57 protein-coding genes (1 of these 57 cut by a window edge) are annotated in these 54588 nt (G+C 74.3%); 20 read left to right on the plus strand and 37 right to left on the minus strand.

The genetic code is table 11. The annotated features are described in order from the left end of the window. From ABL57_RS01085 to fmdA, 3 genes are all read left to right on the plus strand, one after another. Positions 1-75 carry the final stretch of an FAD-binding oxidoreductase gene (locus ABL57_RS01085; protein ID WP_047801600.1) on the plus strand. Its footprint begins 1353 nt before the window's first position, so 75 of the gene's 1428 nt are visible here — the last part of the coding sequence; its start codon lies off the left edge, out of view; it ends in the stop codon at positions 73-75. 136 nt (positions 76-211) lie between these two features. Further along, entirely contained in the window at positions 212-496 is a 285-nt protein-coding gene (locus tag ABL57_RS01090) for an FmdB family zinc ribbon protein (protein ID WP_047801601.1), read from the plus strand. 42 nt (positions 497-538) lie between these two features. After that, positions 539-1792: a formamidase gene (gene fmdA, locus ABL57_RS01095; RefSeq protein WP_047801602.1), complete on the plus strand. Its 1254-nt coding sequence runs from the start codon at positions 539-541 to the stop codon at positions 1790-1792. Between the two features lie 94 nt (positions 1793-1886). On the opposite strand, the gene ABL57_RS01100 is transcribed toward fmdA, so the two are convergent. Beyond that, a complete protein-coding gene (locus tag ABL57_RS01100) occupies positions 1887-2420 on the minus strand; it encodes an alpha/beta fold hydrolase (protein ID WP_047801603.1) in 534 nt (177 codons plus the stop codon). 73 nt (positions 2421-2493) lie between these two features. Beyond that, the gene (locus ABL57_RS01105) at positions 2494-3153 is read right to left on the minus strand and encodes a maleylpyruvate isomerase family mycothiol-dependent enzyme (RefSeq protein WP_047801604.1); all 660 of its coding nucleotides are present in this window, start codon (positions 3151-3153) and stop codon (positions 2494-2496) included. Positions 3154-3228: 75 nt separating this feature from the next. On the opposite strand from ABL57_RS01105, the gene ABL57_RS01110 reads away from it, so the two are divergent. The 5 genes from ABL57_RS01110 to ABL57_RS01130 all read left to right on the plus strand — a co-directional run bounded on the left by ABL57_RS01110 (position 3229) and on the right by ABL57_RS01130 (position 7276). Then, on the plus strand, positions 3229-3666 hold the full coding sequence (locus ABL57_RS01110) for a MarR family winged helix-turn-helix transcriptional regulator (RefSeq protein ID WP_047801605.1): 438 nt from the start codon (positions 3229-3231) through the stop codon (positions 3664-3666). Between the two features lie 128 nt (positions 3667-3794). Continuing rightward, a complete protein-coding gene (locus tag ABL57_RS01115) occupies positions 3795-4787 on the plus strand; it encodes a zinc-binding alcohol dehydrogenase (protein ID WP_047801606.1) in 993 nt (330 codons plus the stop codon). 28 nt (positions 4788-4815) lie between these two features. Beyond that, entirely contained in the window at positions 4816-5232 is a 417-nt protein-coding gene (locus tag ABL57_RS01120; RefSeq protein WP_047801607.1) for a 6-carboxytetrahydropterin synthase, read from the plus strand. Further along, positions 5229-6413 carry a glycosyltransferase family 4 protein gene (locus ABL57_RS01125; protein WP_053004676.1) on the plus strand — a complete coding sequence of 395 codons (1185 nt, stop codon included), beginning with the start codon at positions 5229-5231 and terminating at the stop codon, positions 6411-6413. The genes ABL57_RS01120 and ABL57_RS01125 overlap by 4 nt, the downstream gene beginning before the upstream one ends. Next, positions 6410-7276: a class I SAM-dependent methyltransferase gene (locus tag ABL57_RS01130; RefSeq protein ID WP_047801608.1), complete on the plus strand. Its 867-nt coding sequence runs from the start codon at positions 6410-6412 to the stop codon at positions 7274-7276. Before ABL57_RS01125 ends, ABL57_RS01130 begins: the two co-directional genes overlap by 4 nt. Here ABL57_RS01130 and ABL57_RS01135 read toward each other — a convergent pair. Next, a complete protein-coding gene (locus ABL57_RS01135) occupies positions 7269-8036 on the minus strand; it encodes a CDP-alcohol phosphatidyltransferase family protein (RefSeq protein WP_053004677.1) in 768 nt (255 codons plus the stop codon). The two genes, ABL57_RS01130 and ABL57_RS01135, sit on opposite strands and share 8 nt — an antisense overlap. A gap of 91 nt (positions 8037-8127) precedes the next feature. Here ABL57_RS01135 and ABL57_RS01140 point away from each other — a divergent pair, with 91 nt between their 5' ends. Further along, positions 8128-9081, plus strand: coding sequence for a lysylphosphatidylglycerol synthase domain-containing protein (locus ABL57_RS01140; RefSeq protein WP_053004678.1), 954 nt, complete (start codon positions 8128-8130; stop codon positions 9079-9081). A gap of 58 nt (positions 9082-9139) precedes the next feature. Here the strand turns inward: ABL57_RS01140 and xdhC are convergent, their stop codons facing one another. From xdhC to ABL57_RS01155, 3 genes are read right to left on the minus strand one after another with little or no spacing between them, the layout of a single operon-like run. Then, positions 9140-9991: a xanthine dehydrogenase accessory protein XdhC gene (gene xdhC, locus ABL57_RS01145; RefSeq protein ID WP_047801609.1), complete on the minus strand. Its 852-nt coding sequence runs from the start codon at positions 9989-9991 to the stop codon at positions 9140-9142. Between the two features lies 1 nt (position 9992). Continuing rightward, complete coding sequence (gene xdhB, locus ABL57_RS01150; RefSeq protein ID WP_047801610.1) at positions 9993-12374, minus strand: xanthine dehydrogenase molybdopterin binding subunit; 2382 nt, start codon at positions 12372-12374, stop codon at positions 9993-9995. Further along, positions 12371-13894: a xanthine dehydrogenase small subunit gene (locus ABL57_RS01155; protein ID WP_047801611.1), complete on the minus strand. Its 1524-nt coding sequence runs from the start codon at positions 13892-13894 to the stop codon at positions 12371-12373. The genes xdhB and ABL57_RS01155 overlap by 4 nt, the downstream gene beginning before the upstream one ends. Before the next feature lie 862 nt (positions 13895-14756). Between ABL57_RS01155 and ABL57_RS01165 the strand changes: the two genes are divergently transcribed. Continuing rightward, positions 14757-15254: a nucleoside deaminase gene (locus ABL57_RS01165; RefSeq protein WP_047801613.1), complete on the plus strand. Its 498-nt coding sequence runs from the start codon at positions 14757-14759 to the stop codon at positions 15252-15254. Positions 15255-15411: 157 nt separating this feature from the next. Next, complete coding sequence (locus ABL57_RS01170; RefSeq protein ID WP_047801614.1) at positions 15412-17013, plus strand: nucleobase:cation symporter-2 family protein; 1602 nt, start codon at positions 15412-15414, stop codon at positions 17011-17013. 99 nt (positions 17014-17112) lie between these two features. On the opposite strand, the gene ABL57_RS01175 is transcribed toward ABL57_RS01170, so the two are convergent. Continuing rightward, on the minus strand, positions 17113-18510 hold the full coding sequence (locus ABL57_RS01175; RefSeq protein ID WP_152683237.1) for an 8-oxoguanine deaminase: 1398 nt from the start codon (positions 18508-18510) through the stop codon (positions 17113-17115). 445 nt (positions 18511-18955) lie between these two features. Here ABL57_RS01175 and ABL57_RS01180 point away from each other — a divergent pair, with 445 nt between their 5' ends. From ABL57_RS01180 to ABL57_RS01190, 3 genes are read left to right on the plus strand one after another with little or no spacing between them, the layout of a single operon-like run. After that, the gene (locus ABL57_RS01180) at positions 18956-20164 is read left to right on the plus strand and encodes an LLM class flavin-dependent oxidoreductase (protein WP_047801671.1); all 1209 of its coding nucleotides are present in this window, start codon (positions 18956-18958) and stop codon (positions 20162-20164) included. Further along, the gene (locus ABL57_RS01185; protein ID WP_047801615.1) at positions 20161-20853 is read left to right on the plus strand and encodes a CE1759 family FMN reductase; all 693 of its coding nucleotides are present in this window, start codon (positions 20161-20163) and stop codon (positions 20851-20853) included. Before ABL57_RS01180 ends, ABL57_RS01185 begins: the two co-directional genes overlap by 4 nt. 11 nt (positions 20854-20864) lie before the next feature. After that, positions 20865-21332, plus strand: coding sequence for a MarR family winged helix-turn-helix transcriptional regulator (locus ABL57_RS01190; RefSeq protein ID WP_082157148.1), 468 nt, complete (start codon positions 20865-20867; stop codon positions 21330-21332). A 15-nt stretch (positions 21333-21347) separates the two neighbouring features. Here the strand turns inward: ABL57_RS01190 and ABL57_RS01195 are convergent, their stop codons facing one another. From ABL57_RS01195 to ABL57_RS01215, 6 genes are all read right to left on the minus strand, one after another. Further along, positions 21348-21584: a hypothetical protein gene (locus ABL57_RS01195; RefSeq protein WP_047801616.1), complete on the minus strand. Its 237-nt coding sequence runs from the start codon at positions 21582-21584 to the stop codon at positions 21348-21350. Between the two features lie 95 nt (positions 21585-21679). Beyond that, positions 21680-22525: a sigma-70 family RNA polymerase sigma factor gene (locus tag ABL57_RS01200; RefSeq protein WP_238985942.1), complete on the minus strand. Its 846-nt coding sequence runs from the start codon at positions 22523-22525 to the stop codon at positions 21680-21682. 67 nt (positions 22526-22592) lie between these two features. Beyond that, positions 22593-22760 (minus strand): hypothetical protein, encoded by a 168-nt coding sequence (locus tag ABL57_RS22595; protein WP_203225529.1) that lies wholly within the window; start codon positions 22758-22760, stop codon positions 22593-22595. Between the two features lie 50 nt (positions 22761-22810). Further along, complete coding sequence (locus ABL57_RS01205; protein WP_047801617.1) at positions 22811-23017, minus strand: helix-turn-helix transcriptional regulator; 207 nt, start codon at positions 23015-23017, stop codon at positions 22811-22813. After that, a complete protein-coding gene (locus tag ABL57_RS01210; RefSeq protein WP_047801618.1) occupies positions 23017-23496 on the minus strand; it encodes a DUF2975 domain-containing protein in 480 nt (159 codons plus the stop codon). Before ABL57_RS01210 ends, ABL57_RS01205 begins: the two co-directional genes overlap by 1 nt. 69 nt (positions 23497-23565) lie before the next feature. Then, complete coding sequence (locus tag ABL57_RS01215; RefSeq protein ID WP_047801619.1) at positions 23566-24756, minus strand: cytochrome P450; 1191 nt, start codon at positions 24754-24756, stop codon at positions 23566-23568. A gap of 234 nt (positions 24757-24990) precedes the next feature. On the opposite strand from ABL57_RS01215, the gene ABL57_RS01220 reads away from it, so the two are divergent. Further along, complete coding sequence (locus tag ABL57_RS01220; RefSeq protein ID WP_047801620.1) at positions 24991-25185, plus strand: ferredoxin; 195 nt, start codon at positions 24991-24993, stop codon at positions 25183-25185. A gap of 117 nt (positions 25186-25302) precedes the next feature. Here the strand turns inward: ABL57_RS01220 and allB are convergent, their stop codons facing one another. From allB to ABL57_RS01265, 9 genes are all read right to left on the minus strand, one after another. Continuing rightward, on the minus strand, positions 25303-26964 hold the full coding sequence (gene allB / locus ABL57_RS01225; RefSeq protein ID WP_238985943.1) for an allantoinase AllB: 1662 nt from the start codon (positions 26962-26964) through the stop codon (positions 25303-25305). After that, a complete protein-coding gene (locus ABL57_RS01230) occupies positions 26961-28178 on the minus strand; it encodes a glycerate kinase (RefSeq protein WP_047801621.1) in 1218 nt (405 codons plus the stop codon). The genes allB and ABL57_RS01230 overlap by 4 nt, the downstream gene beginning before the upstream one ends. Positions 28179-28221: 43 nt before the next feature. Then, entirely contained in the window at positions 28222-29997 is a 1776-nt protein-coding gene (gcl, locus tag ABL57_RS01235; protein WP_047801622.1) for a glyoxylate carboligase, read from the minus strand. A 58-nt stretch (positions 29998-30055) separates the two neighbouring features. Next, complete coding sequence (locus ABL57_RS01240) at positions 30056-30970, minus strand: 2-hydroxy-3-oxopropionate reductase (protein ID WP_082157149.1); 915 nt, start codon at positions 30968-30970, stop codon at positions 30056-30058. A 43-nt stretch (positions 30971-31013) separates the two neighbouring features. Then, on the minus strand, positions 31014-31820 hold the full coding sequence (locus ABL57_RS01245) for a hydroxypyruvate isomerase family protein (protein WP_047801623.1): 807 nt from the start codon (positions 31818-31820) through the stop codon (positions 31014-31016). A gap of 238 nt (positions 31821-32058) precedes the next feature. After that, on the minus strand, positions 32059-32880 hold the full coding sequence (locus tag ABL57_RS01250) for a bifunctional allantoicase/(S)-ureidoglycine aminohydrolase (RefSeq protein ID WP_047801624.1): 822 nt from the start codon (positions 32878-32880) through the stop codon (positions 32059-32061). Between the two features lies 1 nt (position 32881). Next, the gene (locus ABL57_RS01255; protein ID WP_238985944.1) at positions 32882-34234 is read right to left on the minus strand and encodes an aldolase/citrate lyase family protein; all 1353 of its coding nucleotides are present in this window, start codon (positions 34232-34234) and stop codon (positions 32882-32884) included. Further along, positions 34231-35847 (minus strand): malate synthase A, encoded by a 1617-nt coding sequence (gene aceB, locus ABL57_RS01260; protein ID WP_047801625.1) that lies wholly within the window; start codon positions 35845-35847, stop codon positions 34231-34233. The genes ABL57_RS01255 and aceB overlap by 4 nt, the downstream gene beginning before the upstream one ends. Before the next feature lie 47 nt (positions 35848-35894). Next, positions 35895-37319: an NADP-dependent malic enzyme gene (locus tag ABL57_RS01265; protein WP_047801626.1), complete on the minus strand. Its 1425-nt coding sequence runs from the start codon at positions 37317-37319 to the stop codon at positions 35895-35897. Positions 37320-37506: 187 nt separating this feature from the next. Between ABL57_RS01265 and ABL57_RS01270 the strand changes: the two genes are divergently transcribed. Continuing rightward, on the plus strand, positions 37507-38271 hold the full coding sequence (locus ABL57_RS01270; protein ID WP_047801627.1) for an IclR family transcriptional regulator: 765 nt from the start codon (positions 37507-37509) through the stop codon (positions 38269-38271). A gap of 94 nt (positions 38272-38365) precedes the next feature. Here ABL57_RS01270 and ABL57_RS01275 read toward each other — a convergent pair whose 3' ends face one another. From ABL57_RS01275 to uraD, 4 genes are all read right to left on the minus strand, one after another. Then, positions 38366-39925, minus strand: a complete 1560-nt coding sequence (locus tag ABL57_RS01275) for a nucleobase:cation symporter-2 family protein (protein WP_047801628.1) — start codon at positions 39923-39925, stop codon at positions 38366-38368. Between the two features lie 242 nt (positions 39926-40167). Continuing rightward, entirely contained in the window at positions 40168-41103 is a 936-nt protein-coding gene (gene pucL, locus ABL57_RS01280; RefSeq protein WP_047801629.1) for a factor-independent urate hydroxylase, read from the minus strand. 72 nt (positions 41104-41175) lie between these two features. Beyond that, entirely contained in the window at positions 41176-41502 is a 327-nt protein-coding gene (gene uraH, locus ABL57_RS01285) for a hydroxyisourate hydrolase (RefSeq protein WP_047801630.1), read from the minus strand. Beyond that, complete coding sequence (gene uraD, locus ABL57_RS01290) at positions 41499-41996, minus strand: 2-oxo-4-hydroxy-4-carboxy-5-ureidoimidazoline decarboxylase (RefSeq protein ID WP_047801631.1); 498 nt, start codon at positions 41994-41996, stop codon at positions 41499-41501. The genes uraH and uraD overlap by 4 nt, the downstream gene beginning before the upstream one ends. A 194-nt stretch (positions 41997-42190) precedes the next feature. Between uraD and ABL57_RS01295 the strand changes: the two genes are divergently transcribed. Next, a complete protein-coding gene (locus tag ABL57_RS01295) occupies positions 42191-42979 on the plus strand; it encodes an SDR family oxidoreductase (protein WP_047801632.1) in 789 nt (262 codons plus the stop codon). Between the two features lie 67 nt (positions 42980-43046). Here ABL57_RS01295 and ABL57_RS01300 read toward each other — a convergent pair whose 3' ends face one another. The 4 genes from ABL57_RS01300 to ABL57_RS01315 form a co-directional block, all read right to left on the minus strand. Then, the gene (locus tag ABL57_RS01300) at positions 43047-43514 is read right to left on the minus strand and encodes a peroxiredoxin (protein ID WP_047801633.1); all 468 of its coding nucleotides are present in this window, start codon (positions 43512-43514) and stop codon (positions 43047-43049) included. A 51-nt stretch (positions 43515-43565) separates the two neighbouring features. Next, complete coding sequence (locus ABL57_RS01305; RefSeq protein ID WP_047801634.1) at positions 43566-43748, minus strand: hypothetical protein; 183 nt, start codon at positions 43746-43748, stop codon at positions 43566-43568. A gap of 157 nt (positions 43749-43905) precedes the next feature. Then, positions 43906-44682: a RibD family protein gene (locus tag ABL57_RS01310; protein WP_047801635.1), complete on the minus strand. Its 777-nt coding sequence runs from the start codon at positions 44680-44682 to the stop codon at positions 43906-43908. A gap of 4 nt (positions 44683-44686) precedes the next feature. Continuing rightward, positions 44687-45217, minus strand: coding sequence for a hypothetical protein (locus tag ABL57_RS01315; RefSeq protein ID WP_047801636.1), 531 nt, complete (start codon positions 45215-45217; stop codon positions 44687-44689). A gap of 177 nt (positions 45218-45394) precedes the next feature. On the opposite strand from ABL57_RS01315, the gene ABL57_RS01320 reads away from it, so the two are divergent. Continuing rightward, the gene (locus tag ABL57_RS01320; protein ID WP_047801637.1) at positions 45395-45658 is read left to right on the plus strand and encodes a DUF3072 domain-containing protein; all 264 of its coding nucleotides are present in this window, start codon (positions 45395-45397) and stop codon (positions 45656-45658) included. Between the two features lie 24 nt (positions 45659-45682). Continuing rightward, on the plus strand, positions 45683-46714 hold the full coding sequence (locus ABL57_RS01325) for an NAD-dependent epimerase/dehydratase family protein (protein WP_047801638.1): 1032 nt from the start codon (positions 45683-45685) through the stop codon (positions 46712-46714). 30 nt (positions 46715-46744) lie between these two features. Here ABL57_RS01325 and ABL57_RS01330 read toward each other — a convergent pair whose 3' ends face one another. From ABL57_RS01330 to ABL57_RS01345, 4 genes are all read right to left on the minus strand, one after another. Continuing rightward, positions 46745-48037 carry an MFS transporter gene (locus ABL57_RS01330; protein ID WP_082157154.1) on the minus strand — a complete coding sequence of 431 codons (1293 nt, stop codon included), beginning with the start codon at positions 48035-48037 and terminating at the stop codon, positions 46745-46747. A gap of 192 nt (positions 48038-48229) precedes the next feature. Next, entirely contained in the window at positions 48230-49171 is a 942-nt protein-coding gene (locus tag ABL57_RS22125) for a hypothetical protein (RefSeq protein ID WP_047801639.1), read from the minus strand. Beyond that, positions 49168-49872, minus strand: coding sequence for a response regulator transcription factor (locus ABL57_RS01340; protein WP_047801640.1), 705 nt, complete (start codon positions 49870-49872; stop codon positions 49168-49170). The genes ABL57_RS22125 and ABL57_RS01340 overlap by 4 nt, the downstream gene beginning before the upstream one ends. Then, the gene (locus ABL57_RS01345; RefSeq protein ID WP_053004679.1) at positions 49872-51287 is read right to left on the minus strand and encodes a histidine kinase; all 1416 of its coding nucleotides are present in this window, start codon (positions 51285-51287) and stop codon (positions 49872-49874) included. Before ABL57_RS01345 ends, ABL57_RS01340 begins: the two co-directional genes overlap by 1 nt. On the opposite strand from ABL57_RS01345, the gene ABL57_RS21005 reads away from it, so the two are divergent. Continuing rightward, positions 51273-52571 carry a DUF1990 family protein gene (locus ABL57_RS21005; RefSeq protein ID WP_160310761.1) on the plus strand — a complete coding sequence of 433 codons (1299 nt, stop codon included), beginning with the start codon at positions 51273-51275 and terminating at the stop codon, positions 52569-52571. The genes ABL57_RS01345 and ABL57_RS21005 overlap by 15 nt on opposite strands. Before the next feature lie 90 nt (positions 52572-52661). On the opposite strand, the gene ABL57_RS01355 is transcribed toward ABL57_RS21005, so the two are convergent. The 3 genes from ABL57_RS01355 to ureG form a co-directional block, all read right to left on the minus strand. Next, the gene (locus ABL57_RS01355) at positions 52662-52901 is read right to left on the minus strand and encodes a hypothetical protein (protein WP_047801641.1); all 240 of its coding nucleotides are present in this window, start codon (positions 52899-52901) and stop codon (positions 52662-52664) included. Positions 52902-53023: 122 nt separating this feature from the next. Further along, on the minus strand, positions 53024-53800 hold the full coding sequence (locus ABL57_RS01360; protein WP_238985945.1) for an urease accessory protein UreD: 777 nt from the start codon (positions 53798-53800) through the stop codon (positions 53024-53026). A 131-nt stretch (positions 53801-53931) separates the two neighbouring features. After that, the gene (ureG, locus tag ABL57_RS01365; RefSeq protein WP_047801642.1) at positions 53932-54585 is read right to left on the minus strand and encodes an urease accessory protein UreG; all 654 of its coding nucleotides are present in this window, start codon (positions 54583-54585) and stop codon (positions 53932-53934) included. Positions 54586-54588 lie beyond the last annotated feature (3 nt).

Here is a 54588-nt window from a genome sequence, read left to right on the forward strand (position 1 = left end):
GTCCGGCTCAAGGACCGCTACGACCCGGGCAACCTGTTCCGGCTCAACCTCAACGTCGCACCGAGCCGCCGCTGAGCCGCCGCTGCCCCTCCGGCGGGCCCGGGCGCGGCCGCGTCATCTTCCGCGGCCACTCGGTCCGCGCCCTTCCGCGGGACCGGGGCCGAGCGCTACGGTCGGGGGCATCCGGTCCCGGCGCCGAGAGGTGACGCGCATGCCGCTCTACGAGTACCGCTGCCCCGCGTGCGGGGTGTTCGAGCTCCTGCTGGGGATGGGCACGGCCGGGCGCGAGGCGTCCTGTCCCGAGTGCGGGACCGCGGCGCGCCGGCTGCTGGGCGCGCCCGGGCTCTCCCGGGCCGGGTCCCCCGAGGCGCGGCTCATCGAGCGCACCGAGGCCACCGCGGGCGAACCGGACGTCGTCGCCGCCCTGCCGTCCGGGCCCCGGCGGCCCGCCCGGCACAGCACGAACCCCCTCCACCGCAGACTTCCCCGCCCCTGAGGGGGCACCGCACCGTCCGCCACGCACGCCAGGAGGCACGTCATGCCGGAGCTCATCTTTCCCCTCGACTCCTCGCGGTCCTTCGAGGACCAGCAGCTCGTCGGGCACAACCGCTGGCATCCCGAGATCCCTCCGGTGGCGACCGTGCGGCCCGGGGACACCTTCCGGGTGCACTGCCGGGAGTGGTTCGACGGCGCGATCGTCAACGACGACTCCGCCGAGGACGTCCTCAACGCTCCGCTGCGGACCGTGCACAAGCTCTCCGGCCCGTTCGCGGTGGAGGGGGCCCGGCCCGGCGACCTGCTCGTCGTCGACATCCTCGACGTCGGGCCGATCCCGCAGGAGGACTCCGGGCCGCTGGCCGGACAGGGCTGGGGCTACACCGGGATCTTCGCCAGGACCAACGGGGGCGGCTTCCTCACCGACCGGTTCCCGGACGCCTACAAGGCGATCTGGGACTTCCGCGGTCAGACGGCCACCTCCCGGCACGTCCCGGAGGTGTCCTTCACGGGCATCGTCCACCCCGGCCTGATGGGGACCGCGCCCTCCGCGCAGCTGCTGGCACGGTGGAACGAGCGCGAGGGCGCGCTCATCGCGACCGATCCGGACCGGGTCCCGCCCCTCGCGCTGCCCCCGGAGCCGCAGGACGCGCTGCTGGGCGGGGTCCCGGACTCCGACGTCGACCGGGTGGCAGGAGAGGCCGCCCGCACCGCCCCGCCGAGGGAGAACGGCGGCAACCAGGACATCAAGAACCTCACCAAGGGCACACGCGTGTTCTACCCCGTGTTCGTGGACGGCGCGAACTTCTCGGTGGGGGACCTGCACTTCTCCCAGGGCGACGGTGAGATCACCTTCTGCGGCGCCATCGAGATGGGCGGGTTCATCGACTTCCACGTGGACGTCATCAAGGGCGGGATGGAGACCTACGGGGTCTCGGAGAACGCGATCTTCCTGCCGGGCAACACGGACCCGCAGTACAGCGAGTGGATCTCCTTCTCCGGCACGTCGGTGACCCTCGACGGCGAGCAGCGCTACCTCGACGCGCAGCTGTCCTACCAGCGGGCCTGCCTGCACGCGGTCGACTACCTCACGAAGTTCGGGTACTCCCCGGAGCAGGCGTACCTGCTGCTCGGCGCCGCGCCGATCGAGGGCCGCTTCTCCGGGGTGGTGGACATCCCCAACTCGTGCGCGACCGTGTACATCCCCACCGCGATCTTCGACTTCGACGTCCGGCCCTCGGCGGCGGGACCCCACCAGGTGGACCGCGGCATGGGCGCGCCCCACGCGGCAGCCTGACCCGCGGGTGGTGCGGGTGCCCGTCGGCGGCCTCCCGCGCCTGCGTCCGGCGGGGACCGGGGGTTCGTCCGGCGGGGACCTGGACCGGCTCAGGTCAGGGCAGGAGGTCCTGCTCCGTCCAGGACGTGGGCAGGTGCCCGCCGGCGGGCAGCAGCACGAGTCTTGCCGAGGGCAGGTGCTCGGCGAGGCGGCGCGCGTGGACGGGCGGGACCACGTCGTCGTCCTCGGCGTGGACCACCACGATCTCCAGGTCCGCGAGCCGGCGGCCCACGGTGGGCGGCAGCGGGAAGCCGGGGGCGCTCCAGTCGGGGTCCTCCGCGTCCCAGAAGGGGGCGGCCACGGTCACGACCCGCTGCAGCAGCGTGGGGACGCGGTGGCAGAGGAAGCGCAGGACCTCGGACCCGCCGAGGGAGTGGCCCACGATCGCCCACGGCTCGTCCGGGATGGCCCGCACGGCCCGCCCGATCGCCTCCTGCCACAGCTCGGGGTCGGGGTCCTCGGGGCGGGGCAGGTCGGGAGCGACGACGTCGGCCTCGGGCCACTGCCTGCGCACCGCCTCGAGGAGCGGATTGCCGCCGGGGGCGGGCTGGGAGCCGGCACCGTGCAGGAAGAGGATGCGCTGGACCATGGGTCACCTCGGGAACGGGGGAGGCGACGGCGGACGCCGCCTGTTCCAGCGTCCCCGCCGCCGCGGCGGGGTGTCAAGCGTCCCGGGCCGCTCCCGGGGCCGCTCCCGGGGTCGCTGCGAGGAGCGGCAGGCCCGGGCCCTCCAGCCGGTCGAGGGCGGCGGTGCGGCCGGTCAGCAGCAGCAGGAGCGCCTCCATGCTCCCCCGGACCTCCGGGCCCTCGCCCGCGCGCCAGGCGACGTCGGTGGCCACCATCGTCAGCCCGCGCAGCCTCCGGCGGGCCCGGAACGGGAACGGCATCGACCACACCCGCTCCGCGGCCGCCCGGGCCGCCTCGGGCGGCATGGCGTGCCGGCGCCCCAGGGGCAGGACGATGTCCTGGGTGTGCACCAGCACGTCCAGCAGCGGTTCCCGGACGCTCGTGCCCGGTGGGTGACGCCTCGACCCGTCCAGCCGCCGGTAGTCGGCCACGATCTCCGCGGCGGGCCGCCGGCCGCGGTCCCGGGCGTCCAGGCACATCGCCCGGTCGAAGTCGCCGCGCCCGCGCCACAGCGCCCGCACGAGGTCGGCGGGACCGTACTGCGCCGAGGAGATGACGTGGGCGGCGACGTCCCGCACCGCCCAGCCCGGGCAGAGCGTGGGGTGGTCCCACTCCTGCGGGCTCAGCGTCTCGAGCAGGTCCGCCAGTGCGGAGCGCTCGCGGTGGACGGCGTCCCAGACGGCGTCGCGGTCCATGGTAATCTCCCCCAGAAGTCAGTTTTCCTGACTAAATTTTCCGGCGCCGACGGCCGCGCCGTCAAGGGGGTGGGCATGCACGAGGACACGGGCACGAACACGGGGCTGCTGCTGTACTACCCGTACCGGGACATGGAGATCCGGGTGATGGAGGCCCTGCACGCCGGCGGGTTCGAGGACCTCACCTACGCCCAGGCCCGGATCTTCCAGCGCATCGACCCCCAGGGCTCCCGGCTGGCCCGGCTGGCCGAGCAGGCCCGCGTGACCAAGCAGACCGCCAGCGTGCTCGTCCAGGCCCTCGAGCAGGAGGGCTACGTGGAGCGCCGCCCCGATCCGGCCGACGCCCGGGCCCGCGTCGTGACGATCGCCGCCCGCGGCCGGGCGGCCCAGGCCGCGGCGGCCGCCGTGGTCGCCGAGGTGGAGGCGCAGTGGCGCCGACGGCTCGGCGCACGGCGCTATGCCGAGCTGCGCCGGGCGCTCGCCGAGCTGCACGAGGACCCCGGCGCCGACTGACCGCGCGTCACCGAGGGACCACGGGCCCGAGCGACCACGGGCCCCGAGCGAGCACGGAAAAGGGCGGTCACTCGGGCGGACCCCGGTCACTCGGTGGCGCGGAGCCCGCCGCGCGCCACAATGGGAGCATGACCGACGCCGCTCAGCAGCCCAGGACCAACCGCGCCTACTGGACCGTGGAGCCCGGCCGGGGCGAGCTGCGCACCGCGCCGCTGCCCGCGCCGGGCCCGGACGAGGTCCTGGTGCGGGCGCTGCGCTCCGGGATCAGCCGCGGCACGGAGCGGCTCGTCCACCGCGGCCTCGTCCCGGCCCGCGTGCACGAGCGCATGCGGGCCCCCTTCCAGGAGGGGACGTTCCCCGGCCCGGTGAAGTACGGCTACCTGTCGGTCGGCGTCGTGGAGCAGGGCCCGCAGCCGCTCGTGGGCCGCCGCGTGTTCGTGCTGCACCCCCACCAGGACCGCTACGTGGTCCCCGCCGCGGACGTGACCCCCGTGCCCGACGGCGTGCCCTCCGACCGCGCGGTGCTCGCCGGACCGGTGGAGACCGCCGTCAACGCGCTGTGGGAGGCGGCGCCGCGCTTCAGGGACCGCGTGGCCGTGGTCGGCGCGGGGATGATCGGGGCCTGCACGGCCGCGCTGCTGGCCCGGTTCCCGCTCGCCCGGCTCCAGCTGGTGGACCCGCAGCCGTCCCGGGCCGGGCTCGCCCGCGCGCTCGGCGTGGAGCACGTGCGCCCGGAGGACGCGGCGGGGGAGTGCGACGTCGTCGTGCACGCCTCCTCCACCGCCGCGGGACTGGCCCGGGGGCTCGAGCTGCTCGGCGACGAGGGCGAGCTGATCGAGATGTCCTGGTACGGCGACGAGGACCCCGCGGTGCCCCTGGGCGCGGACTTCCACGCCCGCCGGCTGCAGATCCGCGCCAGCCAGGTGGGGGTCGTCGCCCCCGCCCGCCGGGCCCGCCGCACTCCCGCCGACCGGCGCGCCGCCGCCCTGGACGCCCTGCGCGACCCCCGCTTCGACGCCCTGCTCACCGGGAGCTCGCCCTTCGAGGAGCTGCCCGCGACGATGGCGCGGCTCGCCGGGGACGCCCCCGAGGCGCTGTGCCACGTGGTGCGCTACGACTGACCACCGACCGCCCGACCCGAGGAGCACCGTGTTCACCCTGACCGTCCGAGACCACATCATGATCGCCCACAGCCTCCCGGACCCCTTCTTCGGCCCGGCCCAGAACCTGCACGGGGCCACCTTCACCGTGGAGACCACCTGGGCCCGGCCCGTGCTGGACGAGCACGGCGTGGTCCTGGACATCGGCGTGGCCTCCCAGCTGCTCTCGGGCGTGCTCGACGGGCTGCGCTACCGCAACCTCGACGAGCACCCGGACTTCACGGGCCGGCTGTCCACCACGGAGGTCCTCGCCCAGTACATCGCCGAGCGGCTCGCCGCCGGGGCGGCCGGGATCGCGGGGCTCGACCGGCTGACCGTCACCCTGCGGGAGAACCCCGACGCCTGGGCCTCCTACACCCTCGAGCTGCCCGTGCTGACCGAGCGCGGCGGGCCCACTCCCCGGTGAGCACGGGCTCCGCGGTGGTCGACGTGGTGGTGCCCGACGACGGCGGGCGGCCCACCGGCGGCTCGCTCTACGACCGCCGGCTCGTGGCGGCGCTGGGCGGGCTCGGCCGCCCGGCCCGGCTCGTGCCGGTGGCCGGGGACTGGCCCGCCGCCGACGCCGGCGCCCGGACCCGGCTGCGCACCGCCCTGGGCGAGCCCGCTCCCGGGCGCACGGTCGTGCTCGACGGCCTCGTCGGCTGCGCGGCCCCCGGGGTCGTCGGCGACGCCGTGCGCCGCGGTGTGCCGGTGCACCTGCTCGTGCACCTGCCGCTGCCGGCCGAGACCGGCCTGGACCCGGGGGCGGCCGCCCGGCTCGCCCGGGCCGAGGCCGCCGCGCTCGCGGCCGCCACCGGGGTGCTGACCACGAGCGCCTGGGCGGCCCGGGACCTGTTCCGCCGCTACGGCACCACGGAGGTGGCGGTGGCCGAACCGGGGGCGCCCCGCGGGCCGGTGTCGGCCGGGTCGGCCGTGCCGCGCCTGGTCTGCGTCGCGTCCCTCACCCCCCGCAAGAACCAGCTGCTCCTGCTGCAGGCCCTCGCCCCGCTCAGCGGGCTGCCCTGGACACTCGAGCTCGTCGGTCCCGCGGGCGGTCCCGCCTACGGGCAGCGGCTCCGGGCCGCCGTGCGCGAGCTCCCGGACGCCTCCCGGGTGCGCCTGCACGGCCCCCTGCACGGCCCTGCGCTGGAGCGGCTGTGGACCGGCGCGGACCTGCTGCTGCTGCCCTCGAGCGCCGAGACCTACGGCATGGTCGTCACCGAGGCCCTCGGCCACGGCGTGCCCGCGGTGGTGGGGGCCGGCACCGGCGCCGTCGAGGCGCTCGACGGCGGGCCGGCCCCCACCACGGCGCCCCGACCCGGCGCCGCCCTCGCCCCGGACGACCCGTCCGCCTGGACCGGGGCCCTCCGCGCCTGGCTGACCGACCCCGCCGTGCGCGAGCAGTGGCGGAGCGCTGCGCTGGCCCGTCGCGCGCGCCTGCGCGGCTGGGAGGACACCGCCCGCGACGTCCTCACGGCGATCGGACGGCCCCTCGGCCGGCCGGACGCCGCCGAGCTCGACCCCGACCCCGTCACCGCGCTCGACCCCGACCCTGTCACTGCCGTCGACCCCGTCACCGCCACCCACCGAACCAGGAGACCGTCATGACGAACCACTCCGCACCCCACCGGCCCGTCGCCGGCGACTGGCTGGCCCTGCGCGAGCCCGCCGACGCCGCGGCCCGCGAGGACTCGCTGCCGCTGATCGCCCGTCTCGTCCGGCACTGGGAGGAGCTGCCGCCGGGCGACGACCCCGGTGCCGCGGGCGCCGAGCCCGTCGTGGTCGTGGACCTCGGCGCCGGGACGGGCGCGAACCGGGCGTGGCTGGCCCGCCATCTCCCCGGCCCCCAGCGCTGGGTCCTGCTCGACCACGACCGCGAGCTGCTCGAGCAGGCCGTGTCCGCCGCCCGGGTGGACGGGGCCGAGGTCGTGCCCGTGCTCGCCGGGATCGAGGAGCTCGGCCGGGTGCTCTCGGAGCACCCGGCGGCCCGGCGGCTCGTGACGTGCTCCGCCCTGCTCGACCTGCTGACCCGGGAGCAGGTGCGGGAGCTGGCCCGGGTGCTGGCCGAGGAGGCCGTCCCGGCGCTGCTGGCCCTGACCGTCGACGGCGAGGTCCTGATCGACCCGCCCCACCACCTGGACCCCTCGGTGCTGGGGGCCTTCGAGGACCACCAGCACCGCGGTGAGCTCGCCGGCACGGACGCCGTGCGGCTGGCCGCGGAGGCCCTGCGGGAGCGCGGCATGGTCGTGGACGTCACCCCCACTCCCTGGTGGATCTCCGACCAGCCGTGGGCGCGGCCCCTCCTGGAGCGGTTCCTCGGCGACCGCGCGGACGCCGCCGTGGAGCACCGGCCCGATCTCACCGCGGAGGCGCACGCCTGGCTGCGGACCCGCCTGGTGGACTGTGCCCGGGGACGGCTGCGGGCCACGGTCGGGCACGCTGACGTGCTCGCCCTGCCGCCGGTCAGCTGAGACCGCGGGCGCTCCGCTCCAGCCACAGCACGTCCCGCCCGAAGGACACCAGGAGCAGGGCCAGGGCCGCCGCCGTGGCCGCGGCGGCGAGCGGCAGGGGGATCAGCGGGACCAGGGCGCCGAGCAGCACCCCGCCCTGGATCCCGGCCACCACCCGGCGGTAGGACGAGTAGGGCAGCGGGCGGCGCCAGGCGGGCCGGGCCCGCAGGCCCAGCAGGAACAGGTAGCGCAGCGCGCCGATCAGCAGCACCCACCACGCCCCGGGCAGGCCGAGCCGGGCGGCCACCGCCAGGGCGAGGACGAGCAGCAGCGCGGCGTCGACCTCCTGGTCGAACCGTGCCCCGGCACGGGTGGCGGTGCCGGTGCGGCGGGCCACACGGCCGTCGATGCCGTCGAGCAGCCAGGCGGGCAGGGCGAGGGCGACCACGGCCCAGCACCAGGCCCCGGCCGGGCCCTGCGCCTGCCCCGACAGCACGGGCGTCAGCCCCACGGGCAGCAGCGCCGCGCACAGGGCGACCAGCACGGAGCGCGCCACCGTGACGCGGTCGGCGGGCCCGTAGGGCTCGGTGCGGCGGCCCACCGTGCTGCGCACCACCGCCCCCAGCACCGCGAGGCCCAGCAGCGCGGAGACCGCCAGCACGGCGGGCGGCGCCTGCGAGGCCGCACCGAGCACGACGAGGCCGGCCCCCAGTCCCGCGAAGGCCAGGAGGCCGTCCCGGCGGGCCGAGGGGACGGACGCGGTGGAGTGGACCAGTGGCATGGGGTCGCCTTCCGGGTGGGGGTCTTCATCCTGGGCGGGACGGCCCGCCCCGTCAATCCGGGCCGCACCGGGCGGTGGCTAGACTGCGCCCATGCCCGCCGAGACCGCACCCCCGCGCCGCGGGCGAGGTCCCCTTCGCCGGATCCTGCTGGCGGTCGCGCAGGCGGTGGCCGGGCTCGTCCTGCTGGCAGTGCTCTTCCGGACCCTCGGCACGGACTCCGCCCGCAGCGCCGTGGGCGTGCTCAGCCCCCTCACCGTGGTCCTGGCGCTGCTCGCCGGGCTCGTGGCCACCGCGGCCCAGGCCCAGCGGTGGCGGCTCGTGGCCCGCGGCCGCGGAGCACGGTTCGGTCTCCGCGAGGCCCTGGGCGAGTGCTGGGCGGCCGGGCTCGTCAACCTGCTGCTGCCCGGCGGCGTGACCGGGGACGCGGTGCGTGTCCTGCGCCGGCGCCGGCGCGGCGACACCTGGCCCGGGGCAGGGGGCTCCGTGGTGGGCGAGCGGCTGGCCGGGACCTCCGTGCTCCTCGCGGCCGGCGTCGTCCCGGCCCTGGCGGTCGGACCCTGGGTGGCCGCGGCCTTCGGCGCGGGCGCCCTCGCCGTGGGGGCGGTCGCCTGGCGCGCCACGAGCGGGTCCCCGGCCCGGGACCGGGCCGCCGTGTGGTCCCTGTCGGTGCTCGCCTGGGCCTGCTACCAGGGGCTGTTCCTGCTGGCGGCCCTGCGCACCGCTCCGCAGGCACCCCTGCCGGACCTGTGGGGGACCACGGTGCTCGGCCTGGCCGGCATGTCGGTGCCCGTGGGCGTGGGCGGCTGGGGTCCGCGCGAGGGGATCACGACCCTGGCCGCGATGGCCCACGGCCTGCCCGCCGGGACGGGCTTCGCGATCTCCCTCGGCTACGGGCTGCTCGCCCTGATCTCCGCCCTGCCGGGAGCCGTGGTCCTGGCCCGCTGGCTCCTGCCCCGGCGCGCGGCAGCGGGCGCGGCTCGACCTCGTGGGAGCGCAGGACGGAGCGGGCCCGGTCCTCGGCGGCAGTTCCGTCGGCCGCGCTGAGGGCCCCGCTCCCGGCCACGGGGTCGGTCCGGCCGCGGCGGCCCCGGGGAACCACGCCTCACACCGCCTCGACCGCCTCGGCCGGGCGGCCGAGGCCCGGGGGCGCTGCCGCCGGTGAGCCGGCCAGGTCCCGGAGCAGGCCGGCGGCGACACTGATGGCGATCACCGCGGGGGCCTTGCCGGGGATGTCGGGGAGCCCGATGGGGCACGTGATGCCGTCCACGGCGCTCTCCGTGTGCCCCTCCGCGCGCAGGCGCTGCCGGAAGCGGGCCCACTTGGCCCGGGAGCCGATCAGGCCCACGGTGCCCAGGTCCGCCCGGCGCAGCGCCGCGTCGCACAGCACGAAGTCCTCGGCGTGGTCGTGGCTCATGATCAGCACGTGCGCTCCGGCCGGCAGCCCGGCCAGGACGTGCTCCGGGGCGGGGCTGTGGTGCAGGTGGACCTGTGCGGTCCCGTCCGTGACGTCGGCGAGCCGGACGGCCTCCAGCTGGCCTTCCCGGCTGTCCACCAGGTGCAGGTGCAGGGGCAGCCGGGACAGCACCCGGGCGAGCTCGTGCCCCACGTGCCCCACGCCGAACACCGCCACCGCGGGCCGGGCGCCCTGGGGCTCGAGCAGGACGCTGACCACGCCCCCGCAGCACTGCCGCCCGTGCTCCACGGCGGCGTGCTCGTTGAGCGAGAAGGTCAGCGTCTCCGGGACCGTGGCCCCGCCGGCGAGGAGGACGCGCGCCCGCTCGACCACGGTGGCCTCGAGGTTGCCCCCGCCCACGGTGTCCCACGTGGCGGTCTCGGCCACGACCATCTTGGCCCCGGCCTCCCGGGGGGCGTGCCCGCGCACCTCCGTGACGGTGGCGAGCACCCCCGGCGCGCCCGCCGCGCGCAGGTGCTGCAGCGCGTCCAGCCAGTCCACGTCAGTGCGCCGCCGTGGTGGCCGGCGCCGGAGTTCCCTCCGCGCCGGCGGTCAGGGCCCGGCGCCCCTCCTGGACGGCCCAGAACACCGCCTCCGGGGTGGCCGGGCTGGCGAGCCCGACGCTCCGGCCGCCGGGGCCGAAGGCGGCCGCCGCCTCACGCAGCGCCTCGCGCACGCTGAAGGCCAGCATGAGGGGCGGTTCCCCCACGGCCTTGGACCCGTAGACGACCCCGCTCTCGGTGGCCTGCTCGAAGAGGTGCACGTTGAACTCCTCGGGCATCTCCGAGAAGCTCGGCAGCTTGTAGGTGCTCGCCGCCTGCGTGGCCAACCGGCCCCGGTGCGGGCCGTCGGAGACGTCCCAGCGCAGGTCCTCGAGCGTGAGCCAGCCGGCCCCCTGCACGAACCCGCCCTCGATCTGCCCCACGTCGATCAGCGGGGAGAGGCTGTCCCCGACGTCGTGCACGATGTCGGTGCACAGCAGCCGGTAGGCGCCGGTGAACCCGTCGACCTCCACCTCGGAGACGGAGGCGCCGTAGGAGAAGTACTTGAACGGCTCGCCCTGCATCCGGGCGCCGTCCCAGTGCAGCCCCTCGGTGCGGTAGTACCCGGCCGCCCACAGCGAGATCCGCTGGAAGTAGGCGTCGTGCGCGAGCTCCGCGAAGGACATCTGCCGGTCGTGGAAGCCGATCCCGGTCACCGTGCCGTCCACGAACCGGACGTCGTCGGGGTGGATGTCGAACTTGCGGGCGGCGACCTCGGCCAGGCGGTCGCGGATCTGCTCGCAGGCGTTCTTCACGGCCCCGCCGTTGAGGTCCGCCCCGGAACTGGCGGCCGTCGCGGAGGTGTTGGGCACCTTGTCGGTGCGGGTGGGCGCGAGCCGGACGGTCTCCAGGGGCACGCCCAGGGCCGTGGCCGCGACCTGGCGCATCTTGGTGTGCAGGCCCTGCCCCATCTCGGTGCCGCCGTGGTTGATCAGCACGGATCCGTCCTTGTAGACGTGCACGAGGGCGCCGGCCTGGTTGAAGGCGGTGAGGTTGAACGAGATGCCGAACTTCACGGGGGTGACCGCGAGCGCCCGCTTGGTGTCGGGGTGGGCGGCGTTGAACGCCGCGATCTCCTCGCGGCGGCGCTCGACCTCGGCCCGGTCGAGCAGCTGCGTCCAGATGGTGCGCAGCCGCTCGGCGTGCCGGACGGGCTGACCGTAGGGGGTGGACTGGCCGGGGACGTAGAGGTTGCGGTGGCGCAGCTCCGTGGGGTCCACCCCGAGCAGCGGGGCGCAGCGGCCCAGCACCTCCTCGATCACCAGCATGCCCTGGGGGCCGCCGAAGCCGCGGAACGCGGTCTGGGAGGTCTTGTGGGTCTTCGCGATCCGCCCGTGGACCTGCACGTTCGGGATCCAGTAGGCGTTGTCGATGTGGCACAGCGTCCGCTGCAGCACGGGCTCGGAGAGGTCCAGGCTCCACCCGCCGTCGCTGGTGACGGTGGCCTCCAGGGCCTGCAGGCGACCGCTCTCGTCGAAACCTGCCTCCCAGCGGGCGTGGTAGGGGTGGCGCTTGCCGGACAGGGTGATGTCCTGGGTGCGGTTGAGCCGCAGCCGGACCGGCCGTCCCGTGAGCACCGACCCGAGGGCGGCGACGGCGGCGAAGCCGTGCGGCTGCATCTCCTTGCCGCCGAACCCGCCGCCCATGCGCAGGCACTGCACGGTGACCTCGTGGCTGTGCAGGCCCAGGACGTGGGCGACGATCTCCTGGGTCTCGGTGGGGTGCTGGGTGCTGCAGTGCACCAGCACCTGCCCGCCCTCGTCGACGTAGGCGAAGGAGGCGTGGGTCTCCAGGTAGAAGTGCTCCTGGCCGCCGAACTCGAGCTCCCCGCTGAAGCGGTGGGCGGCGGTGGCCAGCGCCGTGGCGGTGTCCCCGCGGCTGACGGTGGGCTGACCGCCCTGGAAGCTCCCGGCCCCGACGGCCTCCGCCACGGTGACCAGCGACGGCAGCGGCTCGTAGTCGACCTCGACGGCCTCGGCCCCCAGCCGGGCGGCCTCCAGGGTCTCGCCCAGCACCCAGCACACCGCGTGCCCGTGGAACATGACCTCGGAGGGGAACAGCGGCTCGTCGTGCTTGGTGCCGGCGTCGTTGACCCCGGGCACGTCCGCGGCGGTGAGCACCCGGACCACGCCGGGGACCGCCAGGGCCGGGGCCGTGCGCAGGTCCCGCACCAGGGCGTGGGCGTGCGGGGCCTGCACCGGCCAGGCATGCAGCACGTCCTGGTGGCGCACGATCAGGTCGTCGGTGTACAGGGCCGTGCCCGTGACGTGCAGGGCGGCGCTCTCGTGCGCGACGGGCACGCCCACCACGGGGTTGACGGGGCGGTCGGCGAGGGACGTCATCGGGACTCCTCCAGATCGGGAGCGGGCGCGTGCTGCGCCCAGAACTTGAGCAGGGCCTGCTCGAGCATGGCCGAGCGGTAGCGGGCGCTGGCCCGGTGGTCGTCGATCGGGGTGCCCTCGCCGGCCAGCGCGGCCGCCGCGGCGAGGACCGTGTCGCGGCTCCAGGGCGCGCCGCTGAGGATGCGCTCCGGGCCGTGCGCCCGGATCGGGGTGGCGGCCACGCCGCCCAGGCCGATCCGCGCCGAGGTGACCGTGCCGGCCTCCACGTGCACGGCGATGCCGACGGCCACGCTGGAGATGTCGTCGAAGCGCCGCTTGGCGATCTTGTGGAACGCGGTGTGCCGGGCCGGCGGCAGCGGGATCCGCACCGCGCGGATGATCTCCCCGGGGCGGCGGACGCTCTGCCGGTACCCGGTGTAGTACTCGTCCAGGGGGACCTCGCGCTCGCCCCCGGCGGAGGCCAGCACCACGGACGCCCCCAGGGCCAGCAGCGCCGGGGCCGAGTCCCCGATCGGCGAGCCGGTCCCCAGGTTGCCGCCGAACGTCGCGGCGTTGCGGATCAGGCGGGAGGCGAACTGCGGGAAGAGCTGGTCCAGCAGCGGCACCCGCCCGGCCAGGCCGCGCTCCACCTCGGACAGGCTCAGGGCCGCCCCGATCTCGACCCGCTCCGGTCCCACCTCGAGCGTGCGCAGCTGCTCGAGCCGGTCCACCGCCAGGGCCAGCGGCGGGCGGGCGTGCTGGATGTTGACGCCCACGCCCGCGTCCGTGGACCCGGCGACCAGCTGGGCCTCCGGGGTGCGCTCCAGGTGCTCGAAGAGCTCCTCCAGGGAGCCGGGGCGGACGAACCGTGCGCCGTCGGCCTCCACCCGCGTGGGCGGGGCCGGCTGCGCGGGCCGGTCCTGGCGCCGCAGCAGCGGGTCGGCCTCGGCCGGGGCGCCCAGCGCGTAGGCGGCGTCGCGGATGGGCCGGTAGCCGGTGCAGCGGCAGAGGTTGCCGCTGAGGGCGTGCAGGTCGAAACCGTTGGGCCCGCACTCGTGGCCGGCCGCGTGCTCCTCGCCGGCGACCTCGGTGCCGGTCTGCGCCTCGGGGGCCGCGCCGTGGTCCGCGCCCAGGGCCTCGCGCTCGGGGCGGTAGTACTCGGCGGCCATGGAGCAGACGAAGCCGGGGGTGCAGTAGCCGCACTGGGAGCCTCCCCGGAACGCCATCTCCTGCTGGACGGGGTGCAGGGCCGCCGGCGCGCCGGTGCCGCCCGCCGCGCCGAGGCCTTCGGCGGTGACGACCTCCTGGCCGTCGAAGGCGGCGGCGGGGGGCAGGCACGCGTTGACCGAGGTCCACCGGCTGCGCCCTTCGCCGTCCGGCCGGGCGACCAGCACCGCGCAGGCCCCGCACTCGCCCTCGGCGCAGCCCTCCTTGGCGCCGGTCAGTCCCTCGCCGCGCAGCCAGTCCAGCAGCCGGGTGTGCGGGCCGACCCCGGCACCGTCCCGGGTCCGACCGTTGACCGTGACTCGGATCTCACTCATGCCTTGTCCTCCATGGCTTCGCGGAAAGGGTTTCGCCGACGGGCACGGGGCGACCGCCCCTCGGCGCTCGGGTGCTGCGGGTCCTGCGCCGGCGGGATGGGCGGCCGGGCGTCCGGCGTCCCGGGCGGCCCGGTGATGGCGGACCGGGCGACAGTGGACCCGGTGACAGTGGGCCCGGCGGCGGACCGGGCGCCGGCGGCCTCTGTCCGCGTGGGCGCGACGAGTGCCACCGAGATGACGGGTACCACCACGACGACGGGCGACCCGCTCGACGACGCGGCCCGTCGGGCATTCCTCGATGGAGGCGCGGTGCTCCTCACGGGGAGCGCGTCCGCAGGCCCGAGACCAGGTTGCCGGTGGGGGGAGTCTCTGCCCGCCGGGCCGGTGCCCGTCCACGCCGGGCGCCGGTCTGCCGGCCACCTCCGGACGTGGCCGTGGTGACCGGACGGCGGCACGGTGTCGATCATGGCGATGAACTCCTCGATGCGGGCCACTGGCCGCGACGTGGAGTCAGGTGGTTCCCCTGGGGTACCGGGAGCTCTCTGGCGGCGGGCCAGTGCGATTCGTGGTTGCTCGCCCGGTAGATAGTCCGTTGAGGACCCGCCGTGGGCTGTCTCACACCCTAATCACGCCGCCGTGCGGCCGCAACAGGTTCGCCGCCGCACGGAGTCATGCGTGATCGCGGAAGAATTCTTCCACAATGTGTTGTAGATCACGTCGAGCTGCTCTACGTTGGCCTCAGCCAATGGCGGGTCCCGGTTGCACGGGGCTATCTACCGGGCATGATCTGACAGCCGGGCGGGCCCGCCGACGGACAAGCCGTTCCCCGGGTCCATCCACGATCCGTGAGGACCTGAGCATCATGTCGACCATCCACGAAACCACTCCGCGCACCAGCACCCACCTGGAGCGGGCCGTCGATCTCGCGGCGGAGAGCGCCGCCGGCGACGGCGGGCCGTTCGGCGCCGTCGTCGTGACCGCCGACGGGCGGGAGTTCCCCGCCGTCAACCGCGTGACCGCGGAGCACGACCCCACGGCGCACGCGGAGGTCATGGCCATCCGCAGCGCCTGCCGCGACCTGGGCACCTTCGACCTCAGCGGCGCCGTGCTCTACAGCAGCTGCGAGCCCTGCCCGCTGTGCCTGTCGGCGTCCCTGTGGGCCCGGCTGGACGCGGTGTACTTCGCCGCCGACCGCCACGACGCGGCGGCCGGCGGCTTCGACGACGCGCAGTTCCACGAGTTCTTCGCCCAGAGCGCGCAGGAGCGGGACCGGGCCCTCCCCGTCCGCCACGTCGCCCTCGCCACGCGCACGGAACCGTTCGAGGCCTGGGCCGGCAACGCCCTGCGCACCGCGTACTGAGCCGAGCACCCCGCCGCCCCGGTCGGCTCCCACCGGGACCATCAGATCTGGACACTTCACGGGGGATCCGCCCGCACCGGACGGCCCGGGAAAAACAGAGGATCGCCGGACCTTGCGCAGCAGTGCCGACGCCTGCGCGCTGAAGGAGGCTCCTGCCATGTCATCGACCGCATCTGGCCACCAGGACAACGACCACCGGATCCGCCGCGACCGCTCGGCGCGACCGGCACCTGCACCCGGCCCCGAGGACGAGAGGCTCCCGCTGGGGCGCACCACGGCCTACGGCTTCCAGCACGTCCTCACCATGTACGGGGCCATCGTCGCCGTGCCCCTCATCATCGGGCAGGCCGCCGGCGTCTCCGGCGAGGAGATCGCCCTGCTCATCAGCTCCTGCCTGCTCATGGGCGGGATCGCCACGATCCTGCAGAGCTTCGGGGCCCCCTACCTCGGCTCCCGGCTGCCGCTGGTCCAGGGGGTCTCCTTCGCCGGGGTGGCCCCCATGCTGGCGGTCCTCGCCGGGGGCGGCGACCTGTCCACCATTTTCGGGGCCGTCCTCGTCTCCTCGGTGGTGGGGTTCCTGCTCGCCGGTGCCTTCTCCCGCGTCCTGCGGCTGTTCCCACCGGTGGTCACTGGCACGGTCATCACGGTCATCGGCATCTCCCTGCTCCCGGTGGCGATCTCCTGGGCCGCCGGCAGCGGGGAGGGTGGAGCCGCCGATCCCCGCAGCCTGGCGCTGGCCGGCATCACCCTGCTCATCGTGCTGGTGCTCTCCAAGGTGGGCGTGGGGATGATCTCGCGCCTGTCCATCCTGCTCTCCTTCGTGCTGGGCACGGCGATCGCCACCGCGATGGGGATGGTGGACTTCTCCGGCGTGGGGGAGGGCGGCATCGTGACCTTCCCGACGCCGCTGGCCTTCGGCCCCCCGAGCTTCGAGGTCGCCTCGATCATCTCGATGCTGATCGTGGTGCTGGTGACGATGACCGAGACCACGGCGGACATCCTGGCCGTGGGCGAGATCACCGGGGCCAAGGTGGACTCCCGGCGCGTGGCCAACGGCCTGCGGGCGGACATGCTGTCCTCCGCGGGAGCGCCGCTGCTCAACTCGTTCACCCAGACGGCCTTCGCGGCCAACGTCGGTCTCGTGGCGGTGACGGGCATCCGCAGCCGCTTCGTGGTCACGGCGGCGGGGATCATCATGGTCGGGCTGGGCATGTTCCCCGTCGTCGGGGAGGTCGTCGCGGCCATCCCCACGCCGGTGCTGGGCGGGGCGTCGATCGTGCTCTTCGGCACGGTGGCCTCGTCCGGGGTCCGCACGCTGGCGAAGGTGGACTTCAACCACTCCATGAACCTCGTCATCGTGGCGGTCGCCTTCGCCTTCGGTCTCATCCCGGTGGCCGCGCCCCAGTTCTACGCCGGCTTCCCCTCCTGGGCCCAGACCGTCCTCGGCTCGGGGATCAGCGCCGCGGCGGTCGTGGCCATCGCGCTCAACCTCCTGTTCAACGAACTGGCCGCCGGCAACTCCGAGCACCAGTCCGCCGTGGCGGCGGCCCCGGTCCGGGTCGTCCGGGCGGACACCCTGGCGCACCTGCGGGAGGGCGACCGGATCCAGAACGGCACCGTGGTGGGCAGCGACGGGGCCGAGGTGGCGGTCGTGGCGGAGCGTCACTTCGACGACGTCCGGAGAATGATCGACGAGGGGGAGATCACCCACACGGGGCAGATCCGGATGGTCCTCGAGGCGAAGGACGCCAGGTCCTGAGCACGCCGGTCCGCCCCGGCCTGCCGAGGCCTCGACCCCGGGGTGTCCCCGCCCCCGCCCGGCGAGCCGCCGGGCGGGGCGGGGCACAGCCGGGGTGACTCAGACGTTCACCAGGCGGTGGGCCGCCGCGGTGTGCTCGGCCGTGAGCGCCTCCACGTCCAGTCCGGTGATCGCCCCGTCCTCCACGAGCCAACGCCCGGCCACCATGACCCGGTCCGCCCGCTCCGCGCCGCACAGCAGCAGCGCGGAGAGCGGGTCGTGCGCCCCGGAGAAGCGCAGCCCGTCGAGGCGGAACATCGCGAGGTCCGCCTGGGCGCCCGGGCGGAGCGCGCCGAGGTCCGGGCGGCCGAGCAGGCGCGCGGAGCCGGCCGTGGCCCAGCCGAGCGCACGCTGCGGGGTCACGGCCTCGGCCCCGTAGCGCAGCCGCTGCACGTACAGGGCCTGGCGGGCCTCCAGCACCAGGTTGGAGGCGTCGTTGGAGGCCGACCCGTCCACGCCGAGACCCACGGGGGAGCCTGCGTCCTCGAGCTCCACGGCCCGGCAGATCCCGGAGGCCAGGCGCATGTTGGACGTGGGGCAGTGGGCCACGCCCACCCCGGCCGCGCCCAGACGGGCCAGCTCGGCGTCGTCGAAGTGGATGCCGTGGGCCAGCCAGGTCCGGTCGGTGAGCCATCCCGTGGACTCGAGGTAGTCCACCGTCCGCAGCCCGAAGCGCTCCCGGCAGAAGTCCTCCTCGTCGATGGTCTCGGCCAGGTGGGTGTGCAGCCGCACGTCGAGCTCGCCGGCCAGCACAGCGGTGTCCCGCATGATCTCCCGCGTGACCGAGAAGGGGGAGCACGGGGCCAGGGCGATCTGGGTCCGCGCGCCGTCGCCGCGCTCGTGGTGGGTCTCCACGAGCCGGGCGCTGTCGGCGAGGATGACCTCCGCCTCCTGCACCGTGTGCTGCGGGGGCAGTCCGCCGTCGCGCTCACCCAGGCTCATGGACCCGCGGGAGAGCACGGCCCGCATGCCGAGGCTGCGCGCGGCCTCCACCTGCACGTCGATCGAGTCCTCCATGCCGCCGGGGAACAGGTAGTGGTGGTCGGCGGCCGTGGTGCAGCCCGAGAGCAGCAGCTCCGCCATCGCCACCGTGGTGGCCAGCTGCAGGTCGCGGGGGCGCAGGCGGGCCCAGACCGGATAGAGGTCCCGCAGCCACGGGAAAAGGGGCACGCTGACCACGGGCGCCCAGGCCCGGGTGAGGGTCTGGTAGAAGTGGTGGTGCGTGTTGATCAGCCCGGGCACCACCACGTGCTCCCGGGCGTCGAGGACCGCGCACGGCGCGGCCGGGACGCCGCCCGCGGGGACCAGCTCCACCACGGTGCCGGAGGCGGTGTCCACCACCACGCCGCCGGCCGTCCGCTCGGTGGTGTCCTCGCCGGCGTCCTCGCCGGTGTACAGGGCCAGGGGATCGCGCAGCCACAGCAGGTGGGAGCCGGGGTCGGTGGTGTGGGTGTGCACGGGGTGCTCCGATCGGTCGCAGGATCTCGTCGCCGGCGCCGTGGCCCCGGGTCCTTCCGAGGGCGGCACACGGCGCCGCCAGCTCAGTGAGGTCCTGTCTGCTGATCCAGGAGACCGCTCGTGCAGTCCCGGCGACCTTAACACCGCTGCGCGCCGCCCGACAAGCAGGTGGCCGCGGTGACGGCGCCGTGCACGGTGGAGCTCGCAGATCCTCGGGGGGCCATTTGCTCGACGACCCGAGCGGAAGGCGCCGCCCCGGTGGCTGCCGCCGGCCGCGCTCACCCCGGCGGATGCCGACCTCGGTGGACGGGTTCCCCGCCCGGCCTCCGCCGGGGACCCGGGCCGGGAATAACCTCGCGCGGGCACGGCTTGTACGGGATGGTTCAAATTTGTAGAACTTGCGGTGCTCGCCGACACGGGTGCCGCGGGAGACCAGGAGGACGGCATGCAGTTCGGCATCTTCACCATCGGGGACGTCACCGAGGACCCCACCACGGGACGCGTCCCCACCGAGCACGAGCGGATCAAGGCCACGGTCGAGATCGCGAAGAAGGCCGAGGAGGTGGGGCTGGACGTCTTCGCCACGGGTCAGCACCACAATCCGCCGTTCGTGGCCCCGGCCAACCCGCCCATCCTGCTCGCCGCCGTCGCGGCGCAGACCGAACGGCTGCTGCTGTCCACGGCCACGACGCTCATCACCACGACCGACCCGGTGCGCATCGCCGAGGACTACGCCTACCTGCAGCACCTGACCGACGGGCGGGTGGACCTGACGATGGGCCGCGGCAACACGGGCCCGGTCTACCCGTGGTTCGGCAAGGACATCCGCCAGGGCATCCCCCTGGCGGTCGAGAACTACAACCTGCTCCACCGGCTGTGGCGGGAGGACGTGGTCGACTGGCAGGGGAAGTTCCGCTCTGCTCTGCAGGGCTTCACCTCGACCCCGCGCCCGCTCGACGACGTGGCTCCCTTCGTGTGGCACGGGTCGATCCGCTCGCCCGAGATCCCGGAGCAGGCCGCCTACTACGGTGACGGGTTCTTCCACAACAACATCTTCTGGCCCGCCGAGCACACCCGGCGGATGGTCGACTTCTACCGGCAGCGCTACGAGCACTACGGCCACGGGTCCTACGACCAGGCGATCGTGGGGCTGGGCGGGCAGGTGTTCATGCGGCGGAACTCCCAGGACGCGGTGCGGGAGTTCCGGCCCTACTTCGACAACGCCCCGGTCTACGGCCACGGCCCCTCCCTGGAGGACTTCACGGCCCAGACCCCGCTGACCGTCGGCACCCCGGAGCAGGTGGTCGAGAAGACCCTCGCCTTCCGGGACTACGCCGGCGACTACCAGCGCCAGCTGTTCCTAATCGACCACGCGGGCCTGCCCCTGAAGACCGTCCTGGAGCAGATCGACCTGCTGGGCGAGGAGGTCGTGCCGGTGCTGCGCCGGGAGTTCGCCGCGCTCAAGCCCGCCCACGTGCCGGAGGCGCCGACCCACGCCTCGCTGGTGGCCCGCCACCGCGCCGGCCAGGACCCGGTGCCCGGGGGTGCCGCGGACTCGCCCGCCGGGCGGGCCCGTGCCGAGCAGGAGAGCCGCGCAGGCCAGGGAAGCCGCACCGGGCAGGAAAGCCGCACCGAGCAGGAGGCCCGCCGATGAGCACGCACACGCCCTCCCGGACGGCCTCGGCCCCCGGGGCTGCCCGCCCGGTCCGTCTGGTCGTGGTGTCGGCCGGGATGTCCGACGCCTCCTCGACCCGGCTGCTGGCCGACCGGCTCACCGAGGCGACCCGCGACGCCCTGGGTCCGGCCCCGGTACGGATCACCCGCGTGGACCTGCGCCCGCTGGCCCACGCCATCACCGACCACCTGCTGACCGGCTTCCCCGCCCCGGCCTTGCAGGAGGCGCTCGAGGCGGTCTCCGGCGCGGACGCCCTGATCGCGGCGACCCCGACCTTCAAGGCCTCCTACGCCGGGCTGTTCAAGTCCTTCTTCGACCTCGTCGAGGAGGACGCGCTGGAGGACCTGCCGGTGCTCGTGGCCGCCACCGGGGGCACCGCACGGCACTCGTTGATGCTCGACACCGCCCTGCGCCCCCTCTTCGCCCACCTCAAGGCGTTCGTACTGCCCGTGGGGGTCTACGCGGCCACCGAGGACTGGGCCGGGGAGGAGCTCCAGGCGCGCATCCGGCGCGCCGGCGCGCACCTGGCGTCACAGCTCGCACCCGGCCGCGCCCCGGAAGTTCCGGCCGCCGGGGAGGCGCCGGCCGGGGCGTCGGGCCGGCCGGGGGGCGACGGGTTCGCCGACGTCCCGGACTTCGCCGACCTGCTCGCCCGGACCGGGCAGTGAGCGGTCCGGCAGTGAGCGGCCCGGCAGTGAGCGGCCGGGGCACGGGCGAGCACCCGTGGGACGTGTGGCAGCTGTTCTTCGAGACCTCCGCCCGGCTGACCACCGAGCTGGAGACCCGGCTGAAGGAGCACGGCTGCTCGCTGATGGACTACCAGGTGCTCCTGCTGCTGCGCAACGCGGCCCACCACCGCCTCCGGATGGGAGAGCTCGCCCAGCGGATGGTCTTCTCCCCGAGCCGGCTCAGCTACCAGATCGGAGTGCTGGAGAAGCGCGGGTGGGTCCGGCGCCGGCCGTGCCCGCAGGACAGGCGCGGGCTGGAGGCCGAGCTCACCGGCGAGGGGCTGGCCGCCTTCCGCCGCCTCCGGCCCGCCCACGCCCGCGACGTCGAGGAACTGTTCTTCGACGCCCTGGAGGGCGACGACGCGCAGCGGCTGCACGCCATCATGGAGCGCCTCGCGCGGACGGTGCACCCCTCCTGAGGCCGTCCGCCTCGATCAGTCCTCGGGGAGGTCGGCGAAGGCCTGCTTCATGTCGCGGTACCAGCCCAGCGACTGCTTCGGGTGCCGCCAGCGGCCCTTCATGGCGTCGCGCGCCTCCTGGTGGTCGGCGTCCCCGCCCCGCACCGCTTCCTTGAGGTGGCGGTCCTGGGCGGTGATGACGTCGTCGGCCGTCTCGCCGCGGTGCGCGAGGTCGCAGGGCCCTCCCAGCTGGCGGCAGGTCATGGTCTTCATCGTCGGTTCCCTCTCTCTGATCCGGTGGTCCGGTTCGTGTGCTGGTGTTCGACTGTCCGACGATCGGCGCGCGGGGGATGTGACCGGCGCCGGGATCAGGCCCGTGGGCGCTGCCCGTCGCGCCGGACCACCTGCGCCAGCACCTCGGGTGCGGCACGGAAGGTGATGTGGGCGACGAGGCCGTCGACGACGGTGATGTCGAAGAGGACCCGGGCCCGGCCGCGGTGGAACCACGCCGCAGCGGGGCGGCTGCCGACGAACACCGGAAGCGCGGCGTGGGCGCTGCCGTCGAAGAACGCCGCCACCTCCTCCCGGCCGTCGATCCGCTGGGGGGTCCCGGCCAGGATCGCGGCGTCGTCGGCCGTCACGGTAACGCCCGGCGCCAGGAGGCGCACCAGGCGCTGGAGGTCGCCCTGCCGGGCAGCGGCCATGAAGGCGTCGACGACCTCCCCGTCGGCCGCCCGCCCCTCGGGGGCGGACCGGCCGACCTCGGCCCGGGCGCGGGAGGCCAGCTTGCGCGCGGCCGCCGGCGTGGTGTCCAGGACGGCGGCGATCGTGGAGAACTCGACCCCGAAGCTTTCGTGCAGGACGAACGCGACCCGCTGCTGCGGCGAGAGCCGGTCGAGCACCAGCTGGAGGGCGACGCCGACGGCATCGGCGAGCACGACCTCGTCGGCCGGGTCCGGGGCGGTGTCCGGCGGCCCGATCTCGGGGGCGGGGACCGGGGTCCGCGCCTTCAGCCGGTCCAGGCACAGACGAGTGGTCACCGTGGTCAGCCAGGCGGGCGGGTTCTCGATCTCGGCCTCCGTCCGGTGCAGCCGGAGCCAGGCCTGCTGCACCACGTCCTCGGCCTCGGCGTGGTCGGCCAGCACGCCGGCCGCGAGGCGCAGCAGACGCGGTCGCTCCGCCTCGAAGATCTTCGTGCGCTCCACCGTGCTCACCGTGCCATTCTCCACCGTTCGCCCTGTGCGCTGCGCCGTGGGGCCGCTGCGCCCGCGGCGCCGGCGGTCAGCGGCTGCGCCGGACGGTGCGCACGCCGTACAGCACGGCGGCGAGGACCAGCAGGACGCCCAGCCCCTGCAGGCCGGGGGAGTCGTCGGCCTCTCCGTGGACGATGCCGGCGGCACCGATCACCAGGCCGAGGACGACGAGCAGGACGGGGAGGACGTGTTTCACGGGTTTCCTCTCACAGGCTTCCGTTCACGGGAGTGGGGCGGCGGGGCAGGTCAGTCCTCGACCCACTCGAGCAGATCCCCGGGCTGGCACTCGAGCACCCGGCACATGGCGTCCAGGGTCGCGAAGCGCACCGCCTTGGCCCGGCCGTTCTTCAGCACGGCGACATTGGCGGGGGTGAGCCCGACCCGTTCGGCGAACTCGCCGACGCTCATCTTGCGCTTGGCCAGCTCGACGTCGAGGCGCACGACGATCGGCATCAGATCACCGCTTCCATGTCGGTGCGCAGGGCCGTGGCCTGGCGCAGCAGCGCCCGCATCACCACCATGAGCAGCCCCAGCACGGTGACCCCGGTCAGCATCAGGAACAGCAGCAGCGGCAGCCCGGGGTCGCCGGCGTTGAAGCCGACGAACAGGAACACGCCCAGCAGCACCGCCCACGCCGCGGCCACGGCCCACACGATCGCGTCCACCCACACCAGGGACGCCGGGCTGAAGATGCGGTCCTTCTTGACCAGGGTGAGCAGCTTCCAGGTGCACACGATCACCACCTGCGCGCACAGCACCCAGAACACCGTCACGGCGGTCGCCGGCCACCTCAGGTAGGCCATCTCGGGGTTCTCCTGGGCCATGTGCGCGAACTGCCCGGGCAGGGACATGACCTGGAACAGCACCAGGATCCCGAAGAGCAGCGCGAGGAAGACGCGGAGGGCGGCGACCGCCCGGTGTTCACGAATCATGCATCGAGTGTCGCTCGGTATCTATCGAATGTCAATAGGCGGGCGTGGGTGTGGCCCCGCCGGTGGACATCACCAGGTGACGGGGAGCTCGTGCAGGCCGTAGATGTCGGCGTCGTTCTTGAAGGGCAGCTCGTCGACGGGCACGGTGCACCGGAGGTGGGGGATGCGCCGGAACAGGGTGTCGAGGACGATCTGCAGCTCCAGGCGGGCGAGGTGCTGGCCCAGGCACTGGTGCGGGCCGTAGCCGAAGGCGAGGTGGTGGCGTCCGCCGCGGTCGATGTCGAAGGAGCCCGGGTCGGTGAACACCTCCGGATCGCGGTCGGCGGTGTTGGACAGGCCGAGAACGCCGTCCCCGGCGCGGACGAGCACCCCGCCGATCTCCACGTCCTCCAGGGCCACGCGCGAGGTGCCCAGCTCGGCGATCGTGAACCAGCGCAGCAGCTCCTCCACGGCGTCCGGGGTCCTGCTGGGATCCCGGCGGATCACGGCCAGGTCCTCGGGGTGGTCGAGCAGCGCCAGGACGCCCAGGGAGATCATGTTCGCGGTGGTCTCGTGGCCGGCCACCAGCAGCAGGAAGGCCAGGCTGACCAGCGCCTCGTGGTCGACCGGGCCCTGCTCCTGCTGCCTGCGGACCTGGCGGCCCAGCAGATCGTCGGTGGGCTCCTGCTCCTTCGCGGCGATCAGCCGGTCGAGGTAGGACAGCAGTTCGCCCAGTGCCTGCTGGATCTGCTGCACGGAGACGCCGCGGGAGAGCAGCGTGGCCGAGCGGCTCTGGAAGAAGTCGTGCTCGGCGTATGGCACGCCGAGCAGTTCGCAGGTCACCAGCGAGGGCACCGGCAGGGACAGCGCCGGCACCAGGTCCACCGGGCGGGGCCCGGCCAGCAGGGCATCGACGCGTTCGTCCACGATCTGCTGGATGCGCGGGTGCAGGGCGGTGATCCGCTTGAGCGTGAACTCTCCCATGACGGCCCGGCGGGCGGGGCCGTGCTCGGGCGGGTCCATGCCGAGCAGGCTCAGGGAGACCGGGATCGGGTCGTGCGTGAACGCCGGGAACCCGGGGCGGTTGCGGTCGGAGCTGAACCGCGGATCGGTCAGCATGGCCCGGATGTCCTCGTGGCGGGTCAGCGCCCACACGGTCATCCCGGAGGGCAGCCTGACCCGGGCGACGGGTTGCTCGTCGCGCAGCCGCAGGTGCTCGGGCGGTGGGGCGTAGGGGCACTGCCGGGTGAGCGGCAGGGCGACGGGTTCGGTGGAGGTCATGGTGCACCCCGTCCTGGTGGCCGTACCACGTGACGTCTTCCGTGGTGTTCCACGCTACAGAGCTGCCGGAAACCCGTCCATATGCGTCATGACCAGGGGCGACGGGAGTCCGGGGGAGCGGCGGCCCGGGGGCCGCTGGTACGTTCGGCACCAGAGGGCACCAAAGGGCATCAGGCGGCACCGGACGATCCACGGGACGGGGACGTCCGGGTCCGGCCGGACGAGGAGGCGGACATGCGGGTCAGCGTGGACCGGACCAGATGCGCCGGCTCCGGGCAGTGCTCCGCCCTGGCGCCGGCGGTCTTCGACCAGCAGGAGGACGACGGCGTGGTCCTCCTGCTCGACGCCGAACCGCCCGAGGCGCTGCACAGCGCCGTCCGCGAGGCCGCCCTGGCCTGTCCGGTCGCCGCAATCCTGCTCGACCCCTGACGGGCCGGGGTCCCTCGGCGGTGCCGGCTCCCGCGCGAGGGGGTGGTACCGCACGAGGGCCGGCCCCGGCGGGCACCGTCCGGCTCCGGGCCGCGTCACCGCGGCGTGCGCACCGGGTCAGCTCTCCCCGCGCCGGATGAGCCGGCCGCGCGGCGTCTCGAAGTCCACGGGCACCCCGCGCAGATAGGTTCGGCGCACCTTCCCGGACAGCGCCTTGCCCTGGTACGGGGTGATCGGGTTCCTGTGGTGCAGTCGTCCGGCGTCGACCACGAACGCGTCGTCGGGGGCGAAGACCACCAGGTCCGCGTCGTAGCCGAGAGCCAGCTTCCCCTTGGACCGCAGGCCGGCCCGCTGGGCGGGTCGCGTGGACATCCACTCCACCACGCGTCCCAGGTCGATCCCGCGGCGGCGTGCCTCGGTCCAGATCAGGGACAGCCCCAGCTGCAGGGAGGAGACCCCGCCCCAAGCCACGCCGAAGTCGCCGTTGTCCAGGTCCTTGAGGTCCAGGGTCGAGGGGGAGTGGTCGGAGACGATGAAGTCGATGGTCCCGTCGACCAGCCCCTCCCACAGCAGCTCGCGGTTGCCGACCTCCCGCACGGGCGGGCAGCACTTGAACGCGGTGGCGCCGTTGGGCACCTCCTCGGCCAGCAGGGTCAGGTAGTGCGGGCAGGTCTCCACCGTGATGTCCAGGCCGTCCCGCTTGGCGGTGGCCAGCATGGGCAGCGCGTCCGAGGAGGACAGGTGCAGGATGTGCGAGCGCGCCCCGGTCCACCGGGTGCGCTCGATGACCTCGGCGATCGCCAGGTTCTCGGCGCCGCGGGGACGGGACCTCAGGAAGTTCTCGTAGACGTCGCCCTCGGGGTGGGGGGCGCGGTCGATGGCGCGGGAGTCCTCGGCGTGCACGATCATCAGGGAGTCGAAGGTCTTGATCTCGGCGAGGTCCTCCTCCATCTCGTCGGCCTCGAGGTGCGGGAACTCGTCCACCCCCGAGTGCAGCAGGAAGCACTTGAAGCCGAAGACGCCGTCGTCGTGCAGCTCGCGCAGGTCCGGGGTGTTGCCGGGGATCGCCCCGCCCCAGAAGCCGACGTCCACGAAGACGTTGTCCTGGGCGAAGAGCCGCTTGTACTCCAGCGCCGGCACGTTCACCGTGGCGGGGATCGAGTTGAGCGGCATGTCCAGGACCGTGGTCACCCCGCCGGCCGCGGCGGCCCGGGTCGCGGAGGCGAAGCCCTCCCACTCGGTGCGGCCGGGCTCGTTGATGTGGACGTGGGTGTCCACCAGTCCCGGCAGCAGCCTCTCGTCGTCGGCCAGCTCCAGGACCTCCCGGCTGCGCAGGCCGGCGCCGAGGGGCTCGACGGCCACGATCCGGCCGCCGCGCACGCCGACCTCCCGGGGGGCGAAGTGGTCCCCGCACGAGACGTTCCTCCCGCGCACCACGAGGTCGAACTCCCGGTGGTCGCGGGCGTTGGTTCCCTGCTCGTCCGCTCCCGTGCGCGGGGCGTCGCCGGTGTCGTCGGGCAGCCCGTGCTCGCGGCGGTGGTCGGCGATCAGACGGCGGATGCGCTCGGGGTCGTTGACGTTCTCGCTGACCTCGAGCTTGTGGGCCTGTTCGGCCTCGAAGGCGTGCTGCGCGGCGGCGGGCTTGGTGGCCGCACGCGCGGAGTCCTCCTGGGCGATCACCGCGGGGTCCTCGGGCAGCCGCTGCGGGCGCCCCGTGGCATCTGCGGCGTCGTCCCCGCCCTCGACGGGCGGCTGCCGGGGCGGCGTCTTCTCGGTCATCGAGGTTCCTTCGGGTCGTCGGCGTCCGCACCGTCCGCCGGATCGGTGAGGTCGGGCTGGGGCCCGGCGAGCAGGTCGGGGAGGTCGTCGGCCAGGCGGGCGCCCACCTGCTCGAGCAGCCGCCGGGCCTCCCGCATGCACGTGCGGGGGTCCGGCTCGAAATCGGTCAGAGCATAGGTCCGCCGGAAGCCGGCCTCGTGCAGCACGCGCGGCTCCAGGGTGGTCCGCCCGCAGACCGCGACCGCGGGCACGCCCGCGGAGCGGGCCGTCTCCAGCACGCCCAGCGGCGTCTTGCCGCCGAGGGACTGCTCGTCCAGGCTGCCCTCGCCGGTGACCACGAGGTCCGCGCCGGCGAGCCGGTCCGCGAGGCCGACGAACTCGAGCACCACCGCGACGCCGGGGCGGCGCCGGGCGCCGAGCACGGCGAGGGCCGCGAAGCCCACGCCGCCGGCGGCACCGGCCCCGGGCGCCTCGGCGGCGCGTGCCGCGCCGTCCCCGAGGGCGTCGGCGAGCCGGTCCCGCAGGACCGTCAGGGCGGCGTCGAGCGCCCGCACCTGATCCGGGTCCGCGCCCTTCTGCGGGCCGAAGACCGCGGCGGCGCCGCGCTCGCCCAGCAGCGGGTGGTCGACGTCGGCGGCCAGGACGAACTCGGTGCCCGCCAGGCGCGGGTCGAGGTCGGTGAGGTCCACGCGGGACAGGCCGGCCAGGGCGGCCCCGCCCCGGCCCAGCTCCTCGCCCGCGGCGTCCAGCAGCCGGGCGCCCAGGGCCTGCAGCAGCCCGGCCCCGCCGTCGGTGCAGGCGCTGCCCCCGACGCCGAGGACCACGCGCTCGGCCCCGGCGTCGAGGGCGGCGCGGACCAGTTCGCCGGTGCCGCGGCTCGTCGCGCCGCCGGCGTCGAGGACGGGCTGCCCGGTCTCGTCCACGGGCAGGGCGGCGAGCCCCGAGGCGAGGGCCATCTCGACCACCGCGGTGCGGTCCCGCAGGGCGAACTCCGCCTCGACGGGCTCGCCGACCGGACCGGTGACGGTGACGGGCGACGGGGCGAACCCGGCGCCGAGGGCGGCCTCGAGGGTGCCCTCCCCGCCGTCGGCCACGGGCAGGCGGACGACCTCTGCGGTGGGGTCCACCGAGTGGATCCCCTCCTCGAGGGCCGCAGCCACGTCGGGGGCCTCGAGGGAGCCCTTGAACTTGTCCGGGGCGACGACGATGCGCACGTCCGTCCTCCTGTCTGGTCGGTGCCGGCGCGGTGCCGGCGGGTCAGTCGAGCAGGGCGATCGCGGTGGGGGCGTCCTCGCCGCGCTCGGCCAGCTGCTCGAACTCCACCACATTGTCGATCTCCGTGCCCATGGAGATGTTGGTGACCTTCTCCAGGATGACCTCCACGACCACCGGGACCCGGAACCGCTCCATCAGCTCGTGGGCCTCGGCGAAGGACTCCTGCAGCCTCTCCGGGTCGGTCACCCGCACGGCCTTGCAGCCGAGGCCCTCGGCCACCTTCACGTGATCCACACCGTAACCCTCCGTCTCCGGGGAATTGACGTTCTCGAACGCCAGCGACACGTTCTGCTCCATCTCGAACCCGCGCTGGGACTGGCGGATCAGGCCCAGGTAGGAGTTGTTCACGACCACGTGCAGATAGGGCAGGTTGAACTGGGCGCCCACGGCCAGCTCTTCGATCATGAACTGGAAGTCGTAGTCCCCCGAGAGGGCCACCACGGTCCGCTCCGGCTGGGCGCGCACCACGCCGAGGGCCGCGGGGGCGGTCCAGCCCAGGGGCCCGGCCTGGCCGGCGTTGATCCACCGGCGCGGGCCGTACACGTGCAGCAGCTGCCCGCCGGCGATCTGGGAGAGCCCGATCGTGGAGACGTAGGTGACGTCCTTGCCGAAGGCGGAGTTCATCTCCTCGTACACGCGTTGCGGCTTGATCGGCACCTGCGTGAAGTGCGTCTTGCGGTGCATGGAGCCCTTGCGCCGGGCGCAGTCCAGCACCCACCGGCCCCGGTCCGGGACGGCGCCGCGATCCTTGCGCTCGCGGGCCGCCTCGAGCAGGACGTCCAGGGCGGCGCCCGCGTCGGAGACGATGCCCAGGTCCGGGGCGAAGACGCGCCCGATCTGGGTCGGCTCGATGTCGACGTGCACGAACGTGCGGCCGGCGGTGTAGACGTCCAGGCTGCCGGTGTGCCGGTTGGCCCACCGGTTGCCGATGCCCAGCACGAAGTCCGACTCCAGGAACGTCGCGTTGCCGTAGCGGTGGGAGGTCTGCAGGCCGACCATGCCCGCCATCAGCGGGTGGTCGTCGGGGATGGCGCCCCAGCCCATCAGCGTGGGGATCACGGGGACGTCGAGCAGCTCGGCCAGCTCCACCAGCCGCTCCGAGGCGTCGGCGTTGATGATCCCGCCGCCGGCCACGATCAGCGGACGCTGCGCGGCGAACATCAGGTCCAGGGCCTTCTCGGCCTGGATCCGGGTGGCCGCCGGGCGCTCGGGGCGCATCGGCTCGTAGGCCTCGATGTCGAACTCGATCTCGGCCAGCTGGACGTCCAGCGGCAGGTCCAGCAGGACCGGTCCGGGGCGGCCGGAGCGCATGAGGTGGAAGGCCTTCTGGAACGCCCCGGGGACCTGGCCGGGCTCCAGCACGGTCATCGCCATCTTGGTCACCGGCGCCGCGATGGCGGCGATGTCCACGGCCTGGAAGTCCTCCTTGTGCAGCTTCGCCACGGGGGCCTGGCCGGTGATGCACAGGATCGGCACGGAGTCCGCCCAGGCGGCGTAGAGGCCGGTGACCATGTCGGTGCCGGCGGGGCCGGAGGTGCCCACGCAGACCCCGATGTTGCCCGGGGCCGCCCGGGTGTAGCCGTCGGCCATGTGCGAGGCGCCCTCGACGTGCCGGGCGAGGGTGTGGCGGATGCCCCCGTGGGCGCGCATCGCCGAGTAGAACGGGTTGATGGCGGCGCCGGGCAGCCCGAAGGCCTCGGTGGCGCCCTCCTTCTCGAGGATGGCGACGACGGCGTCGACCGTGCGCATTCTGGCCATGGTGAACTCCTTGGAAGCAGGACCCGGGGTCGGGTCGGGAAGCGGTGGGGTGGGTGGGTCAGCGGCCGGAGCGGCCGGAGAGCTCCTCGGTGAGCTTGAACAGCCCGGAGTGGTCCAGGCCGCCGTCGCCGCGGGCCACCGTGGCGGCCACGAGCTGGGCGACGAGCGCGCCCAGCGGGACGGTGACCCCGGCCTCGCGGGCGGCGGCGGTCACGATGCCCATGTCCTTGTGGTGCAGCTGGAGCCGGAAGCCGGGGTCGAAGTTGCGCTCCAGCATCTTCCGGCCCTTCTGGTCCAGGACCTTGGAGCCGGCCAGGCCGCCGCCAAGGACCGTCAGCGCGGCGTCCGTGTCCACCCCGTAGGCCTCGAGGAAGACGACGGCCTCCGCGAGGAGCTGGATGTTGCCGGCCACGATGAGCTGGTTGGCGGCCTTGACGGTCTGCCCGGAGCCGGCGGGACCCACGTGGACGACGGTCTTCCCGACGGCCTCGAGGACCGGCCGGGCGGCCTCGAAGTCCGCGGCCTCGCCCCCGACCATGATCGACAGCGCGGCGTCGATCGCTCCCTGCTCGCCGCCGGAGACGGGGGCGTCCAGCGGGCGCAGGCCCGCGCGGGCGGCCTCCTCCGAGAGCCGGGCGGCCACGTCCGGGCGGATGGAGCTCGCGTCGATCCAGATCGCGCCCTGCTTCGCGTGGGCGAGGACACCGTCCTCGCCGGTGACGACCTCCTCCACGTCGGGGGAGTCCGGGACCATGGTGATCACGACGTCGGCCTCCCGCACGGCCTCGGCCACGCTGGCGGCGCCCCGGCCGCCGGCCTCGACGAGCTGGTCGACCTTGTCCGGGGAGCGGTTGAAGCCGACCACGTCGAAGCCCGCGGAGACGAGGTTGCGGGCCATGGGCAGGCCCATGATGCCGAGGCCGATGACGGTGACGCTGCGGATGGCGGCGGGGGTGTTCGCGGTGCTGGTCATGGTGTGCTCCTCGAGGTGCTGGTGGTGTCGGAGAGGACGGGGCTCAGGCGCCGGTGCGGGTCGCGGACCGGGAGGAGAGCCACGCGAAGGGGTCCTCCTGGGAGGCCTTGTACTCCAGGCCCACGCGGCCGGTGTAGCCGAGCGCCCGGCTGCGGTCGATCCACCGCTGCAGCGGGAGCTCGCCGGTGCCGGGCTCGTGGCGGCCCGGCGCGTCGGCGATCTGGAGGTGCGCGAAGTCCGCCGCGTGCTGCTCGATGACCGCGGCGACGTCGTCGCCGTTGACGGCCAGGTGGTAGAAGTCGGCGAGCAGCCCGATGTTGTCCGCACCGGCCCGCCGGACCTCCGCGATGGTGTCCAGGGCGTCCTGGGCGGTCTTCAGCGGATAGGCGGGCGCGCCGGAAACCGGCTCCAGCAGCACCGTGCCGCCGATGCGCGCGACGCCCTGCGCGGCGGCCACGAGGTTCTGCACGGCCAGCGCGTCCTGGGCCTCGGGGGTGTGCTCGGGCTGCCGGTTGCCGTAGAGGGCGTTGAAGGCCGTGCAGCCGGTGCGCTCGCCGATGGCGGCGACCACGGCCACGTTCTCCGCGAACTCCGCCTCGCGGCCGATCCAGGACACGAGGCCGCGGTCCCCGCCGGGCATGTCGCCGGCGTTGAAGTTCAGCCCGCTCAGCTGCACGCCCGCGTCCTGGACCGCCGTCACGAAGGCGTCCACGTCGCGGTCCGCGGGGACCGAGGTCGCGAAGGGCCACCAGAACTCGACGGCGTCGAAGCCGGCCGCCCGGGCCGCCGCAGGGCGCTCGAGCAGGGGCAGGTCGGTGAGCAGGATGGAGCAGTTCACGGTGTACGACATCGTTTCCTCCTGGGCCGGGAGCAACGCGCTGCAGGCGTCTTTCGTATTGCGGAATTTCGTTTTCTTTGTACGAAAAGACTACGACGGGATGTGATCCAGGTCAATGTGCTGCTGAAAACTAATTTTCATAATGCGGAATATTGGGACATCGTGCGGGCGGTGCCGCACGTGGAAGGACCCCGCACCACCACGGCGAGGAGGCGGTGCGGGGTCCGGTCGGGAGGCGCCGGCCCGTGGGTCAGCGCAGTTTCATCTGCCGGTTGACGTCCTTGTAGAGCAGGTACCGGAAGCGGCCCGGGCCGCCGGCGTAGCACGCCTGCGGGCAGAAGGCCCGCAGCCACATGAAGTCGCCGGCCTCCACCTCCACCCAGTCCTGGTTGAGCCGGTAGACGGCCTTGCCCTCGAGGACGTAGAGGCCGTGCTCCATCACGTGGGTCTCCGCGAACGGGATCACCGCGCCGGGCTCGAAGGTCACGATCGTCACGTGCATGTCGTACCGGACGTCGTCGGGGTCCACGAAGCGGGTGGTCGCCCACCTGCCGTCGGTGCCCGGCATGGGGGTGGGCGCGACCTCCTGGTCGGAGGTGACGAACGGCTCGGGGACCTCGACGCCCTGGACGTACTCGTAGGCCTTGCGGATCCAGTGGAAGCGGGCGGGCTCGTCGCCGGTGCCGCGCACGGTCCACTCGCACTCCGGCGGGAGGAACGCGTAGCCGCCCGGGGTCAGCTCGTGCTCCTCGCCCTCCACGGTCAGGGTGAGGGTGCCCTCCATGAGGAACAGGACGCCTTCGACGCCGGACTCCGTCTCGGGGCGGTCGCTGCCGCCGCCGGGGGCGACCTCCATGATGTACTGCGAGAAGGTCTCCGCGAACCCGGACAGGGGCCGGGCGAGGACCCAGACCCTGGTGTCGTCCCAGAAGGGGAGCCGGCTGGTCACGATGTCGCGCATGGTCCCCCGCGGGATCACCGCGTAGGCCTCCGTGAACATCGCCCGGTCGGTGAGCAGCTGGGTCTGGTCCGGGTGCCCGCCGTGCGGGGCGTGGTAGGTGCGGTCGGTCATGTCAGATGCCTCCTGGGGTGGGGGTGGCCGCGGCCGGCCGGGGGTGGGCGAGAGCGGCCAGGTCCTGGGCGTCCAGCCCTGCCTCCGAGGCCAGCTCTCCCGCGCCGATCGCCCCGCACAGCAGGCCGCGGTGGACGAACCGGGCGAGGGCCCGGGCGGTCGCGGGCTCGTCGGCGACGTCCGCGGCCTCGATGCCGGGCACCGAGCGGCTGCGGTACACCTGCAGCCGGTGCGCGGACGCGCCGAACGAGCGCCGGTAGAACGCGTAGTTCGTCAGGAAGCGGGTCGGCAGCTGGTGGGCGTGCAGGTCCCAGCCCTGGTAGAGGGCCCGCTCCAGGGAGCGGCGGACCAGGCGCGCGTGCAGCGCCCAGGCCTCGCGCCGCTGGGCGGGATCGCCCACGGGCAGCCGGTTGGTGGACCCGTCCGAGAGCCGCACCCCGGTGCCGGCCACGGCGACCTGCATGACCTGCTTCGCGTGGTCGGCCACCGGATGCTCCATCGACTGGAACTCCGCGGCCACGCCGAGGGAGGCGGAGTAGTCGTAGGTGCCGTAGTGCAGGGCCGTGACCCGGCCCTCGGCGACGCGCAGCATCGCCGGGATGGGGCACGTGCCGTCGAGCCCCAGGATCATCGGGGCCGTCTCCATCTGGATCTCGAAGCGCAGCCGGCCGTGGGCCAGGCCGAGGACGCTCTCCAGCGCGCGGCAGGCCTCGGTCATCACCTCGACCTGCTCCGCGGTGGAGACCTTCGGCAGGGTCAGCACCAGGCCGGCCGGCAGCCCGTCCGCCGCCGCTCCGGCCTCCGCCAGACCGCCCTCGCGCACGAGGGCGGTCACGAACAGGTCCAGGGAGCGCAGCCCGCGCGCGCGGGTCCCGGCCTCCAGGCACTTGAAGCGGATCCCGGCGAAGGCCGGCTGCGGCGAGTCCCCGCGGTGCCGGGCGAGCGCCATCGCGGCCACGGTGCGGGCGGCGCCGACGGCGGCCTCGTCCTCCTCGGCGTCGGGCCGCTCGCCGTAGCCGTCCTCGAGGTCCAGGCGCAGGTCCTCGATCGGCTCCTCCCGCAGCTTGCGCCCGGTGCGGGTCACGACCTCCTCGCGCAGGTGCTCCTCCACCCCGGCCAGCTCGGCCAGGGCGGTGAGCCCGCCGGCCTCCGCGGCGGCGGCGAGCGCGGCCTCGCCCCACTCCCGGGCGGTGGCCGGGGTGACCAGGTCCGCGGGGACGTAGCAGGTGTGCAGCGGCTGCCGTGACCCGTCGTCGCCCGGGAAGCAGTGCTCCAGGGCCGCGTCGGTGCCCTCGAGCAGCTGGTCGGCGCGCCGGGCGAACGAGGCGGGCAGGCTCGTGCGCGCGGCGCTCACCGGCCCTCGATGAGGTCGTAGGCCGGCAGGGTCAGGAAGTCGACGTACTCCTCGCCCAGGACGAGGTCGGCGATAAGCCGGGCGGCGGGCTCGAAGTGGCGCTCGAAGAGCTCCGGGGCGACCTCCCCGCGCAGCACCTCCTTCTGCTGCTCGAGCACCTCGGCGACCAGCTCCCGGCTCGCGGTGCTCCCGGTGTCCTCGTAGACCACGCCGTTGCGGATCTGCTGCCAGACCTGGGAGCGGGAGATCTCGGCGGTCGCGGCGTCCTCCATGAGGTTGTGGATGGCCACCGCCCCGTTGCCGGACAGCCACACGGCGGTGTACCGGATCGCCACGTAGAGGTTGGCGGCCAGCTCCTGCTGCGTGCTGGTGCGGCCGGCGCTGGGGACGTCGAGCAGCTGCTCTGGGCCGACCTGCACCTCCTCGCGGAGCCGGTCGACCTGGTTGGGCCGCTCGCCCAGGACGTCGTCGAAGACCTCCCTGCAGGTCGGCACGAGGTCGGGGTGGGCCACCCACGACCCGTCGAAGCCGTCCTGGGCCTCCCGGGTCTTGTCGGCGCGCACCTTGGCGAAGGCGGCCTCCGTGGCCTCCGGGTCGCGCCGGTTCGGGATGACCGCGGCCATCCCGCCCATCGCGAAGGCTCCGCGGCGGTGGCAGGTCTTCACGAGCAGCTCGGTGTAGGCGCGCATCAGCGGCGCGGTCATGGTGATCGTGGACCGGTCGGCGAGCACGAAGCGCTCGCCGGCGTCCCGGAAGTACTTGATGATGCTGAACAGGTAGTCCCAGCGCCCCGCATTGAGCCCGGAGGCGTGCTCGCGCAGCTCCCAGAGGATCTCCTCCATCTGGAACGCCGCCGGGATCGTCTCGATGAGCACGGTCGCACGGACGGTGCCGTGGTCGATGCCGAGGTACTCCTCGGCGAAGCTGAACACGTCGTTCCACAGCCGCGCCTCGAGGTGGGACTCCATCTTGGGCAGGTAGTAGTACGGGCCGTGGCCGTTGGCCAGCAACAGCTGTGCGGTGTGGAAGAAGTGCAGCCCGAAGTCCACGAGCGAGCCCGAGGCCGGCTGCCCGTCCACGGTGACGTTGTGCTCGGGCAGGTGCCAGCCGCGGGGGCGGGTGACGACCACGGCCAGCGGGGCGTCCTGGCGCAGGGCGTAGTGCTTGCCCTCCGGGGAGGTGAAGGACAGGGTGCCGCGGGCGGCGTCGCGCAGGTTGAGGATGCCGTCCACCTGGTTGTACCAGGTGGGGCTGGAGGCGTCCTCCAGGTCGGCCAGCCAGACCCTCGCCCCGGAGTTCAGGGCGTTGATCGCCATCTTGGCCGGCGAGGCGGGCCCGGTCATCTCCACCCGGCGGTCCTGCAGGGCCGGCGGCGCCGGGGCCACCGTCCACTCGCTCTCGCGGATCTCCCGGGTCTGCGGGAGGAAGTCCAGGGTGCCGCTCCCGGCCGCGGCGCGGCGGTGCTGCTCGCGCGCCCCGAGCAGCTCGGCGCGGCGGGGGCCGAAGCGGCGGTGCAGCTCGGCGACGAACCGGAGGGCGTCCTCGGTGAGGATCTCGCCGGCGCGCTCGAGGCCCTCCGGCAGGGTGTGCTCGACGGTGTTCGTGGTGGTCATGGGAGTGCCTCCTGGTGCGGGTGGGTCGGCGTGCGGGCGGGGGCGGGTCAGGCGTGCGCGGGCTCGGTGACCGGCTCGGCGACGGCGCCGACGGCCTCGGCGCTCGCGCGCACGGACGCGGCCACGGCCGGGGCGACCGCGGGGTCGAAGACGCTGGGGACGATGTAGCCGGCGTTGAGCTCGTCGTCACCCACGCAGTCGGCGATGGCGCGGGCGGCGGCCACCAGCATCTCGGTGGTGATGTCCGTGGCCCCGGCGTCGAGCAGACCGCGGAACAGCCCCGGGAAGGCCAGCACGTTGTTGATCTGGTTCGGGAAGTCCGAGCGGCCGGTGGCCACGACCTCGGCGTGCTCGGCGGCCGCCCCCGGATCGACCTCGGGATCGGGGTTCGCCATGGCGAAGACGACGGCGCGGTCGTTCATCGCGGCGATGTCGGCCTCGTCGAGGAGGTTCGGCGCCGAGACGCCGATGAAGACGTCCGCCCCGGCCATCGCCTCCTTGAGGCTGCCGGAGAAGCCCTGCTCGTTGGTGTGCTGGGCGATCCACTGCCGGTGCTGGTCCTGGTAGTCCTCGCCCCGGTGGATGGCGCCGTTGCGGGAGCAGGCGACGATGTCGCCGGCGCCGTTGGCGGTCAGCAGCTGGATGATGGCGTGGCCGGCCGCGCCCACCCCGGAGACGACGATCCGGACGTCCTCGATGCGCTTCTCCACCACCTTCAGGGCGTTGTACAGCGCGGCGAGGGCGACGATGGCGGTGCCGTGCTGGTCGTCGTGGAAGACGGGGATGTCGAGCTCCTCGCGCAGCCGCGCCTCGATCTCGAAGCAGCGGGGGGCCGCGATGTCCTCGAGGTTGACCCCGCCGTAGACGGGCGCCATCGCCTTGACGATCCGCACGATCTCGTCGGTGTCCTTCGTGTCGAGGCAGACCGGCCACGCGTCGACGTCGCCGAAGGCCTTGAAGAGGGCGGCCTTGCCCTCCATGACCGGCAGGGCCGCGGCCGGGCCGATGTCGCCGAGGCCGAGGACGGCGGTGCCGTCCGTGACCACGGCCACGGTGTTGCGCTTGATGGTCAGGCGCCGGGCGTCGGCCGGGTTCTCCGCGATCGCCGTGCACACCCGGGCGACACCGGGGGTGTAGGCGCGGGAGAGGTCGTCGCGGTTGCGCAGCGAGACGCGGGGCGTCACCTCGATCTTGCCGCCGAGGTGGATGAGGAACGTGCGGTCGCTGATCTTGCGGACCGCCACGCCCTCGATCGCCTCGAGGGCGTCCCGCACCTCGTCCCGGTGGGACGCGTCGGAGACGTTGCAGCTGACGTCGACCACCACGTGCTCGGCGTGGGACTCGACGACGTCGAGGGCGGTCACTGCCGCGCCCGCGGTGGCCGCCGCCGTGGCGAGCTCGCTGGTGACGGTCAGACCGGCAGGCGCCTGCACGCGCAGGATCATCGAATATCCGGGACTGGGCGTTGCCATGGTTCCTCCGTGGAAGCTCGGGATGAAGATTTCAGCCGCATTGCGGAATGAAAATTCCGTATTATGGATATTATGGGACACTGGCATTGATGGCAAGACTCGTCCGTGACTCCTGTCACGGTACGTCGCCCTGGAGGGTCGGGTGCGGCGGCGAGCTGTCCCACGACCGACGGAGGACCACGGAACCATGACCACACGACCTGCATCGGGCGGTGTCCAATCGGTGGAGCGGGTGTTCGAGCTCCTCGAGGTGATCACCGCCGCGGGCGGCGAGATGTCGCTGAGCGAGCTCTCCGCCGCCGTCAAGCTGCCGCTGCCCACGATCCACCGGCTGCTGCGCACCCTGGTTCCCTCCGGCTACGTCCGCCAGCTGCCCAACCGCAACTACGCGCTCGGGCCGCGGCTGATCCTGCTGGGGGAGGCCGCCGGGCGCCAGTTCGGCTCCGCGGCCCGGGGCCGGCTCGACGAGCTGGTGCGCGAGCTCGGCGAGTCGGCGAACATGGCCGTGCTCGACGGCCAGGAGGTCGTCTACATCGCCCAGGCGCAGTCCCAGCGCTCGATGCGGATGTTCACCGAGGTGGGCCGCCGCGCCGACACCCACGACACCGGCGTGGGCAAGGCCATGCTCGCGACGCTGCCCGACGACCGGGTCCGGGCCATCGTCACCGCCACCGGCATGGCGACGCCCACGCCCAAGAGCCTCGGCACCCTCGAGGAGCTCTTCGCCGACCTCGAGCGGATCCGGGAGCGCGGCTACGCGATCGACGACGAGGAGCAGGAGCTCGGCGTGCGCTGCTACGCGATGGCGGTGCCCGGCGCGCCGACCCCCACGGCGATCTCCGTCTCCGGGCCCGTGAGCCGGGTGGACGAGGACTTCGGCCGCCGGGCCGTGCCCGTCCTGCGCCGGGCCGCCGAGGCGATCGCCGCGGAGCTCATGCCCGTCAGGGCCTGAGCCGCGGCCCGGGCGCACCGGCCGCCGTGTGGCAGGATCCCTGCGGCGCCGGGGATCCCGGCGCCGCAGGAGGTGGTGGGTCGAAGTTGCGGTGTCAGTGCGCGGACGGCTCGCCGGGGCCGGCCGGGGACCGGCAGATCCTGGTGTCGACGATCTCGCCGGCGGCGGTGATGACGGGCACCTCGTTGCCGTCGCAGTCCACGAGCTTGCCGTCCCTGATGGTGTCGCCCTCCTGGAGGTGGTCCTGGAGGTGCTCGAGGCTTTCGTATCGGACGGCGCGCACCGGGGCCTGGGCGAAGACCGAGCCGGTGCCCCGCGGCGGATTGCCGGTGCGGATCTCGTTGAACAGGATGTTCAGCAGGATCGCCATCACGGCCGCCGAGCTGATCCCGGAGTGGAAGATGGTCTCGAACCAGGCCGGGAAGTTCGCATAGATCTCCGGCACGGCGATGGGCAGCATGCCGAAGCCGAGGGAGGTGGCCACGATGATCAGGTTGGCGCCGTTGCCGAAGTCCACCTTCGCCAGGGTCCGGATGCCGGAGGCGGCCACGCTGCCGAAGAGCACGATGCCGGCCCCGCCGAGCACGGGCGGCGGGACCGCCGCCACGACCCGGCCGAGGACGGGCAGCAGGCCGAGGGTCACGAGGATGAAACCGCCGGCCGTGACCACGAAGCGGCTCTTGACGCCGGTGATGGCCACGAGCCCCACGTTCTGGGCGAAGGCGCTCTGGGTGAAGCCGTTGAAGATCGGCGCCAGGGCCGAGGAGGCCATGTCCGCGCGCAGGCCGTCGGCGATGCGCTTCTTGCCGACCTTCGTGTCCACGATCTCGCCGACCGCGATGATGTCGGCGGTGGTCTCGGTGAGGGTCACGAGGATGACGATGAACATCGAGAGGATGGCCGCCACCTCGAACACGGGGGGACCGAAGGCCAGCGGCTGCGGAACGGCGAAGATGTCACCGCTGAGCACCTGGCTGAAGTCCGCCATGCCCAGCGCCGCCGCCGCGGCGGTGCCGAGCACCAGGCCGATGAGGATGGACAGCCGGGAGACGGCGGCGCTGCCCAGCTTGGAGAGCAGCATGATGATCAGCAGGGTCAGGCCGGCCAGCGCGAGGTTGCCGACCGAGCCGTACTCGGGAGCCTGCGCGTTGCCGCCCATGGCCCAGCGGGCGGCCACCGGGAACAGCGTGAGGCCGATGGAGGTGATCACCACGCCGGTGACGACCGGCGGGAAGAAGCGGATGATGCTCACGAAGAACGGCGTGATCAGGAATCCGATCACGGAGGCGGCGATGACGGCGCCGAAGACCGCCTGGATGCCGCCGCCGCCCTGGACGATGGCCGTCATGGTGGCCACGCCGGCGAAGGACGTGCCCTGCACGAGCGGCAGCTGCGAGCCGAAGAACCTGATGCCCCACGACTGCAGGACCGTGGCGAGGCCGCCCACGAAGAGCGAGGCCGCGATGAGCAGGCCCTGCTCCTGGGGCGTCATGCCGGCGACACCGCCGATGATGAGGGGCGGCGCGATGATGCCGCCGTACATGGTGAGCACGTGCTGCAGCCCGTAGCCCAGGCTGCCGCCCACGCCGAGGAACTCGTCCTCCGGGCGGGTGCGGGTGGTGGCGGGCGGCTCAGCGGTGCGTGACCTGGCCATGGTGTTCTCCTAGGGATCCTGGTGACGGGAGAGACCCGGTGCCGGCGTCGGGGCGGGACCGGGGCGGAGCGAGGAGGTGGAGAGGACCGCGGTGCGCGGTGGGCGCCGCAGGGGCGCCGGGCGTGCGGGCAGCGGGTGCGCCGCCCCAGCAGGGAGTGCGGGGTCCGTCGTCGTCGTGCTCGGACGGCGACGACGGGCCCCGTCCCCCGGCGCCGCGGTCGGCGGCGCCGGGGCGTGCGGGCTCAGCAGAAGCCGGCGATGCCCGTCCAGGCGGCCTCGTTCTCCGCGGCGCCCTTGCGCTGGATCGTGGCCTCGATGAGTCCGTAGGGGCGGTCGGCCGCCCAGTGGGTCTCCTTGTCGTTCTCGAGGCCGCAGAAGCCGAGGTCGTACACGAAGTGGTGCTTGTTCGGGCAGGAGAACTTGATCTCGTCGATCTCCGGGTGGGCCTCGATGACGGCCTTGCCCATCAGGTAGAGGGTCTCCTGGAGGGCCTTGGAGTAGTGGTCGGTGAACTTGGTGAGGATGATCCTCTTGACGTCCTCGTAGACGGCGTCGTAGTCCACGTCGGTGGTGCTGTAGCGCCACCGGGTGGCGATGTCGGTGGACATGATCCGGTCCTCGGTCTCGGGCAGCACCGTGTACTCGTCCTTCGGGTAGCCCGTGAAGCCGGACTGCGTGGACTTCAGGACGGTCAGGTCCTTGAACCCGGAGATCACCGTCCGCTCCTGGCCGTCGGCCACCACCACGGCGGTGCGCACCTCGTCCTTGTGCTGCACGAAGCAATGGTCGTGGTCGTCGATCCGCTGCCACGCGTGCTCCTGGGCCGCCCAGCGCCCGCCCGTGATCCACTCGAACTCACCGGTGAAGTGGTCGGCGAGCTTGAGCAGGAACTGCTCGGGGGAGTCGATGCCGTACTGCTGGGCGAAGGCGAACACGGTCTGCTTCTGCGTGTCCGTGGGCACGCAGTGGGCGTTGTCGCCGCGCGTGTGCACCTCCTCCAGGTCGCCGCGCAGCTGGGAGGTGACCACGAGGTCGCGGATCTCGTGGCGGTCGGTGTCGCGGTTGATGCGCACGACATGGTTCTCGGCCTTGCCGTACTGGTTCCTGCCCAGGACGACGGTGTCCGTGGCCTTGTCCGTGGCCTTGTCCGTGGCCTTGCCGGTGACGACGTCGGTCATGACGTTTCTCCTCGCGGTCTGGTGTCTGCTGATCGGGGCGGTCGAAGACGGGCGGGCCCGCCAACTCCTGGGTCAACTGCCCCGGTAGGTGGAAAAGGCGAACGGGCTCAGCAGGAGCGGCACGTGGTAGTGCCGCTCCTCGGCCTGCACCGTGAAGTTCACCGTCACGATCGGGTAGAACGTCGGCTGGTTCCTGCCGGCGAAGTACTGCCCGGTGGCGAAGGTGATCCGGTAGTCGCCGGATTCCAGGGTCTCTGGGCCCAGTTCGGGCACGCGGCCGTCGTCGTCGGTCCGGGCGGCCGCGATGGAGGTGCCGTCGGCGGCCTCGAGGGACACGGCGACGCCCTGGGCGGGGGTGCCGGTGACGGAGTCGAGGACGTGGGCGGTGACGTAGCTCATGGGGTGACGAGTCCTTCGAGTCGGAGGAGGGCGATCTGGCGCAGCTGGTCGGCGACCACGGCGCGCTCGGTCCCGGCGTCGTGCTGCAGGCGCTCGGAGAGCTGCTCCAGGATCTCCTCGGGGGTGCGCCCGGCGGCGCGGATGAGGAAGACCTGGCCGAACTTCTCCTCGTAGGCGCGGTTGCCCTCCCGCAGGCGCCGTTGCACCTCGGCGTCGGAGGGGTCCACGGCGGACTGCTCCGCCCGGGACAGGCCGGCCTCCGCGCTGTCGCCCTGCGGGCGCTCGCCGATCCGGGGATGGTGGGACAGCGCCCGGTCGATCTCCTCGTCACCGAACGGCTCCGCCGCGTCACGGGCCCTGCCGAGCAGGGCATCATGGTGCCAGTAGGGGCGGGCGTCGGCCACGGCCTCCAGCCAGCGCGGGATGTCGAGGGCCGGGCGGATCGCCTCGACGGCCTCGGACCGGGGGAGGGAGTTGAACTCGGTGAGATGCATCGGGTGCGCCGTCAGCCCTTCCTGTATTCCATAATGTGGAATAAAACTTTCATTGCTTCCAGTGAACTGGATCACAAGACCCAAGTCAATGGTTCCACGCTCCTGTTACCAAGTTTTTGCAGCAAGATGGCGGAGGTGGAACTTTCGTTTCACGCCGGGGCGGACGCGCCGGCAGGACGGTGAGGGAGCTCGGGATGGACGTGCAGGGCGTGGTGGACGGTGCCGGGGAGCCCGGCACGGCTGCGAGGGTGCTGGTGGTGACGGGGGCCGGGTCCGGGGTCGGTCGGGCGGTGGCGCGCAGCTTCCTTGCGGCAGGGTGGGCGGTCGTGCTGACCGGACGGCGGCGGGAGCCCCTGGAGGAGACCGCCGACGGTGCGCCCGGGGCCTGGGTCGTGCCGATGGACGTGGCCGACGCGCAGAGCGTGTCCGAGGCCTTCCGGGAGATCTCCCGTCTCGCGGGGCGGATCGACGTGCTGTTCAACAACGCCGGGACCTTCGGGCCGCGCGGGGAGGTGGACGAGATCGACCCCCTCGAGTGGCAGCGCACCCTGCAGGTGAACCTCACCGGGACCTATCTGTGCGCGGCCGAGGCCTTCCGGATCATGAAGCGGCAGCGCCCCGGCGGCGGGCGGATCATCAACAACGGCTCGATCTCCGCCCACGCCCCCCGGCCGCTGTCCGCGGCCTACGCCGCGAGCAAGCACGCCGTCACCGGCCTGACCAAGTCCCTGGACCTGGACGGCCGTCCGTACGGGATCACCTGTGGGCAGATCGACATCGGCAACGCGGCCACGGAGCTGCTCGCGGGGCTGGGGACGGACGGCGGCGCCCTGCAGGCCGACGGCTCGCTCCGCCCGGAGCCCAGCTTTCCCGTGGAGGAGGTGGGGCGCGCGGTGCTGATGATGGCCGAGCTCCCCGCCGCCGCCACGGTGAACTCGCTCGTGCTCACCGCCTCCGGGATGCCGTTCGCCGGGCGGGGCTGAACGGCAGGACCCCCGCGCCCCGACGCGTCGCGGCGCGGGTGCGGGGGTCCCCGGGGCCGGGCGCCGGTCAGGCCGGAAGTCGCCGGCGCAGGTCCGCCACGTGGCCCTCAGCCTGGACGCCGTACTCCGCGGAACTGACGGTGCCGTCCTCCTGGATCACGAAGGTCGAGCGCAGGGGGCCGACCGTGCTCTGCCCGTTGACGGTCTTCTCGCCCCAGGCGCCCCACGCCTGCGCGGTGGCCGAGTCCGGGTCGGAGAGCAGGCGGTACGGGATGCCGTACTCCTGTGCGAAGCGCCCGAGCGTCTCGGTGTCGTCCCCCGAGATCCCCAGCACGGTGTAGCCGAGGCCCTCGAGGGAGGCGAGGTTGTCGCGGAAGTCGCACGCCTCGGACGTGCAGCCGGGGGTGAAGGCCTTCGGGTAGAAGTAGGCGATCACCTTCCGGCCCCGCAGCTCGGAGAGCCGCACCTCCTGGCCCTCGTGGTCGGTGAGCGTGAAGTCGGGGGCCTGCCGGCCGGTCCGGATCTGCGGTGCCATGGGTGCTCCTGAGGGCTGTGGTCGGTGTGGTGGTCGATGCGGTGCGCCGTGCTAGGGGCGCCGGACCGAGAGGCGGCCCACAGCGGCTCCGACACAGGCCGAGGACACCGCCAGCACCCACAGCGGGGTGGCGCGGACGGCGGGGTGCGGGGACAGGGCCAGATCGGGATCACAGTCCGTTCCGGTGTAGCTGAAGAAGGACGCGTGGGCGGCGAAGGCCGGGCTGGCGTTCATGAGGACTCCTTCGAGTTCGTATGACGGAATTGTGATTCCGTATCATGAAAGTTAGCGCTGCGGCAGGGTGGAGTCAAGGACGACGTGGTCGATGACACCGTGCGGGCCCCGCCGTCGCAGCCCGCCTCGGGCGGCTGCGCGGGCACGGGGAGCCCGCTCAGGCGCGGAAGGTCAGCTCGGTGCAGAGGTCGTCGCCGAGCGGGAAGCGGCGCGCCGGGGCCCGCAGCGCCCCGGAGAGGTGCTCCGCGCCGCGGAACCTGATGCCGGGCACGCCGTCGCCGATGAGCATGGGAGCGGTGGTGAGGTAGAGCCGGTGCAGCGCTCCGGCCTCGAGGAAGCTCGAGACCGTGCGCCCCCCGCCCTCCACGAGCACCCGGCCCAGGCCGCGGCGCGCGAGCGCGGTCAGCACCTCGTGCGGGTTCAGCCGGTGGGGCGGGGCCGGCACGCGCAGCACGTCGACGTGCGGGGCGAGCCGCGCCGGCACGGGGGCGCCGGAGCTCACGACCCAGACGGTGGGGGCGGCGCCGTCGGTGAGCACGGCCGAGCCGGCCGGGGCGCGCGCCGAGGGGTCGAGGACCACCCGGGTGGGGTGGGGGCCGGGCACCGCCCGGACGGTCAGCCGGCAGTCGTCGGCGGCGACCGTCCCGACGCCCACGAGCACGGCGTCCACGAGCGCGCGCAGCCGGTGCAGGTGCTTCCGGTCCTCGGGGCCGGTCACGTACTCGGCGTGCCCGGTGCGCGAGGCGATGAACCCGTCCAGGCTCTGCCCGAGCTGGGCGATCACCAGCGGCCCCCGGTGTGCCACGAGGGGCCCGTAGCGCTCGACGAGCTCCGGCTCGGCCGCGGGGTCCACCCGGCCGGCCAGCAGCTGCTCCCACGCCCCGGCGGACGCGCCCGCCGGGGGCCCTGTCGCCGGGCGGGGGCTCTCGGCCACGGGCTCAGCCCCGGGTGAGGAAGCGGTCCCGGGCGGTCTCCCCGGCGACCGCCCGCAGCCGGTCGTACTGGTCGGCGGCGCCGGCCTCGAGGGCGCGCAGCTCCTCGGCGTCCAGACGCGGGTCCGAGGGGGCGAGCTCGAGCAGGGTGACCCACATGCTGCGCTTGGCCACCACCAGGGACTGCAGCATCTCCAGCTCCCCGTGGGCGGCGATCCCCGCCCGTTCCCGGATCCGGCTCAGCGGATTGAGCCGGGACGCGATGCCGGTGGCCGTGCCGAGCCCCTTGGCGATCCGGCGCCGGGTGGCGCCGAGCCGGTCGAGCATCGTCTCGAGGTGCCCGATGTCGTCCTGGATCTCACGGACGAACCGGGCGAACCGGTCCTCGTAGGCGGTGCCGGCCCAGGTGCGGGCGGCCTCGTCGAAGAGCCGCACCCCGGACAGGGCGCCCATGTAGTGCCCGAGCATGTAGGCCTCGAGCTTGTCCCCCTGCAACCGCGCTCCCGCGGTCCCGCCGGTCTCGACCTGCTCGCTCATCTGCGTCTCCTCTGGTCCTGTGTGCGTCCGCCGGTGCGTCTGCTGCCGGGTCCCGCCGGCCGGGGCCGGTCCTCCAGCGTACTGACTGCGCCGCCGCGCCGGGAGGAGGTCCGGGCCGGGAGCTCGGCGACCGGCGCCGCGGCGCGACATCGTAAGCGGTATGACTATCATGGGCGCATGACTGAGAACCCGAACGGCACCCCGGATCCCGACGAGCAGGAGACCCTCGGCGCCTCCACTCCCGAGCCGGGCAGCGGGCTCGACCGCGACCCGGACGAGTGGGCCACGGGCGAGGAGCCCATGACCAGCGCCCAGCGCAGCTACCTGGACACGCTGGCCCGCGAGGCCGGGGAGGAGCTGCCCGCGGACCTCACGAAGGCGGAGGCCTCCAAGCACATCGACCGCCTGCAGGACCACAGCAAGCGCGTCCAGGACCAGTAGGTCCGGGCGGGGAGGGAGAGCGCCGTGAAGATCGTCGTCCTGGGCGCCACCGGCAACGTGGGCACCGCCCTGCTGCGGCGGCTGCACGCCGCCCCCGAGGTCACGCAGATCGTCGGGGTCTCCCGGGAGGGCCCGGAGCGGGGCGGCGAGCCGTACGACGGCGTCGAGTGGCACACCGTCGACGTCGCCGAGAAGGAGTCCACCGGCCGGCTCGCGGAGATCCTGCGCGGGGCGGACGCGGTGGTCCACCTGGTGTGGCTGATCCGCCCCAACCGGGACTTCGCGCTCATGCACCGCACCAACGTCGACGGACTGGTCCACGTGCTCGACTCCGTCGTCCTGGCCGGCGTACCCCAGGTCGTCTACCCGTCCTCCCTCGGGGCCTACAGCCGCGGCCCCAAGGACCGCCGCGTGGACGAGTCCTGGCCCGTGGGCGGGGTGGACACCTCCCATTACAACGTCCAGAAGGCCGAGACGGAGGCGCTGCTCAACCGGTTCGAGGAAGCCCACCCCGGGGTCGTGGTGACCCGGCTGCGGCCCGGCTTCCTGTTCCAGGCCGGTGCCGCCCCCGAGATCGGGGACTACTTCTTCGGCGCCCTCGTGCCCAAGGGGCTCATCGCCCGGATGCGCCTGCCGGTGCTGCCGTTCCCGGAGAGGTTCCGCTTCCAGACCCTGCACACCGACGACGTCGCGGACGCGTTCTGGCGGGTCATCCGGCACCGTGCGGGCGGGGCGTTCAACGTCGCGGCCGAGCCGGTGCTCGGTCCTGACGGCGTGGCCCAGGTGCTCGGCGCCAAGCGCGTCCTGCCCGTTCCGCCGGCCCTCGTCCGGGCGCTGGTGGCGATCACCTACCGGCTGCGGCTGCAGCCCACCGATCCCGGCTGGATCGACCTCGCCGACGCCGTGCCCGTCATGGACACCACGCGGATCCGCGAGGTCACGGGATGGTCCGAGACCGTGAGCTCGCTCGAGGCGCTCCGCCAGCTCGTCGACCACCTCGACGGCCGCGAGGGACTCGGCAACCGGGAGCACCGCCCCAAGTCGCCGCTGGTGTAGCCGCCGCGGCCCCGCCGCCCGTCCGGCTCCTCAGCGGCGCCGGAGCAGGACCAGCGCCGCGCTGATCAGCACCATGGCGCAGGCCGCGCCGATCGCGGCCGTGAAGGCACCCCGGTGACCGGCGGTCTCGGCCGCGAGCCCGGCCAGCGCCGCGCCCACGGCCGTGCCCAGCACCACGCCGCTCGCCAGCATCGTCATGACCGTGCCCAGCCGCTCCGGCCGGGCGACGTCCCCGCCGATCGTGTAGATCGTGACCATGGTGGGGCCCACGGGCAGGCCGACGAGCAGCAGCACCAGGAGCATCGGGACGATCTCCCCGGGCAGGAGGAACAGCAGGCTCAGGGCGGCCATGGCGCCCGCGCTGGCCACCCAGCGGGCGGCGGGCGGGAAGCGCCGGGGCCACCAGGCCACGGACAGGGCCGCGGCCGCGGAGCTGATGCCCAGCACGGCGTAGAGCAGCCCGGCCGCGCTCTGGGCGCCGAACTCGCCGCCGAAGGCGCTCAGCGCGTTCTGCACGGCTCCGAAGAACGTGCCCATGGCCACCATCCCGAGCACGGGGAGCAGGACGAGGATCCGGTCCCGGCCGGGACCGGGCGCGGCCGCCGTCCGGCGCCGCGGGCGCGGGGCGGCCGGTGCCGCGCGGTGGGTGGGGTGCACGGCGAAGCACGAGACCATGGTGAGGGTCAGCGCGGCGGCCAGGACGAAGGGGGTCCACGGGGCGAGCAGGGACGCCAGCAGCCCCACGAGGGCGGGGCCGAGCACGAAGGTCAGCTCGTCGGCGGTGGACTCGTAGGACAGCGCGGTGTCCAGCTCCTGCCGGTCGCCCCCGGTCCGCCCGCGCCAGCGGACCCGGGCGAGCGGGCCCACCTGGGGGCAGGTGGCGCCCACCAGCAGCGCCGCCGTGACGAGCAGCGGCACGGCCGGGCCGCCCGGGCCGGCGTAGGCGGTGATCAGCAGCACGCCGATGGCCACCGTGTGGGCGAGGGCCGAGACCAGCAGCACCGCCCGCTGTCCCACCCGGTCGGCGAGGTGGCCCATCACGGGCCCGCCCAGGGCCGAGCCGATCCCGACGGCGCCGGCGGCCGCCCCGCCCACGGCGTAGGAGCCGGTGACGGCGGTGGCGAGGGTCAGGGCCCCCACGGTGATCATGGCCAGGGGCAGGCGGGCCACGAAGGCGATCGGCAGGAAGCCGCGGCCGCCCAGCTCCAGGAGCCGCGCGTAGCGGCCGCCGGAGCGTCGCGGAGCCCGGCGGCCGGTGCCACCGTGCCCCGTGGCGGGCTGCCCGGCCGACGTCGACGCGGCGGACGTCGAGGCGGTGGCGATCGGCGCGGTGGCGGACTGCTCGGTGACAGGGGGCACCGTCGCGCGCCGGGCTGCGGCGGGGTGGTCCACCGGGGCCTCGGAGGTCGTGCCCACGGGGGCGGGAAGGGAGTTCAGGGGGTTCACGGGTGTCCTCGATGACTGTGCGCACCGTCCCCCCTCCCGGTGCGCCCGACCCGGACGAACGTGCCCAGTCTACCCGGCGGCCGGGCGCAGGGAACGGCCCCCGGAGGTGACCTCCGCCGCGCCCACCTCCGAGGAGACGTACAGGCACGGGCGGTCCTCGGGGGCCGTGGCGCAGACCGTCGCCGCCGTCAGCTCCTCGGGGTCGCGCTCGCCGGCGCCGACCACCGCGGGGGTCCACCACTCGGCGTCCGGGACCGAGGCCTCGATCGCGCCCGCGCCGGTGGTGATCGCGACCCGTCGCGGGGCGTCGCCGAGGATCCGCACCTCGGTGGCCCCCACCTCCGTGTGCACGTCCACGTCCTCGCGCACCCGGGCGCCGTCGACCAGGACGGTGCCCACCTCCGAGGCCGCCCACAGGCTCCGGGCGCTGCCGCCCATCTGCACCACGCCGGCCTCGGTGTCGAGCCGGACGTCGCCGAAGTCGCCCCGGGCGGAGAGGGTGCCGGCGTCGCCGGAGAGCCGCAGGTCCACGGGGTCGTCGTCGGCCGGGACCGTGACCCGCACCTGCATCCCGCCGCCGGTGCCGAACCAGGAGCCGGACGGGGGAGCCGCCACGGTCAGCCGCCCGTCCCGGACCAGCGGCTCGGGCGCCCGGTCCAGGCCGATGCCGGCGTACACGGCCTCGACCCGCAGATCGGGCACGTCGGCGGTCACGACCTCGATCACGGCGGAGCGGCCGTCGATCGCCACGGTGTCCACGGGCGCGGTCACGGTCGTGTCCACCCGCCGCTCCTCGATCGACAGCGACGCGGCCATGGCCGCCCCGCCGCCGCCGAGCAGCAGCAGGGCGCCCAGGCCGCCGAGCACGGCGGTGGGCACGAGCCAGGCGGCGCGCTCGCTCTGCCCGACGGTGTCCGGGTCGGGGCGCTGCGGGGGGCCCTGCAGGGGGTCGTGGGCGCTGCCGGGGGCGGCGGGCTGGCCGGGGACGGCGTGCTCGGGGTGGGTGCTCATGGCCGGAACTCCTGGTGGGACGGGTGGGCGGACGAGGGGTGGCCGGGCCCGGGGTCGGGGTAGCCGAGGTAGCGCAGGACCGCGCGGACGCGGCGGTTGCCGCCGTCCTCGTGCGCGAGGCCGAGCTTGGTGAACACGGACCGGATGTGCTTCTCCACCGAGGACTCGGTGAGGAACAGGTTCGCGGCGATCGAGGCGTTGGACAGGCCCTGGGCCATCAGCCCGAGCACCTCGTGCTCCCGCGGGGAGAGCAGCTCCAGGTCCTGCCGGTGCCGCGAGCGCACCAGCAGCTGGGAGACCACCTCCGGGTCCAGGACGGTGCCGCCGGCGCCGACCGTTCCCACGGACTCGAGGAACTGGTCGACGTCGGCCACCCGGTCCTTGAGCAGGTAGCCCAGCCCGTCCCGGCGGGAGGCGATCAGCTCCGCGGCGTAGCGCTCCTCGACGTACTGGGAGAGCACGAGCACCGCGATCCGCGGGTGCTGGGAGCGGACGAGGACGGCGGCGCGGATCCCCTCGTCCGTGAAGGTCGGGGGCAGCCGCACGTCCACCAGGGCGAAGTCCGGCTCGTGCTGCTCGACGGCCTTCAGCAGGCCCTCCGCGGTGTCCACGTCGGCGACCACCTCGTGCCCGGCCTCGGTGAGCAGGCGGACCAGGCCCGCGCGCAGGAGGACGGCGTCCTCGGCGATGACGATGCGCATCAGGCTCCCTCCCCCCGGGCGACCGGCAGCTCGACGGTCAGCTCGGTCGGCCCGCCCGCGGGCGAGTCGAGGAAGAAGTGCCCGCCCGCGGAGCGGATCCGGTCCGCGATCCCGGACAGCCCGCCGCCGGGGACCAGCACGGCGCCGCCCCGGCCGTCGTCGGCGATCCGGGCGACCACCCGGGTGCCCCCGGCGGGGTCGGACTCGAGCCCGACCCGGACCGAGGCGGCGTCCGCCCCGGCGTGCTTGACGACGTTGGCCAGGCCCTCGGAGACCGCGAAGTACACGGCGGCCTCGGTCTCGGGGGCCAGGCGGGGCACGCGCACGTCCACGGCGACCGGCACGGGCGACTGGGCGGCCACGGCGGACAGGGCCGCGTCCAGCCCCCGGTCCTCCAGCACGGCCGGGTGGAAGCCCCGCGCCAGGCGGCGCAGCTCCGTGATCGCGGCCTTCGTCGTGGCGTGCGCCTCGCCGATGAGGTCCTTGGCCCCGGCGGGGTCGTGGTCGATCCGCCGCTGGGCCATCGACAGGTTCATGGCCACGGACACCAGCTGCGGCTGCACGCCGTCGTGCAGGTCGCGCTCGATCCGGGAGCGCTCGGTCCGCGCTCCGCGCACGGCGGTCTCCCGGGCCGCCGCGGCCTCGGCGGCCCGCCGGCGCAGCTCCGCCGCCTCGTCCACGCGCAGCAGCAGCCGGGACAGGCCCCGGTGGGCGGCCACGGCCAGCACGAGCAGGAGCACCCCGAGCAGCGCGAGCGTGATCCCGGCCAGCGCCACGGCCCAGTCCGGCCACGTGCCGACCAGCTCGGACGGCCAGACCGGGTTGGACTCCGCGGCGTAGAGGGGGGCCAGTGCCAGCGCCACGGCGGCGCCGGTGCCGGCGAGGGTGCCGACCGCCACCCAGCCCAGGGCCGTGGTCAGGAGCAGGTGCAGCAGGCCGGTCCAGAACGCGGGGTCGGAGACGTCCAGCCACCACTGGTGCAGGATCCGCCACCCGTCGGCGCGCGGGGAGCGGCGCCGGTGCGGGGCCGGCAGGTGCAGCCCGAACGCCGCCTGCGTCCGGCGGCGCTCCACCCACTCGATGCCGCGGACGGCGTAGATCGCGGCCACCAGCAGCACCACGCCCACGAGGGCGGCGAGCGAGGCGAGGCCCGCGGTGACCAGGGACACGAGGGCGGTCAGCCACAGGGTGCCCAGGGCGGCGTCGACCACCAGGTCGGTGCCGCCGAAGAAGAGGGTCTTGGCGGACCACGGCCCCCACTCGCGGGCGCCGGTGCCGCCGCCGAGGACGGCGGGTCGGGAGCCGGAGGCGGCGCGGTGGGCGGCGCCGTCGTCCGCCGTCCCGGGATCGGAGGGGTGCCCGGTGCCGCTCCACGGTGCGGGCGGCAGGGGCCGGGTCTCGTGCGGTGTGCTCATGGCTCTCACGCTACGGTCGGCGGGCTCCTCCCGACTGCGACGTTCTCCACCTGTTACGGGTGGGGTTTTCCGCACCGTCGCGGCCCGGGCCGCCCCGTCGGTCCCGGAACTCGTGGACGGGCCGACCCTGGTCGCCATCGACCTCGCCAACGACTGGCCGGGATCGTCACCGGCATCCGGCAGATCGCGCCGGACACCGGCGTCGACATCTGCACGGTGGCCCACGCCGCCGACGGCAACCTGCACCCGGTGATCGTCGTCGCCGAGCACGAGTCCATCACCCGGGGCGCGCCGAAGGACGCCCTCGGCCGGATGGTCGGGCTCGCCCGGGGTCTCGGCGGCGCCCTGACCGGTGAGCACGGTGTCGGACTGCTCCAGCGCGACCGGTTCACCGCCGAGGTCGGGGAGGTCCCGCGCGACCTCCAGCACCGCATCAAGCGCGCCTTCGACCCGCACAGCACCCTGAACCCGGGCAAGGCCGTCCGACCCCGGCCACCGCCGCCCCGCTGCGGCGCGGGGAGGAGGCCGACGGGCGGCTCGCCGGGCCGGGACCGGCGGCGGTGCCGGCGGATCCGGGAGACTGAGGGCATGGACGCGACCTGCCCCGCCGACGACGGCGCCCACGACGAGCCGGGCCCCGGCCCCCGGCGACGTGCCGCCGGCGGGACGCCGGCCGAGGACGGAGTCCGTGCCCGTTGGCCGGGGGAGCGGCCCCGGGGCCACCCGGACGGTCCCGGAGCGACCCGTCGCGGGCCGGCACCGCGCGGAGGGCGCCGGCGGGGGCCGCCGCTGGAGCAGCGCCGGCTCACCTACCCCGAGGTCGGGGCGACCGCCGGTGCACTGCCGGCCGGCTACGACCACCTGGTGCGCTCCCGCGCCGTCGGCGCCGGGGAGGCCGCGTTCCGGGCGGCCGCCGAGCGGCTGATGGGCTGGGAGATGCACCGGTCCGCGGGCTTCGAGGTGCGGCCCACGGCCGCGCGGGCCGCCCTCGGCACCCGGGTGGTGCTGCGCCTGGGACGGGGGCCCCTGCGGCTCGAGGCGCCGTGCGAGGTCGTGCGCGTGCTCGACGAGCCCCGGCGGCAGGGCTTCGCCTACGGCACGCTGGAGGGCCATCCGGAGCGGGGCGAGGAGCTGTTCTGCCTGGACCTGCGCCCGGACGGCACGGTGGTGCTGAGCATCACCGCGTTCTCCCGCCCTGCCGCGTGGTGGGCCCGGGCGGGGGCTGCGCCGGCCCGGTGGGCGCAGGAACGGGTCACCCAGCGCTATCTGCGCGCTCTGCTCTGACGGTCCCCGGGCACACCGCGCACCGGGCACGAGCCGCGCCCGGTGCGCGGGCCCGGGTGTCGCGGGGTCCCGGGGCTCCGGTGGACCGGCTCAGGCGGCGGGACGCAGCGGGCAGCGGCGCAGGCGGTGGTCCCGGAGGGTGGCCAGGCGCGGGATCCCGGTGCGGTCCTCCAGCAGCCAGAGCACCCCCAGGTGGGGTGCCACCTGGCTCACGGTGCCGGTGCAGCGCAGCTTCCGGTGCTCCCACACCTCGATCCGGTCGCCGGGCGCCACCCGGGACAGGCCCAGGATCCAGCGGGCGGGCGCAGTGGTGGGGCTGGGCGCGGTCATGGGCGGCCCCCCTTCCGGGTCGTGCGGCGGGACCCTCCCATCCTCGGCCCCGGATATGGCCGTGGCGTTACCGGGCGGTTGAGATCGGATGTCCTCTCCCGGACGGCGGGCGGGTCCCGTCCTCAGTACTTGCGCAGCGCCACGCGCCCCTGTCCGGTCCACCGGCCCCGCAGCAGCGCGGAGACGTCCAGCAGCAGCTCCGTCAGCTCCGCGGAGCCCGGTCCCAGGGCGCGGACCACGAGCCCCGGCACCGGCAGCTCGGAGACCCCGCAGCGCAGCAGCGGCAGCCGCCGCTCGGCGGCAGCGAGCAGCTCGTGGACCTGTTCGACCAGGGCGCGGTCCACCCGCGGGTCCACCACCAGCAGGGAGCCCAGGTGCGTGCGGCCCTCCAGGAAGCCGAGCCCGGCCACGGCGTCCTCGGCGGGGTGCAGGCGGAGGTTGTCGAGCACCACCGTGGTCCCGTCCATCACCACCTCGGTGCGCAGGGCCACGCCGCGGTAGCGGAAGACCGTCCCGTCCGGCGCCCACCCGGGGGTGACGACCTCGCTCGCCACGAGACAGGCCGAGGGGTCCATCGACACGGTCGTGGACTGCACGTAGTCGGCGTCCTCGTAGGCGATCAGCTGGTCCGGCAGGTACTCGAGCACCGCCCCGGGGCCGAGCGTGAGCCGCACGTCCTGGCGGGCCGGGGCGGCCGGGCTGCGGTACACCTTGGTCGCCGACTGGGTGGTGACCAGGGCGGTGCCGGCGGCCTCCACCGCGATGTCGAGCTCGTAGCGGTCCCCGCCGAGGTAGCCGCCGCCGGGATTGACGACGACGAAGCACGGCTGCCCCGACCCGTCCAGGCGGTGCGGGCGCAGCACCCGCAGGGCCCCGGCGTGGAACTGGCGGACGGCCACGGTGCGCCCCCCGCGGGGCGCGAGGACCAGCGCGAGCCGCCCGGTCGGGGCGGGAGCCCCCGGCCCGGGGTCCGGCCCAGGTCCCGGCACGCGTCCGGGGCCGGCCGCGGGGGCCGTGGGCGCGGCCGCGGTCACCGGGCCATGTCCAGCATCAGCACGTCGTGCCGGATCCACGCGAGGATCCGCTCGAGGCCCTCGTCCGTGCGGAGATTGGTGAAGCAGAACGGCCGGTCCCCGCGGAACACCGCCGAGTCCGCGGCCATGACCTCCAGGTCCGCCCCGACGTGCGGGGCGAGGTCGATCTTGTTGATCACGAACAGGTCCGCCCGGATCATGCCCTGCCCGGCCTTGCGCGGGATCTTCTCGCCCTGGGCCACGTCGATGACGTAGATCGAGAAGTCGACCAGCTCGGGGCTGAACGTGGCCGAGAGGTTGTCCCCGCCGGACTCGACGAACACGAGCTGCAGGTCCGGGTGCTCGGCGCACAGCTTCTCGATCGCGGCCTCGTTCATCGAGGTGTCCTCACGGATGGCGGTGTGCGGGCAGCCGCCGGTCTCGATGCCCACGATCCGGTCCAGGGGCAGCACCCCGTTGCGGGCCAGGATCTTGGCGTCCTCGATCGTGTAGATGTCGTTGGTGATCGCGGCCATCGAGACCTCGTCGATCAGCGCCCGGGTGACCCGCTCCACGAGCTGCGTCTTGCCGGCGCCCACGGGCCCGCCCACGCCGATGCGCACGGGCCCGCGGCCGGTCGGGGTGGTGGGGGCGGAGGGAACGGTGGTCATGAG

Source organism: Kocuria sp. SM24M-10 (assembly GCF_001027955.1).
In the GTDB taxonomy this organism is placed as follows: Bacteria; Actinomycetota; Actinomycetes; order Actinomycetales; family Micrococcaceae; genus Kocuria; species Kocuria oceani.

Excerpts from the sequence above, each read along its gene's own strand:
- ABL57_RS01090 (WP_047801601.1), top strand. The coding sequence starts at position 212 with ATGCCGCTCTACGAGTACCGCTGCCCCGCGTGCGGGGTGTTCGAGCTC.
- fmdA (WP_047801602.1), top strand. The coding sequence starts at position 539 with ATGCCGGAGCTCATCTTTCCCCTCGACTCCTCGCGGTCCTTCGAGGAC.
- ABL57_RS01100 (WP_047801603.1), bottom strand. The coding sequence starts at position 2,420 with ATGGTCCAGCGCATCCTCTTCCTGCACGGTGCCGGCTCCCAGCCCGCC.
- ABL57_RS01105 (WP_047801604.1), bottom strand. The coding sequence starts at position 3,153 with ATGGACCGCGACGCCGTCTGGGACGCCGTCCACCGCGAGCGCTCCGCA.
- ABL57_RS01110 (WP_047801605.1), top strand. The coding sequence starts at position 3,229 with ATGCACGAGGACACGGGCACGAACACGGGGCTGCTGCTGTACTACCCG.
- ABL57_RS01115 (WP_047801606.1), top strand. The coding sequence starts at position 3,795 with ATGACCGACGCCGCTCAGCAGCCCAGGACCAACCGCGCCTACTGGACC.
- ABL57_RS01130 (WP_047801608.1), top strand. The coding sequence starts at position 6,410 with ATGACGAACCACTCCGCACCCCACCGGCCCGTCGCCGGCGACTGGCTG.
- ABL57_RS01135 (WP_053004677.1), bottom strand. The coding sequence starts at position 8,036 with ATGCCACTGGTCCACTCCACCGCGTCCGTCCCCTCGGCCCGCCGGGAC.
- ABL57_RS01140 (WP_053004678.1), top strand. The coding sequence starts at position 8,128 with ATGCCCGCCGAGACCGCACCCCCGCGCCGCGGGCGAGGTCCCCTTCGC.
- xdhB (WP_047801610.1), bottom strand. The coding sequence starts at position 12,374 with ATGACGTCCCTCGCCGACCGCCCCGTCAACCCCGTGGTGGGCGTGCCC.
- ABL57_RS01155 (WP_047801611.1), bottom strand. The coding sequence starts at position 13,894 with ATGAGTGAGATCCGAGTCACGGTCAACGGTCGGACCCGGGACGGTGCC.
- ABL57_RS01165 (WP_047801613.1), top strand. The coding sequence starts at position 14,757 with ATGTCGACCATCCACGAAACCACTCCGCGCACCAGCACCCACCTGGAG.
- ABL57_RS01170 (WP_047801614.1), top strand. The coding sequence starts at position 15,412 with ATGTCATCGACCGCATCTGGCCACCAGGACAACGACCACCGGATCCGC.
- ABL57_RS01180 (WP_047801671.1), top strand. The coding sequence starts at position 18,956 with ATGCAGTTCGGCATCTTCACCATCGGGGACGTCACCGAGGACCCCACC.
- ABL57_RS01185 (WP_047801615.1), top strand. The coding sequence starts at position 20,161 with ATGAGCACGCACACGCCCTCCCGGACGGCCTCGGCCCCCGGGGCTGCC.
- ABL57_RS01195 (WP_047801616.1), bottom strand. The coding sequence starts at position 21,584 with ATGAAGACCATGACCTGCCGCCAGCTGGGAGGGCCCTGCGACCTCGCG.
- ABL57_RS01205 (WP_047801617.1), bottom strand. The coding sequence starts at position 23,017 with ATGCCGATCGTCGTGCGCCTCGACGTCGAGCTGGCCAAGCGCAAGATG.
- ABL57_RS01210 (WP_047801618.1), bottom strand. The coding sequence starts at position 23,496 with ATGATTCGTGAACACCGGGCGGTCGCCGCCCTCCGCGTCTTCCTCGCG.
- ABL57_RS01215 (WP_047801619.1), bottom strand. The coding sequence starts at position 24,756 with ATGACCTCCACCGAACCCGTCGCCCTGCCGCTCACCCGGCAGTGCCCC.
- ABL57_RS01220 (WP_047801620.1), top strand. The coding sequence starts at position 24,991 with ATGCGGGTCAGCGTGGACCGGACCAGATGCGCCGGCTCCGGGCAGTGC.
- allB (WP_238985943.1), bottom strand. The coding sequence starts at position 26,964 with ATGACCGAGAAGACGCCGCCCCGGCAGCCGCCCGTCGAGGGCGGGGAC.
- gcl (WP_047801622.1), bottom strand. The coding sequence starts at position 29,997 with ATGGCCAGAATGCGCACGGTCGACGCCGTCGTCGCCATCCTCGAGAAG.
- ABL57_RS01240 (WP_082157149.1), bottom strand. The coding sequence starts at position 30,970 with ATGACCAGCACCGCGAACACCCCCGCCGCCATCCGCAGCGTCACCGTC.
- ABL57_RS01245 (WP_047801623.1), bottom strand. The coding sequence starts at position 31,820 with ATGTCGTACACCGTGAACTGCTCCATCCTGCTCACCGACCTGCCCCTG.
- ABL57_RS01250 (WP_047801624.1), bottom strand. The coding sequence starts at position 32,880 with ATGACCGACCGCACCTACCACGCCCCGCACGGCGGGCACCCGGACCAG.
- aceB (WP_047801625.1), bottom strand. The coding sequence starts at position 35,847 with ATGACCACCACGAACACCGTCGAGCACACCCTGCCGGAGGGCCTCGAG.
- ABL57_RS01265 (WP_047801626.1), bottom strand. The coding sequence starts at position 37,319 with ATGGCAACGCCCAGTCCCGGATATTCGATGATCCTGCGCGTGCAGGCG.
- ABL57_RS01270 (WP_047801627.1), top strand. The coding sequence starts at position 37,507 with ATGACCACACGACCTGCATCGGGCGGTGTCCAATCGGTGGAGCGGGTG.
- ABL57_RS01275 (WP_047801628.1), bottom strand. The coding sequence starts at position 39,925 with ATGGCCAGGTCACGCACCGCTGAGCCGCCCGCCACCACCCGCACCCGC.
- pucL (WP_047801629.1), bottom strand. The coding sequence starts at position 41,103 with ATGACCGACGTCGTCACCGGCAAGGCCACGGACAAGGCCACGGACAAG.
- uraH (WP_047801630.1), bottom strand. The coding sequence starts at position 41,502 with ATGAGCTACGTCACCGCCCACGTCCTCGACTCCGTCACCGGCACCCCC.
- uraD (WP_047801631.1), bottom strand. The coding sequence starts at position 41,996 with ATGCATCTCACCGAGTTCAACTCCCTCCCCCGGTCCGAGGCCGTCGAG.
- ABL57_RS01295 (WP_047801632.1), top strand. The coding sequence starts at position 42,191 with ATGGACGTGCAGGGCGTGGTGGACGGTGCCGGGGAGCCCGGCACGGCT.
- ABL57_RS01300 (WP_047801633.1), bottom strand. The coding sequence starts at position 43,514 with ATGGCACCGCAGATCCGGACCGGCCGGCAGGCCCCCGACTTCACGCTC.
- ABL57_RS01305 (WP_047801634.1), bottom strand. The coding sequence starts at position 43,748 with ATGAACGCCAGCCCGGCCTTCGCCGCCCACGCGTCCTTCTTCAGCTAC.
- ABL57_RS01315 (WP_047801636.1), bottom strand. The coding sequence starts at position 45,217 with ATGAGCGAGCAGGTCGAGACCGGCGGGACCGCGGGAGCGCGGTTGCAG.
- ABL57_RS01320 (WP_047801637.1), top strand. The coding sequence starts at position 45,395 with ATGACTGAGAACCCGAACGGCACCCCGGATCCCGACGAGCAGGAGACC.
- ABL57_RS22125 (WP_047801639.1), bottom strand. The coding sequence starts at position 49,171 with ATGAGCACCCACCCCGAGCACGCCGTCCCCGGCCAGCCCGCCGCCCCC.
- ABL57_RS01340 (WP_047801640.1), bottom strand. The coding sequence starts at position 49,872 with ATGCGCATCGTCATCGCCGAGGACGCCGTCCTCCTGCGCGCGGGCCTG.
- ABL57_RS01345 (WP_053004679.1), bottom strand. The coding sequence starts at position 51,287 with ATGAGCACACCGCACGAGACCCGGCCCCTGCCGCCCGCACCGTGGAGC.
- ABL57_RS01355 (WP_047801641.1), bottom strand. The coding sequence starts at position 52,901 with ATGACCGCGCCCAGCCCCACCACTGCGCCCGCCCGCTGGATCCTGGGC.
- ureG (WP_047801642.1), bottom strand. The coding sequence starts at position 54,585 with ATGACCACCGTTCCCTCCGCCCCCACCACCCCGACCGGCCGCGGGCCC.